The organism is Stenotrophomonas sp. LARHCG68, assembly GCF_052871705.1.
Window position 1 is genome coordinate 166,480 of the sequence record NZ_JBIXJV010000003.1, and the last position, 55,445, is coordinate 221,924.

57 protein-coding genes and 1 tRNA gene (1 of these 58 running past the window's edge) are annotated in these 55,445 nt (G+C 67.3%); 30 read left to right on the forward strand and 28 right to left on the reverse strand.

The annotated features are described in order from the left end of the window. A protein-coding gene (phaZ7, locus tag ACIPR8_RS11880; protein ID WP_446541167.1) for an extracellular native short-chain-length polyhydroxyalkanoate depolymerase PhaZ7 crosses the window boundary here: on the forward strand, nt 1-583 show its 3' portion. 554 nt of this gene lie to the left of the window's left edge; only the last 583 of its 1,137 coding nucleotides appear in the window; its start codon lies beyond the left edge, outside the window; the stop codon is at nt 581-583. Between the two features lie 7 nt (nt 584-590). Here the strand turns inward: phaZ7 and ACIPR8_RS11885 are convergent, their stop codons facing one another. The 13 genes from ACIPR8_RS11885 to murJ all read right to left on the reverse strand — a co-directional run bounded on the left by ACIPR8_RS11885 (nt 591) and on the right by murJ (nt 15,024). Then, a complete protein-coding gene (locus ACIPR8_RS11885; RefSeq protein WP_446541168.1) occupies nt 591-1,343 on the reverse strand; it encodes a transporter in 753 nt (250 codons plus the stop codon). A 110-nt stretch (nt 1,344-1,453) separates the two neighbouring features. Further along, a complete protein-coding gene (locus tag ACIPR8_RS11890; protein ID WP_446541169.1) occupies nt 1,454-2,377 on the reverse strand; it encodes a M14 family metallopeptidase in 924 nt (307 codons plus the stop codon). A 117-nt stretch (nt 2,378-2,494) separates the two neighbouring features. After that, the gene (locus ACIPR8_RS11895; RefSeq protein WP_446541170.1) at nt 2,495-3,379 is read right to left on the reverse strand and encodes an acyltransferase; all 885 of its coding nucleotides are present in this window, start codon (nt 3,377-3,379) and stop codon (nt 2,495-2,497) included. A gap of 198 nt (nt 3,380-3,577) precedes the next feature. Beyond that, nucleotides 3,578-3,919, reverse strand: a complete 342-nt coding sequence (cyoD, locus tag ACIPR8_RS11900) for a cytochrome o ubiquinol oxidase subunit IV (protein ID WP_132864505.1) — start codon at nt 3,917-3,919, stop codon at nt 3,578-3,580. Beyond that, nucleotides 3,919-4,548, reverse strand: coding sequence for a cytochrome o ubiquinol oxidase subunit III (gene cyoC / locus ACIPR8_RS11905; protein ID WP_192286311.1), 630 nt, complete (start codon nt 4,546-4,548; stop codon nt 3,919-3,921). The genes cyoD and cyoC overlap by 1 nt, the downstream gene beginning before the upstream one ends. After that, nucleotides 4,545-6,542: a cytochrome o ubiquinol oxidase subunit I gene (gene cyoB, locus ACIPR8_RS11910; protein ID WP_132864507.1), complete on the reverse strand. Its 1,998-nt coding sequence runs from the start codon at nt 6,540-6,542 to the stop codon at nt 4,545-4,547. The genes cyoC and cyoB overlap by 4 nt, the downstream gene beginning before the upstream one ends. Before the next feature lie 2 nt (nt 6,543-6,544). Next, nucleotides 6,545-7,606, reverse strand: coding sequence for a ubiquinol oxidase subunit II (gene cyoA / locus ACIPR8_RS11915; RefSeq protein ID WP_192286312.1), 1,062 nt, complete (start codon nt 7,604-7,606; stop codon nt 6,545-6,547). Nucleotides 7,607-7,879: 273 nt separating this feature from the next. Further along, nucleotides 7,880-7,955, reverse strand: a tRNA-Thr gene (locus ACIPR8_RS11920). A 35-nt stretch (nt 7,956-7,990) separates the two neighbouring features. Further along, entirely contained in the window at nt 7,991-8,941 is a 951-nt protein-coding gene (gene ispH, locus ACIPR8_RS11925) for a 4-hydroxy-3-methylbut-2-enyl diphosphate reductase (RefSeq protein ID WP_446541171.1), read from the reverse strand. Nucleotides 8,942-8,992: 51 nt separating this feature from the next. Further along, on the reverse strand, nt 8,993-9,499 hold the full coding sequence (gene lspA, locus ACIPR8_RS11930) for a signal peptidase II (protein ID WP_192286313.1): 507 nt from the start codon (nt 9,497-9,499) through the stop codon (nt 8,993-8,995). 87 nt (nt 9,500-9,586) lie between these two features. Then, nucleotides 9,587-12,421, reverse strand: a complete 2,835-nt coding sequence (ileS, locus tag ACIPR8_RS11935) for an isoleucine--tRNA ligase (RefSeq protein WP_446541172.1) — start codon at nt 12,419-12,421, stop codon at nt 9,587-9,589. Then, the gene (locus ACIPR8_RS11940; protein ID WP_132864512.1) at nt 12,418-13,365 is read right to left on the reverse strand and encodes a bifunctional riboflavin kinase/FAD synthetase; all 948 of its coding nucleotides are present in this window, start codon (nt 13,363-13,365) and stop codon (nt 12,418-12,420) included. Before ACIPR8_RS11940 ends, ileS begins: the two co-directional genes overlap by 4 nt. A 66-nt stretch (nt 13,366-13,431) precedes the next feature. Further along, nucleotides 13,432-15,024, reverse strand: a complete 1,593-nt coding sequence (gene murJ / locus ACIPR8_RS11945; RefSeq protein ID WP_192286316.1) for a murein biosynthesis integral membrane protein MurJ — start codon at nt 15,022-15,024, stop codon at nt 13,432-13,434. 116 nt (nt 15,025-15,140) lie between these two features. On the opposite strand from murJ, the gene rpsT reads away from it, so the two are divergent. Then, nucleotides 15,141-15,410, forward strand: coding sequence for a 30S ribosomal protein S20 (gene rpsT / locus ACIPR8_RS11950; RefSeq protein ID WP_057629708.1), 270 nt, complete (start codon nt 15,141-15,143; stop codon nt 15,408-15,410). 212 nt (nt 15,411-15,622) lie between these two features. Here rpsT and obgE read toward each other — a convergent pair whose 3' ends face one another. The 3 genes from obgE to rplU form a co-directional block, all read right to left on the reverse strand. Then, on the reverse strand, nt 15,623-16,681 hold the full coding sequence (gene obgE, locus ACIPR8_RS11955) for a GTPase ObgE (protein WP_132864514.1): 1,059 nt from the start codon (nt 16,679-16,681) through the stop codon (nt 15,623-15,625). 182 nt (nt 16,682-16,863) lie between these two features. Continuing rightward, nucleotides 16,864-17,124, reverse strand: a complete 261-nt coding sequence (rpmA, locus tag ACIPR8_RS11960; RefSeq protein ID WP_132864515.1) for a 50S ribosomal protein L27 — start codon at nt 17,122-17,124, stop codon at nt 16,864-16,866. Nucleotides 17,125-17,141: 17 nt separating this feature from the next. Continuing rightward, nucleotides 17,142-17,450 carry a 50S ribosomal protein L21 gene (gene rplU, locus ACIPR8_RS11965; RefSeq protein WP_057634525.1) on the reverse strand — a complete coding sequence of 103 codons (309 nt, stop codon included), beginning with the start codon at nt 17,448-17,450 and terminating at the stop codon, nt 17,142-17,144. A 280-nt stretch (nt 17,451-17,730) separates the two neighbouring features. Here rplU and uvrA point away from each other — a divergent pair, with 280 nt between their 5' ends. Continuing rightward, nucleotides 17,731-20,691, forward strand: coding sequence for an excinuclease ABC subunit UvrA (gene uvrA / locus ACIPR8_RS11970; protein WP_192286317.1), 2,961 nt, complete (start codon nt 17,731-17,733; stop codon nt 20,689-20,691). Beyond that, nucleotides 20,691-21,098: an acyl-CoA thioesterase gene (locus tag ACIPR8_RS11975; RefSeq protein WP_132864518.1), complete on the forward strand. Its 408-nt coding sequence runs from the start codon at nt 20,691-20,693 to the stop codon at nt 21,096-21,098. Before uvrA ends, ACIPR8_RS11975 begins: the two co-directional genes overlap by 1 nt. 84 nt (nt 21,099-21,182) lie before the next feature. Here ACIPR8_RS11975 and ACIPR8_RS11980 read toward each other — a convergent pair whose 3' ends face one another. Next, the gene (locus ACIPR8_RS11980; protein ID WP_446541173.1) at nt 21,183-21,716 is read right to left on the reverse strand and encodes a carboxymuconolactone decarboxylase family protein; all 534 of its coding nucleotides are present in this window, start codon (nt 21,714-21,716) and stop codon (nt 21,183-21,185) included. Between the two features lie 118 nt (nt 21,717-21,834). Between ACIPR8_RS11980 and ACIPR8_RS11985 the strand changes: the two genes are divergently transcribed. Then, nucleotides 21,835-22,767, forward strand: coding sequence for an AraC family transcriptional regulator (locus ACIPR8_RS11985; RefSeq protein WP_446541174.1), 933 nt, complete (start codon nt 21,835-21,837; stop codon nt 22,765-22,767). Here ACIPR8_RS11985 and ACIPR8_RS11990 read toward each other — a convergent pair. Continuing rightward, on the reverse strand, nt 22,746-23,204 hold the full coding sequence (locus ACIPR8_RS11990) for a copper chaperone PCu(A)C (RefSeq protein ID WP_446541175.1): 459 nt from the start codon (nt 23,202-23,204) through the stop codon (nt 22,746-22,748). The two genes, ACIPR8_RS11985 and ACIPR8_RS11990, sit on opposite strands and share 22 nt — an antisense overlap. A 37-nt stretch (nt 23,205-23,241) precedes the next feature. Between ACIPR8_RS11990 and ACIPR8_RS11995 the strand changes: the two genes are divergently transcribed. The 4 genes from ACIPR8_RS11995 to ACIPR8_RS12010 all read left to right on the forward strand — a co-directional run bounded on the left by ACIPR8_RS11995 (nt 23,242) and on the right by ACIPR8_RS12010 (nt 26,828). Next, a complete protein-coding gene (locus tag ACIPR8_RS11995; RefSeq protein ID WP_446541176.1) occupies nt 23,242-24,024 on the forward strand; it encodes an enoyl-CoA hydratase/isomerase family protein in 783 nt (260 codons plus the stop codon). A 67-nt stretch (nt 24,025-24,091) separates the two neighbouring features. Then, nucleotides 24,092-24,991, forward strand: a complete 900-nt coding sequence (gene tesB / locus ACIPR8_RS12000; RefSeq protein WP_323437818.1) for an acyl-CoA thioesterase II — start codon at nt 24,092-24,094, stop codon at nt 24,989-24,991. A 3-nt stretch (nt 24,992-24,994) separates the two neighbouring features. Beyond that, nucleotides 24,995-25,504, forward strand: coding sequence for a putative signal transducing protein (locus ACIPR8_RS12005; protein ID WP_446541177.1), 510 nt, complete (start codon nt 24,995-24,997; stop codon nt 25,502-25,504). Nucleotides 25,505-25,628: 124 nt separating this feature from the next. Beyond that, a complete protein-coding gene (locus ACIPR8_RS12010; protein ID WP_446541178.1) occupies nt 25,629-26,828 on the forward strand; it encodes an RNA polymerase sigma factor in 1,200 nt (399 codons plus the stop codon). 67 nt (nt 26,829-26,895) lie between these two features. On the opposite strand, the gene ACIPR8_RS12015 is transcribed toward ACIPR8_RS12010, so the two are convergent. Further along, nucleotides 26,896-27,471: an EF-hand domain-containing protein gene (locus ACIPR8_RS12015; protein ID WP_446541179.1), complete on the reverse strand. Its 576-nt coding sequence runs from the start codon at nt 27,469-27,471 to the stop codon at nt 26,896-26,898. A gap of 150 nt (nt 27,472-27,621) precedes the next feature. Between ACIPR8_RS12015 and ACIPR8_RS12020 the strand changes: the two genes are divergently transcribed. The 3 genes from ACIPR8_RS12020 to ACIPR8_RS12030 all read left to right on the forward strand — a co-directional run bounded on the left by ACIPR8_RS12020 (nt 27,622) and on the right by ACIPR8_RS12030 (nt 30,144). Next, on the forward strand, nt 27,622-28,383 hold the full coding sequence (locus ACIPR8_RS12020; RefSeq protein WP_132864527.1) for an arginyltransferase: 762 nt from the start codon (nt 27,622-27,624) through the stop codon (nt 28,381-28,383). Nucleotides 28,384-28,477: 94 nt separating this feature from the next. Next, nucleotides 28,478-28,855, forward strand: a complete 378-nt coding sequence (locus tag ACIPR8_RS12025; protein WP_165931079.1) for a hypothetical protein — start codon at nt 28,478-28,480, stop codon at nt 28,853-28,855. Between the two features lie 116 nt (nt 28,856-28,971). Continuing rightward, on the forward strand, nt 28,972-30,144 hold the full coding sequence (locus ACIPR8_RS12030; RefSeq protein WP_243694093.1) for an endonuclease/exonuclease/phosphatase family protein: 1,173 nt from the start codon (nt 28,972-28,974) through the stop codon (nt 30,142-30,144). Nucleotides 30,145-30,352: 208 nt separating this feature from the next. Here the strand turns inward: ACIPR8_RS12030 and purT are convergent, their stop codons facing one another. Beyond that, the gene (gene purT / locus ACIPR8_RS12035; protein ID WP_446541180.1) at nt 30,353-31,537 is read right to left on the reverse strand and encodes a formate-dependent phosphoribosylglycinamide formyltransferase; all 1,185 of its coding nucleotides are present in this window, start codon (nt 31,535-31,537) and stop codon (nt 30,353-30,355) included. 213 nt (nt 31,538-31,750) lie between these two features. Here purT and ACIPR8_RS12040 point away from each other — a divergent pair, with 213 nt between their 5' ends. Genes ACIPR8_RS12040 through ACIPR8_RS12075 form a run of 8 tightly spaced genes read left to right on the forward strand, consistent with a single transcriptional unit; the run spans nt 31,751 to nt 37,385 of the window. After that, nucleotides 31,751-32,632, forward strand: coding sequence for an SPFH domain-containing protein (locus ACIPR8_RS12040; protein ID WP_132864531.1), 882 nt, complete (start codon nt 31,751-31,753; stop codon nt 32,630-32,632). Nucleotides 32,633-32,642: 10 nt separating this feature from the next. After that, on the forward strand, nt 32,643-32,927 hold the full coding sequence (locus ACIPR8_RS12045) for a hypothetical protein (RefSeq protein ID WP_446541181.1): 285 nt from the start codon (nt 32,643-32,645) through the stop codon (nt 32,925-32,927). Continuing rightward, complete coding sequence (locus ACIPR8_RS12050) at nt 32,924-33,106, forward strand: Arc family DNA binding domain-containing protein (protein WP_132864533.1); 183 nt, start codon at nt 32,924-32,926, stop codon at nt 33,104-33,106. The genes ACIPR8_RS12045 and ACIPR8_RS12050 overlap by 4 nt, the downstream gene beginning before the upstream one ends. Next, complete coding sequence (locus tag ACIPR8_RS12055) at nt 33,103-33,285, forward strand: DUF4177 domain-containing protein (RefSeq protein WP_132864534.1); 183 nt, start codon at nt 33,103-33,105, stop codon at nt 33,283-33,285. The genes ACIPR8_RS12050 and ACIPR8_RS12055 overlap by 4 nt, the downstream gene beginning before the upstream one ends. Next, nucleotides 33,285-34,577 carry an alpha/beta hydrolase gene (locus tag ACIPR8_RS12060; protein WP_446541182.1) on the forward strand — a complete coding sequence of 431 codons (1,293 nt, stop codon included), beginning with the start codon at nt 33,285-33,287 and terminating at the stop codon, nt 34,575-34,577. The genes ACIPR8_RS12055 and ACIPR8_RS12060 overlap by 1 nt, the downstream gene beginning before the upstream one ends. Next, nucleotides 34,574-35,140 (forward strand): PH domain-containing protein, encoded by a 567-nt coding sequence (locus ACIPR8_RS12065; protein WP_192286327.1) that lies wholly within the window; start codon nt 34,574-34,576, stop codon nt 35,138-35,140. The genes ACIPR8_RS12060 and ACIPR8_RS12065 overlap by 4 nt, the downstream gene beginning before the upstream one ends. 9 nt (nt 35,141-35,149) lie before the next feature. Then, complete coding sequence (locus tag ACIPR8_RS12070) at nt 35,150-35,968, forward strand: M15 family metallopeptidase (protein ID WP_446541183.1); 819 nt, start codon at nt 35,150-35,152, stop codon at nt 35,966-35,968. Beyond that, nucleotides 35,949-37,385 carry an FAD-binding oxidoreductase gene (locus ACIPR8_RS12075; protein ID WP_446541184.1) on the forward strand — a complete coding sequence of 479 codons (1,437 nt, stop codon included), beginning with the start codon at nt 35,949-35,951 and terminating at the stop codon, nt 37,383-37,385. Before ACIPR8_RS12070 ends, ACIPR8_RS12075 begins: the two co-directional genes overlap by 20 nt. A gap of 151 nt (nt 37,386-37,536) precedes the next feature. Here the strand turns inward: ACIPR8_RS12075 and ACIPR8_RS12080 are convergent, their stop codons facing one another. From ACIPR8_RS12080 to ACIPR8_RS12100, 5 genes are all read right to left on the reverse strand, one after another. Continuing rightward, complete coding sequence (locus ACIPR8_RS12080) at nt 37,537-38,211, reverse strand: DNA-3-methyladenine glycosylase family protein (RefSeq protein WP_446541185.1); 675 nt, start codon at nt 38,209-38,211, stop codon at nt 37,537-37,539. Nucleotides 38,212-38,215: 4 nt separating this feature from the next. Further along, a complete protein-coding gene (locus ACIPR8_RS12085; protein ID WP_323437809.1) occupies nt 38,216-38,587 on the reverse strand; it encodes a DUF423 domain-containing protein in 372 nt (123 codons plus the stop codon). A gap of 101 nt (nt 38,588-38,688) precedes the next feature. After that, nucleotides 38,689-39,822, reverse strand: a complete 1,134-nt coding sequence (locus ACIPR8_RS12090; protein ID WP_446541186.1) for an SRPBCC family protein — start codon at nt 39,820-39,822, stop codon at nt 38,689-38,691. A gap of 279 nt (nt 39,823-40,101) precedes the next feature. After that, entirely contained in the window at nt 40,102-40,743 is a 642-nt protein-coding gene (locus ACIPR8_RS12095) for a response regulator (protein WP_132864540.1), read from the reverse strand. Next, nucleotides 40,743-41,942: a sensor histidine kinase gene (locus ACIPR8_RS12100; RefSeq protein ID WP_132864541.1), complete on the reverse strand. Its 1,200-nt coding sequence runs from the start codon at nt 41,940-41,942 to the stop codon at nt 40,743-40,745. The genes ACIPR8_RS12095 and ACIPR8_RS12100 overlap by 1 nt, the downstream gene beginning before the upstream one ends. Nucleotides 41,943-42,095: 153 nt before the next feature. Here ACIPR8_RS12100 and ACIPR8_RS12105 point away from each other — a divergent pair, with 153 nt between their 5' ends. The 5 genes from ACIPR8_RS12105 (at nt 42,096) to ACIPR8_RS12125 (ending at nt 45,097) form a co-directional block, all read left to right on the forward strand. Further along, a complete protein-coding gene (locus ACIPR8_RS12105) occupies nt 42,096-42,686 on the forward strand; it encodes a GNAT family N-acetyltransferase (RefSeq protein ID WP_132864542.1) in 591 nt (196 codons plus the stop codon). A 2-nt stretch (nt 42,687-42,688) separates the two neighbouring features. Further along, on the forward strand, nt 42,689-43,450 hold the full coding sequence (minC, locus tag ACIPR8_RS12110; protein WP_313255508.1) for a septum site-determining protein MinC: 762 nt from the start codon (nt 42,689-42,691) through the stop codon (nt 43,448-43,450). 33 nt (nt 43,451-43,483) lie between these two features. Further along, a complete protein-coding gene (minD, locus tag ACIPR8_RS12115; protein WP_132864544.1) occupies nt 43,484-44,296 on the forward strand; it encodes a septum site-determining protein MinD in 813 nt (270 codons plus the stop codon). Nucleotides 44,297-44,298: 2 nt separating this feature from the next. Further along, complete coding sequence (minE, locus tag ACIPR8_RS12120) at nt 44,299-44,550, forward strand: cell division topological specificity factor MinE (protein WP_132864545.1); 252 nt, start codon at nt 44,299-44,301, stop codon at nt 44,548-44,550. Nucleotides 44,551-44,629: 79 nt separating this feature from the next. Beyond that, complete coding sequence (locus ACIPR8_RS12125) at nt 44,630-45,097, forward strand: hypothetical protein (RefSeq protein ID WP_446541408.1); 468 nt, start codon at nt 44,630-44,632, stop codon at nt 45,095-45,097. Nucleotides 45,098-45,221: 124 nt separating this feature from the next. Here ACIPR8_RS12125 and ACIPR8_RS12130 read toward each other — a convergent pair whose 3' ends face one another. Then, nucleotides 45,222-46,511 (reverse strand): sensor histidine kinase, encoded by a 1,290-nt coding sequence (locus ACIPR8_RS12130; protein WP_446541187.1) that lies wholly within the window; start codon nt 46,509-46,511, stop codon nt 45,222-45,224. Next, entirely contained in the window at nt 46,508-47,200 is a 693-nt protein-coding gene (locus ACIPR8_RS12135) for a response regulator transcription factor (RefSeq protein ID WP_446541188.1), read from the reverse strand. Before ACIPR8_RS12135 ends, ACIPR8_RS12130 begins: the two co-directional genes overlap by 4 nt. A 250-nt stretch (nt 47,201-47,450) precedes the next feature. Here ACIPR8_RS12135 and ACIPR8_RS12140 point away from each other — a divergent pair, with 250 nt between their 5' ends. The 5 genes from ACIPR8_RS12140 to ACIPR8_RS12160 all read left to right on the forward strand — a co-directional run bounded on the left by ACIPR8_RS12140 (nt 47,451) and on the right by ACIPR8_RS12160 (nt 54,602). Further along, the gene (locus ACIPR8_RS12140) at nt 47,451-49,088 is read left to right on the forward strand and encodes an ArnT family glycosyltransferase (RefSeq protein WP_446541409.1); all 1,638 of its coding nucleotides are present in this window, start codon (nt 47,451-47,453) and stop codon (nt 49,086-49,088) included. Nucleotides 49,089-49,221: 133 nt separating this feature from the next. After that, on the forward strand, nt 49,222-49,992 hold the full coding sequence (locus ACIPR8_RS12145; protein WP_446541189.1) for a phosphatase PAP2 family protein: 771 nt from the start codon (nt 49,222-49,224) through the stop codon (nt 49,990-49,992). Beyond that, a complete protein-coding gene (locus ACIPR8_RS12150; RefSeq protein WP_446541190.1) occupies nt 49,989-51,650 on the forward strand; it encodes a phosphoethanolamine transferase in 1,662 nt (553 codons plus the stop codon). The genes ACIPR8_RS12145 and ACIPR8_RS12150 overlap by 4 nt, the downstream gene beginning before the upstream one ends. 181 nt (nt 51,651-51,831) lie before the next feature. After that, nucleotides 51,832-53,835: a M2 family metallopeptidase gene (locus ACIPR8_RS12155; RefSeq protein ID WP_446541191.1), complete on the forward strand. Its 2,004-nt coding sequence runs from the start codon at nt 51,832-51,834 to the stop codon at nt 53,833-53,835. Between the two features lie 188 nt (nt 53,836-54,023). Beyond that, nucleotides 54,024-54,602: a hypothetical protein gene (locus ACIPR8_RS12160; protein WP_446541192.1), complete on the forward strand. Its 579-nt coding sequence runs from the start codon at nt 54,024-54,026 to the stop codon at nt 54,600-54,602. Nucleotides 54,603-54,964: 362 nt separating this feature from the next. Here the strand turns inward: ACIPR8_RS12160 and ACIPR8_RS12165 are convergent, their stop codons facing one another. Then, nucleotides 54,965-55,381: a hypothetical protein gene (locus ACIPR8_RS12165; protein WP_192286340.1), complete on the reverse strand. Its 417-nt coding sequence runs from the start codon at nt 55,379-55,381 to the stop codon at nt 54,965-54,967. Nucleotides 55,382-55,445 lie beyond the last annotated feature (64 nt).

Sequence of the window (55,445 nt, forward strand, 5' to 3'; positions counted from 1 at the left end):
CTACCAGGGCAGCGTGCGTCGCTTCATCAACATCGGCGGTGGCCTGCGCGGCCTGCAGACCTGCCGCAGCACCGGCTACCAGTCGGCGCTGGCCCCGACCTGCAATGCCGAAGCCTACGTGTTCCCGTACAACTACTACACCTTCGGCCTGTACCCGAGCACCGGGGTGAGCTACTACGGCTACAACCGCTGGACCGGCAGTGGCAGCGGCAGCCTGCGCACCTTCCCGGCCACCTACACCGGCATCCGCTTCTACACGATCACCGCCGGCCTGCGTGACCAGGTGCACTGCTTCACCACCAGCTACAGCGGTGGCTGCAGCGACGGCGCGCTGTTCAACAGCGCCGCCAACGTCTACGCGCAGATCGACGTCGGCGCCGGCAGCAGCGCCTACAGCTTCGACTGGGATTGGAGCGACGGTGGCCCATACAACTTCGGCGGCGGTGACACCAGCAACGGCGTCGGCCATTTCCGTTCCAAGAACAACAGCGGCGTGATCGTCCGCAACATGCTCGCCACCGATTGCACCACCGACTGCGCCGCCGGCTACAAGGACGTCCACGGCCCGGCGGTCAATCGCTGAGGCGTCCTCAGTCGAAGGCCAGGGAAAGCCCCACGCCGCCCTGCCAGTCCGTCGTGCGCGCGTCCAGCCCGCGCAGGAAGGAGACATCCAGCTGCAGGCGCGGCGTGGCCATCCAGGTCACGCCGGCACCGGCGGCACGCATGTACTGCGCGTCGGTGCCGTACCCGGCTTCGACATAGACACCCAGGTCCTCGCGCAGGGCAACGCCGTAACTGGGCGAGAGCAGCCAACCCCTGCCGTCCTCCCCCCACTGCCGGTCCGCGTACAGCGCCAGGCTGGCGTCCCGCGGCATGGCCCAGGCCAGGGTCACGCCCAGGTCATAGTCATGGCCGGCCCCGCCCAACGGCGCCTGCCCCCAGGGCAGCGTGGCGCCGGCTTTGAGCGCCAACGACAGTCGCTCCCCGCTCAACGCCGGCGCCCACTTCAACGCCACGCTTCCGTCACCACCGCCGCTTTCCCGCACGCGCCCGCCGCTGCCGTGCCGGCGCGACTGGCCCCAGCTGTCCGCTCCCAGCTGCAGTTCCAGCGTATCGGACAGGCCGGCGCGCAGCAGCGTGGCCGCGGCCCACGTCGTCGTCGTGGTGCCCGCGCTGCGGTCACGGCTGGCGTCCGGCAGGCCCTGCTCCCAGGCGAACACGCCCTTGCCGAGCGTACGCGTGGAAAAGCCGATTCCCGGCCGGTCGAACGCGGGCACCTCGTCGGCGTGCGCACGTGGTGCGACCAGCAGGGACAGGACAAGCAGCGCAAGGAGGGTCTTCATGCCGGCATGGTCCCTGCCCGGCCGGCGTGAGGGCGTGAACGCCCGTGGGCCCGCGCCGCCACGTGGACGCCCGCCTTTGGGCATGCCGGGCGACAGGCGCCCGGTGCGGATCAGCGATGCGCCAGCGCGTAGTCCAGCGCGCCGACCACGGCTGCGACCTGCGCATCGTTGCACTGCTGCGGGGTCGCCTTCGGGCTGTCCGGGTAGACCTCGGTGGTGGTCGTGTAGCGCGCGCCACTGACGCTGGCGCACAGGCCCAGCGCCTTGAGCGGATATTCGATCACGCCATGCGCCACCACCGGCGAGCCGATGATCTGGCCGTGCGCGTCGGCCGGCGCGATATGGGTGACCTTCTCCACCTCGGCGATCACCGCCTGCTGGAATGCCGGCTGCCGGTTCTCGCTGTCGTCGACCAGATAGAAGCCATCGGGGATTTCGCCAGGTTCGAACGGCTTGCCGTCGCGCGCCGCCAGCGCCGGACGGAACTCGGACTCGTCGGTGTCGGTGGTCTCGTGCAGGTCGATGTGCATCAGCACGCGTCCCTTCAGCGGTGCCACCAGCGCCATCAACGCCGCCGACTCCGGCGCCGGGCTGTTCGGCACGAACGAACGGTTCGGGTCCAGCGCCAATGCGTTCCAGCGCTGGATGCGCTCGTAGCCCCACGGGCTGACGCAGGGCACGACCAGCAGGTTGCACGTGTCGGCATAGTCGGCGGCACGCTGGTCCAGGAACTGCAGCGCGCCCTGCACGCCGCTGGTTTCATAGCCATGGATGCCGCCGGTCACCAGCATCACCGGCAAGGCGTCGTCCCAATCCGGACTGCGCACGGCCAGCAGCGGATAGCGCGCGCCGGGGTAATCCAGCTCGCCGTACTGCGAGACATCGAAGCGATCACGCAAGGCATCCACCTTGGTCACCACTTCCTCGGCATGGCTGCGCTGCACCTTCTGCCGCGCCAGCCACTGCGCGCGCTCGGCCGCGCCCCACGGCTGCCCGGGCGTACCCACCGGATAGAAAGCGGTATCAGTGCTCATGCGTGACCTCATCAAATGTTGCGGACAGGCGCGCACTGTACACCCGCCGCCGACCGGCGCAGGAACGCACGCAGCAAAAAGGCCCCCGCAGGGGCCTTGATGCTGGGCGGTCCGGGCTCAGCCGCGGCTCTCGAGCAAGCGGCTGATGTCGGCGTCCTTCTGCTCCCACAGACCATTCATCCACTGCTGGAATTGGGCGCGGAAGGTACGGTCATCCTGGTAGTTGCCGTTGATCAACTCGGCGGGAATCGGCAGCTTGCGCACCAATACCTTCACCTCCGGCAGGCGGTTGGCCATCAGGTCGATCATCGACGGGATGCCCTTGGGATAGACGATGGTTACGTCCAGCAACGCATGCAGGCCCTTGCCCATCGCGTCGAGCACGAACGCCACGCCGCCGGACTTGGGCTTGAGCAGATGCCGGAACGGCGAACCCTGGCTGTCATGCTTGGCCGGGGTGAAACGCGTGCCCTCGACGAAGTTCATCACCGCCACCGGGATGGCGTTGAACTTCTCGCAGGCCTTGCGCGTAACCTCCATGTCGCGCCGGCCGAGCTCCGGGTTCCTGGCGATCTGCTTGCGCGTGTAGCGGCCCATGAACGGGAAATCCAATGCCCACCACGCCAGGCCCAGCACCGGCACCCAGAACAGCGAGCGTTTCAGGAAGAAGCGCAGCAGCGGGATGCGGCGGTTGAACACCTTCTGCAGCACCAGGATGTCGACCCAGCTCTGGTGGTTGGCCAGCACCAGGTAATGTCCATCGCGCTCCAGGTCGGCATCGCCGCTGACCTGGAAGCGGGTGCGGGTGAACAGGCCCATCATCGCGCTGTTGACCCCGATCCAGCTCTCGGCCAATCCGGTCAGCATCGGGTTGCAGGCCAGGCGCACCTTCTTGAACGGCAGGATCGCCTTGACCAGCGCGACCACGAACAACGGCAGGCAGTGCGCCAGCGTGTTGAGGGCCACCAGCAGCAGGATCGGAATAACGCGTAACCACACCATGGGAGTACCGGGGCGCCCCTGAGCCATAAAGGCGGACAGGGTAGCAAACCCGATCATGACTGGTTGGCGTCGAATGAACGGTTTCGTCAGCTTGCCGTTGCCCCGCCTTCGGACGGTGGCGGCACGTGCCGGCCGTGCCCAAAAGGAAAGGCCGCCCCGAAGGACGGCCTTTCCCGGATGCTCAGGCGGTCAACCCGCTCAATGCATCATGTGATGGTTCATGTTCCACATCACCCACAGCGTGCCGACCACGATGATGCCGATCACCACCAGGGTGAACAGACCGGCATTGACGTTCCAGCGGGCGGCCGAGGAACGGTCCAGGTGCAGGAAGAACACCAGGTGCACCAGCAACTGCAGGATGCCGGCGACCACGATCACCGCACCGGTGGCCAGGCCGGAGGACAGGCCGCCGCTCATCACCACCCAGAACGGGATGATGGTCAGCACCGCAGCCAGCACGAAACCGATCAGATAGGACTTCACGCTGCCGTGGCTTTCGCCGCCGGTACCGTGTGCATGATTGTCATGTGCGGACATTACATAGCTCCCGACAGGTAGACGACAGAGAACACGCCGATCCAGACCAGATCCAGGAAGTGCCAGAACAGACTCAGGCACGCCATGCGGGTCTTGTTGCGCGGGGTCAGGCCATCGCGCTTGAGCTGGATGAACATCACCAGCAGCCACAGCAGGCCGGCGGTCACGTGCAGGCCATGGGTGCCGACCAGGGCGAAGAACGCCGACAGGAAGGCACTGGAGTCCGGACCGTTGCCGTTATGGATCAGGTGGTTGAACTCCCAGATTTCCATGCCCATGAAGCCGGCGCCCAGCAGCCAGGTGATGGCCAGCCAGAAGAACATCAGGCCCTGCCTGGACTGGTGCATGGCGATCATGCCCAGGCCGAAGGTCAGCGAGGACACCAGCAGCAGCGCGGTTTCCCAGGCCACGAACGGCAGCTCGAACAGCTCCTTCGGGCCCGGACCACCATTGGTGCCGCCGGACAGCACCACGTAGGTCACGAACAGCGAGGCGAAGATGAGCAGATCGCTCATCAGGTACACCCAGAAACCGAAGACGGTGTTCTCGCCCGAATCGTGGTGCTCGTGGTCGTGGCCGGCTGCATCTGCAGCCGAACCGTGGTTCAACGTGTGGGCGTTCGTGCTCATGCCTTCACCTCGGTCTTCACCAGCCCCTGTGCTTCCAGGTGGCGGCGGTGTTCGTTCTCGATACGTTCCACTTCAGCGGCCGGCACCCAGTAGTCCACGTCCTTGTCGAAGGTACGGACGATGAAGGTACCGATCATGCCGACCAGGCCGATGATGGCCAGCCACCAGATGTGCCAGACCATCGCAAAGCCCAGCACCAGGCTGAACGCGCCGATCACCACGCCGGCACCGGTGTTGCGCGGCATGTGGATGTCGGTGTACTTGGCCGGCTTCGGCCAGGCTTCACCACGCTGCTTGCGCTGCCAGAAGTCGTCGTGCTCCTCGCCCTTGGGCAGCGTCGCGAAGTTGTAGAACTGCACCGGGGAAGCGGTTTCCCACTCCAGGGTACGGGCATCCCACGGGTCGCCGGTCAGGTCCATGTTCTTCTTGCGGTCGCGGATGGACACGTAGATCTGGATCACCTGGCACAGGATGCCCAGGGCGATGATCGCAGCGCCGACGGCGGCGACGACGAAGAACGGCTGGTACTCCATGTTCGGGTAGCTCTGCATGCGGCGGGTAGCGCCCATGAAGCCCAGGGCGTACAGCGGCATGAAGGCCACGTAGAAGCCGATGAACCAGCCCCAGAACGCACGCTTGCCCCAGGTCTCGTCCAGCTTGAAGCCGAACATCTTCGGCCACCAGTAGGTGATGCCGGCGAACATGCCGAACACCACGCCGCCGATGATGACGTTGTGGAAGTGAGCGATCAGGAACAGCGAGTTGTGCAGCACGAAGTCGATGGCCGGGATCGCCAGCATCACGCCGGTCATGCCGCCGATGGTGAAGGTGACCATGAAACCGATCGTCCACAGCACCGGCGAGGTGAAGTGCACGCGACCGCGGTACATCGTGAACAGCCAGTTGAAGATCTTCACGCCGGTCGGGATCGAGATGATCATCGTCGTGATGCCGAAGAAGGCATTGACGTTGGCACCCGAGCCCATGGTGAAGAAGTGGTGCAGCCACACGATGAAGGACAGCACGCCGATGCAGGCCGTCGCGTACACCATGCCCTTGTAGCCGAACAGGGTCTTGCGCGAGAAGGTCGCGATCACTTCGGAGAACACACCGAATGCCGGCAGCACCAGGATGTAGACCTCCGGGTGGCCCCAGATCCAGATCAGGTTGATGTACAGCATGGCGTTGCCGCCACCGTCGTTGGTGAAGAAGTGCGTCCCCAGGTAACGGTCCAGGGTCAGCAGCACCAGGGTGACGGTCAGCACCGGGAAGGCGGCGATGATCAGCACGTTGGTCACCAGCGCGGTCCAGCTGAAGACCGGCATGGTCATCAGCTTCATGCCCGGGGTGCGCATCTTGAGGATGGTGATGAAGAAGTTGATGCCGCTCAGCGTGGTACCCAGGCCGGACACCTGCAGCGCCCAGATGTAGTAATCCATGCCCACGCTTGGACTGTATTCCAGCCCCGACAGCGGCGGGAACGCCAGCCAACCGGTCGCGGCGAACTCACCGATCCACAGCGAGATCATCATCAGGCCGCAGCCTGCGACGAACAGCCAGAAGCTCAGCGAGTTCAGGAACGGATAGGCAACGTCGCGCGCACCGATCTGCAGCGGCACCACCAGGTTCATCAGGCCGGTGATCAGCGGCATGGCCACGAAGAAGATCATGATCACGCCGTGGGCGGTGAAGATCTGGTCGTAGTGGTGCGGTGGCAGGTAGCCCTCGGCGCCGCCGGCGGCGACGGCCTGCTGGGCACGCATCATGATCGCGTCGGAGAAGCCGCGCAGCAGCATCACGAACGCCACGATCAGGTACATCGCGCCGATCTTCTTGTGGTCCACCGAGGTGAACCACTCCTTCCACAGGTAGCCCCACAGCTTGAACTTGGTGATGGCACCCACGACTGCCAGGCCACCGATGATCGCGCCGATCAGGGTGGTCAGCACGATCGGATCGTGCGGCAGTGAATCAAATGAGAGTTTTCCGAGCATCGTCATTCTCCCGAGCCACCGTGGCCAGCGTGAGCGGCCCCGGCGTTCGCGTCTGCATTGTGACCGTCGTGGCCGTCAGCCTCGCCTGCGGCGGGGGCCGCTGCGGCGTCGTGACCTTCGTGGCCCATGGCTTCATGGTTCATCGCCTCGTGGCCTGCGCCCTCGTGCGACATCGCCTTGCCGTCATGCTTCATGCCGAAGTGGTGGTTGTCGCCCACGTGCTTGGCGATGATCCAGTCGAACAGGCCCTTCTCGGTGCTGCCGTAGTAGGTCACCGGGTGCCAGTCGTGGTTGCGCTCGGCGCTCAGCTCGGCGAAGGACGCCTGGTCCATCACCTTGGCATCGGCGCGCACCTTGGCCAACCAGGCCTGGTACTCGTCGTTGCTGACCGCGTGCGCGTCGAAATGCATCTTGCTGAAGCCCGCGCCGCTGTAGTGCGAGGAGCGGCCGTGGTAGGTACCGGCTTCGTCCGCGATCAGGTGCAGCTTGGTCTCCATGCCGGCCATCGAGTAGATCATGCTGCCCAGATGCGGAATGAAGAACGCGTTCATCACCGTGTCGGCGGTGATCTTCAGGTTCAGCGGGGTGTGCACCGGGAAGGTCAGTTCATTGACCACGGCGACGTTTTCTTCCGGATAGACGAACAGCCACTTCCAGTCCAGCGAGATGGCCTCGACCACAACCGGCTTGGCGTCCGATTCCAGCGGCTTGTACGGGTCCAGGGCGTGCGAGGAGCGCCAGGTCAGCACGGCCAGCACCAGCACGATCATGCAGGGGATCGACCAGACCACCACTTCGATGGCGGTGGAGTGATGCCAGGTCGGCTCGTAGCGGGCCTTGGTGTTGGAAGCGCGGTACTTCCACGCGAACACCAACGTCAGCACGATCACCGGGATGACGACCAGCAGCATCAGCACCGTGCAGGTGATCAGCAGCGTGAGTTCGTCCCGGGCGATCTGGCCCTTCGGGTCAAACAAGGCCCAGTCGCAGCCCGTCATCAAGACGGCCATCGCGACAATCAGGCCCGGACGCAACAAGCGTCCAAGAGATTTCAACGGAATCATCGGTCGATCCAATTGCGGTGGAGGTACTGGCCCCCACGCCCCATGCCACAAGCGCGAACAGCCGCCCGGGGATTGCCCGCCGGGACGACGCTGAACAGGGAACGTGAGTCAGTGCCGCAATTTTAGGCCTTCACGCAACACTTAGGATAGGCATTGACAATGATTTCACGCAGGAAACAGGCACCTGGACGTGCGACACGTTGTCGCACCAGCGGCGCACGCGCGCAGGCCGGAAAGCAAAAAAGCCGACTCGGCAAAGTCGGCTTTCTGCTTTGGTGCCGGAAACAGGAGTCGAACCTGCGACCTACGCATTACGAATGCGCCGCTCTACCAACTGAGCTATTCCGGCGTGGCCGCGAAGTTTAATGAATGCCGGCGGCGTGGTCAATCGACCAGGCGCAGTCGCAGTTCCTTCGGCAGCGCGAACACCATCGATTCCGGTTCACCATCCAGCTCGGCCACGCCGCTGGCGCCGAGCTCGCGCAGGCGGGCGATCACGCCATCCACCAGCACCTGCGGTGCCGAGGCACCGGCGGTCAGGCCGATGCGCTGCTTGCCGGCCACCCAGGCCGGATCGATCTCCTGTGCACCGTCGATCAGGTAGGACTCCACGCCTTCACGGCGGGCCAGCTCACTGAGGCGGTTGGAGTTGGAGCTGTTCGGCGAACCGACCACCAGCACCAGGTCGCACTGCTTGGCCAGGTCACGCACCGCGTCCTGGCGGTTCTGCGTGGCGTAGCAGATGTCGTCGTTCTTCGGGCCCTGGATGGCCGGGAAGTGGGAGCGCAGGGCTTCGATCACCGCGCGGGTGTCATCCACCGACAGCGTGGTCTGGGTGGTGTAGGCGAAGTTCTCCGGCTGGCTGACCTGCAGCGCCTCCACGTCCTCCACGCTCTCCACCAGGTAGATGTGGCCCTTGCCCTTCTCGCGGTTCCACTGGCCCATGGTGCCTTCCACTTCCGGATGGCCTTCGTGGCCGATCAGCACCACGTCGCGGCCGGCGCGGCAGTGCCGCGCCACTTCCAGGTGGACCTTGGTCACCAGCGGACAGGTGGCGTCGAACACCTTCAGGCCGCGGCGCTCGGCTTCGCCGCGCACCGCCTGCGACACGCCATGCGCGCTGAAGATCACCGTGTTGCCGTCCGGCACTTCGTCCAGCTCCTCGACGAAGATCGCCCCGCGCGCCTTCAGGTCATCGACCACGAAGCGGTTGTGCACCACCTCGTGGCGCACGTAGATCGGCGCCCCCAGCGTCTCGATCGCACGCTTGACGATCTCGATGGCGCGATCGACACCGGCGCAGAAACCACGGGGATTGGCGAGCAGAACGTCCATCTTTCAGATACTCCGGCCGGCAATGGCCGGTTTCGGTGAAACAGTTGGGGATTATCCGGCCTTTTTGCCGGACTTGCCTTCAAACAGGCCCGACACGGCGATGCCGATGGCGCCAGCCACGATCGCCGAATCGGCGATGTTGAACGAGGGCCAGTAATGGTTGCCCACGTACCACTGGATGAAGTCCACCACGTGACCGTGGATCTGCCGGTCGATCACGTTGCCGATCGCGCCGCCGATCACCAGCGCATACGGCAATGCGCTGCGCCAGTTGGCACGCGGCGTGCGCGACAGCCAGAACGCCATCAGGCCGCTGATCGCCACCGCCAGGAAGGTGAAGAACCACAACTGCCAGCCACCGGCGTCACTGAGGAAGCTGAACGCCGCGCCGGTGTTGTAGGTGCGGTACCAGTTCCAGAAGCCGTCGATCACCGGTACCGGGGTGAACTCGGGCAGGCTCGACAGCACCCACGCCTTGCTCCACTGGTCCAGCCCGATCACCGCCACCGATACCAGCAGCCAGATCAACGCATTGGGTTTAACCGCTTTCGACTGCATGTGTGCATCCGTAGAAATTCTTCAGGAAAGACGCGGGCGCCCGGCCATGGCCGTCGGCACCCTCGCCCCTTCAACCGCCGTGGCTGGTCAGAACCAGCGGCGATCCTCGCCCGCACCTTCGATGTTGCTGACGCAGCGGCCGCACAGCTCCGGGTGCGCGGCCACCGCGCCGACGTCGGCGCGGTAATGCCAGCAGCGCACGCACTTGGCCTTCTCGGTCGGCTGCGCGCTGACGAACACCTCATCGGTGGTCGCCGGGCGCACGCTCACGTCGCCGCTGATGAACAGGAAACGCATTTCATCGGCCAGCGGCTGCCAGCGTGCGGCCTGTTCCTCGTTGGCGGCGACGGTGATTTCCGCTTCCAGCGCCGCGCCGATGGCACCGTTGGCGCGCATCGGCTCCAGCACCTTGGCCACCTGCTCGCGCAGTGCCAGCAACTGGTCGAAGTCGGCCGCCGACAGCTGTGCATCGGCCGGCAACGGGGCCAGGCCGCCGTACCAGGTGGTGAACAGCACGTTGCCGGCGCGCTCGCCCGGCAGGTAGCCCCACAACTCTTCGGCGGTGAAGGTCAGGATCGGCGCCACCCAGCGCACGAACGCCTCGGCGATGCGGTACATCGCGCTCTGCGCCGAACGGCGGCCGCGCGAATCCTCCGGCATCGTGTACAGGCGGTCCTTGGTCACGTCCAGGTACAGCGAGCCCAGGTCCACGCTGCAGAAGTTCAGCAGCAGCTGGACGATCTCGGCCATGTTATAGCTGGCGTAGGCGAGCTTGATCTTCTCCTGCAGCTCGAACGCGCGGTGCACGATCCAGCGGTCCAGCGCGACCATGTCTTCCAGCGGGCGCAGGTCCCGGGCCGGGTCGAAGCCGTCCAGGTTGCCGAGCAGGAAGCGCGCGGTGTTGCGCAGGCGGCGATAGGCGTCGGCGTTGCGCTTGAGGATTTCCTGCGACAGCGACATCTCGTTGCTGTAGTCGGCCGAGGCGATCCACAGGCGCAGGATGTCCGCGCCCAGCTTGTTCATGATGTCCTGCGGCTCGATGCCGTTGCCCAGCGACTTGGACATCTTGCGGCCGTGCTCGTCCACGGTGAAACCGTGGGTCAGGCACTGCCTGTACGGCGCCGCCTTGTCGATGGCCACGCCGGTCAGCAGCGAGGACTGGAACCAGCCGCGGTGCTGGTCCGAGCCTTCCAGGTACAGGTCGGCCGGCTTGCCGAAGCCACGCGCCAGCAGCACGCCTTCGTGGGTGACGCCCGAGTCGAACCAGACATCGAGGATATCGGTGACCTTCTCGTACTGCGCGGCCTCATCGCCGAGCAGTTCGCTGGCATCGAGCGAGTACCACACGTCGATGCCCTCGACCTGCACGCGGTCGGCCACCTGCTGCATCAGTTCGACGGTGCGCGGGTGCGGCTCGCCGGTCTCGCGGTGCATGAACAGCGCGATCGGCACGCCCCAGGTGCGCTGGCGCGAGATCGTCCAGTCCGGGCGCCCGTCCACCATGCTGGCGATGCGCGCCTTGCCCCAGGTCGGGAACCAGCCCACGGTGTCGATGGCCTTCATTGCATCGGCGCGCAGGCCGGCCTTGTCCATCGAGATGAACCACTGCGGGGTGGCGCGGAACACCAGCGGCGTCTTCTTGTGGCGCCAGCAATGCGGGTAGCTGTGCTGGATTTCGACGAACGCCAGCAGCGCGCCGCTCTGGCGCAGCACCTCGATGATCAGCGGCTGGGCCTTCCAGATGTGCAGCCCGGCCAGTTCCTGCGTGCCGGCCGGCGGCGTCGACGGCAGGTACACGCCCGCACCGTCGATCGGGTTGATCTGCCCGGCGTTGTAGTGCTCCAGCAGGCCATAGGCCTGGCTGACCACGTAGTCCTCCTGGCCGTGGCCGGGCGCGGTATGCACCGCACCGGTACCGTCGGCATCGGACACGTGCTCGCCGTTGAGCAGCGGGATGTCGCGGTTGGCGTAGAACGGGTGCGCCAGCAGCTGGTTCTCCAGCGCCGCGCCCTTGGCATGGCCGTGCACCACCACCTCGGCCACGCCATAGCGGGCCAGCGAACGCTCGGCCAGCGCCGAGGCCAGCACCAGCCAGCGTGGCTGGCCGTTGTGGGCCGGGCCTTCGACCAGCGCGTATTCGATGTCCGCGCCCAGCGACACCGCCAGCGAGGCCGGCAGCGTCCACGGGGTGGTGGTCCAGATCGGCACCGCCACTTCCACGCCCGCCGGCAGCGTGACGCCGAAGCTGGCGGCCAGCGCCTTGGCATCCCGCGCGGCGTAGGCCACGTCCACGGCCGGCGAGGTCTTGTCCTGGTACTCGATCTCGGCCTCGGCCAGCGCCGAGCCGCAGTCGAAGCACCAGTGCACCGGCTTGGCGCCGCGCACCAGGTGGCCGTTGGCGACGATCTTGGCCAGCGCGCGGATTTCATTGGCCTCGAAATCGAAGCTCAGCGTCTTGTACGGGTTGTCCCAGTCACCGATCACGCCCAGGCGCTTGAAGTCGCGGCGCTGGATCTCGATCTGCTCCTCGGCGTACTCGCGGCACTTCTGGCGGAACTGGACCGCGTCGAGCTTGACGCCGACCTTGCCCCACTTCTTCTCGACCGCGATCTCGATCGGCAGGCCGTGGCAGTCCCAGCCCGGCACGTAGGGCGCGTCGAAGCCGTCCAGGTAGCGCGACTTGACGATGATGTCCTTCAGGATCTTGTTGACCGCGTGGCCCAGGTGGATCTGGCCATTGGCGTACGGCGGGCCATCGTGCAGCACGAACAGCGGCCGACCCTTGGCGTTCTCGCGCAGCTGCGCATAGATGCCCTGCTCTTCCCAACGCGCCAGGATGCCCGGCTCGCGCTTGGGCAGGTCGCCGCGCATCGGAAACTCCGTTGCCGGCAGATGGAGGGTGGCTTTGTAATCCTGGCTCACGCGGTGGCTCGCAATCTGTGTTCGGAAAGGATGCGACGCGCCTGTTCGGCGTCGCGGTGCATCTGCTCGGTCAGCGCCGGCAGATCGTTGAACTTCTCTTCATCGCGCAGCTTGGCGACGAATTCCACTTCGATGTGGCGACCGTACAGGTCGCCCTGGAAATCGAACAGGTGGGCCTCCAGCAGCGGCTCCACGCCCTCCACGGTCGGCCGCGTGCCGAAGCTCGAGACCGACGGCCACGGCTGCTCGAAGACACCGTGCACCCAGGTAGCGTAGATACCTGAAAGTGCGGGTGTTTTGGGGAAACGCAAGTTGGCCGTGGGGAAGCCCAGCGTACGGCCCAGCTGCTGCCCGCGCACCACCCGGCCGCCGATCGCGTACGGGCGGCCCAGCAGGTCGGCGGCGTGGCCGAAGTTGCCGGCCACCAGCAGCTCGCGGATGCGGGTGCTGGAGATGCGCTCGCCGTTCAGGTGCACCGGCTCGATCTCGCCGGCCACGAAGCCCAGCTCGGCGCCCATCGCCTGCAGCAGCGCGATATCGCCGCCACGGCGGTTGCCGAAGTGGAAGCGGGGGCCGATCCAGACCTCGCGCGCCCCCAGCCGGCGCACCAGCATGTCGCGCACGAAGTCCTCGGCGGTGATCGCCGCCATCCGGGCGTCGAAACGCAGCAGGCCGACCTGGTCGATGCCCAGCTCGCGCAGCGTGGCCACCTTGTCGCGGGCCAGCATCAGCCGCGGCGGCGGGTTGTCCTTGGCGAAGAACTCACGCGGCAGCGGCTCGAAGCCCAGCGCCACGGCGGGCACGCCCAGCGCGCGGGCACGGGCAACGGCGTGGCGCACCAACGCCCGATGGCCCAGGTGCAGGCCGTCGAAGGCACCGATGCAGACCACGCTTCCCTGCGGGGCAAGCACCCCGCCATCGACGTCTCTAAAAAGCCTGCTCATTCCATCCGGATCCGGCCCTTTCCGGGCCGGTTCTGTCTCATGTAGCCCGGAAGTATAGCGGGCGCCTCAATGCCCGCGCAGGTCGCGCGGGCGGAAGCCCATGGCCACCATCGCCAGCAGGTAGGTCAACCCGCCACCGCCGACCAGCAGCGCCAGGCTGCCGATCCGATGCCACTTGTCCATCGGGGTGAACGCCGGCAACCAGTACAGCAGGGCCAGCAGTACCGCCACCATCGCCGCACAGGACAGCAGCAGGCGCACCACGTACCCGCCCCAGCCGGGTCGCCGCTGGTAGACGCCGGTCTTGCCCAGCCAGTACCACAGCAATCCGAGGTTCAGGTAACTGGACAGCGCGCTGGCGATGCCCAGTGCCAGGTGCAGGCCCGGCTGCTTGGCCAGCGCGGCCATCACTCCCTGCGCCTTCAACGCCTCCGGCACCATGATCTGGTAGACCACCGCCAGCAGGATGAAGTTGAACACCATGTTGGCCACCAGCGCGACCAGGCCGGCGCGCACCGGGGTCTTGGTGTCTTGCCGCGAGTAGAACGCCGGCAGCACCACCTTCAACAGCGCGAACGCCGGCAGGCCGAAGCTCAGGCCATAGACCGACAACGCCGTCATCCGGGTATCGAACGGGGTGAACTGGCGGTACTGGAACAGGGTCGCGATCAGCGGCTCGGCCAGCAGCAACAGGCCAAGCATCGCCGGTACGGCGATCAACAGGGTCATGCGCAGGCCCCAATCCAGCGCGTTGGAGAAGCCTTCCCCATCGGTCTTGACGTGATGGCGGGCCAGCGCCGGCAGAATCACCGTGCCCAGCGCCACCCCGAACACGCCCAGCGGCAGCTCCAGGAAGCGGTCGGCCAGCGACAGCCAGGACTGCGAACCGTCGCTGAGCTTGGCCGCGATCACCGTGTCCAGCATCAGGTTGATCTGCGCCACCGAGGAGCCGAACAGGGTCGGCACCATCAGGGTCAGCACCCTGCGCACGTCCGGGTGGTTCCAGCCCCAGCGCGGCAACGTCAGCAGGTTGATGCCCCTCAGCGAGGGCAGCTGGAACAGCAACTGCAGCACGCCGGCCGCCAGTACCGACCAGCCCAGCGCCAGGATCGGCACCTCCAGCCGCGGCGCCAGCCACAGCGCGCCGGCGATCATGCACAGGTTGAGGATCACCGGCGTCAGCGCCGGCATGGCGAACTTCTGGAAGCTGTTCAGCGCCCCGCCGGCCAGCGCGGTCAGCGACACGAACAGCAGGAACGGGAAGGTCAGCCGCAGCAGGTCCACCAGCAGCCCGTACTTGACCGGGTCGGCGGCATCGGCGTCGGCGAACAGCCAGGCGATCTGTGGCGTGAAAATCAGCCCCAGCGCGGTCAGGACCAGTAGAATGCCCCCCAGGGTCCCGGACACCCGGGACATGAGCTCGCGCAGGTCAGCGTGCGGGCGGGTTTCCTTCACCTCGGTGAATACCGGTACGAACGCCGTGGCGAACGAGCCCTCGGCAAACAGCCGGCGCAGGAAATTGGGCACGCGGAAGGCCACCCAGAACGCATCGGTGGTCGCATTGGCACCGAAGGTGATGGATATTGCCTGATCGCGCACGAGCCCAAGGACCCGCGAAATCATCGTCATGCTGCTGAACGACAGCAGCCCCCGCAACATGCGCGGCGAACTCACTTAACAGCCCCCTTGACAACTCGACTTGACGTTCATTTGGTCTGCCATCATACTTGTGAGCTTGCTGTTCCCACCACATCGATTTTCAGGAAACCACCACTGTGGCCAATATCAAGTCCGCCAAGAAGCGCGCCAAGCAGACCGTTGTGCGCAACGCGCGTAACACGGCTCAGCGTTCGATGCTGCGCACCGCCGTCAAGAAGGTGATCAAGGCTCTGGACGCCAACGACGCCGCCGGCGCCGAGGCTGCCTTTGCCGTCGCCCAGCCGATCCTCGACCGTTTCAGCGCCCGTGGCCTGATTCACAAGAACAAGGCTGCGCGTCATAAGAGCCGTCTGACCGCCCGCATCAAGGCCATCAAGGCCGCCTGATCCGGCGATCACCTGGAGCCGCAAGGCTCCCGGCATGAAAAGCCCGGCCTGGCGCCGGGTTTTTTGTTGCCCGCAACCCCCGTAGAGCGGAGCCAAGCTCCGCCGGGCTTTCCCGGGAAGGCCCCTGCCGAGCACGGCTCAGCACTGCCGGCATAAAAAAACGCCGCCCTCCCCCTCGGGAGCGCGGCGCTTCTGCCTGCAGCACGGGAAACTCAGCCGCCCTGCGCTTCGCGCTCTTCGGCTTCCAGCAGCTTCTGGTGGTCGAAGAAGGCCATGATGTCTTTCATGATCGGCCAGGTGCCTTCACGACCCAGCGCCGAGACCAGGTACCACGGACCGGTCCAGCCCAGCTCCTTGACCACCTGCTCGGCCGCGGCCTGCGCCTCGTCCTCGAACATCAGGTCGGCCTTGTTCAGCACCAGCCAGCGCGGCTTCTCCAGCAGTTCCGGGTCGTGCTTGCCCAGCTCACGCTCGATCGCACGCACCTGCTCGACCGGCGAGATGCCTTCCACGCCCCCTTCCATCGGCGAGATGTCGACGAGGTGCAGCAGCAGGCGGGTGCGCTGCAGGTGGCGCAGGAACTGCGCACCCAGGCCGGCGCCGTCGGCAGCGCCTTCGATCAGGCCCGGGATGTCGGCGATCACGAAGCTGCGGTAGTTCTCCACCTTCACCACGCCCAGGTTCGGGTACAGCGTGGTGAACGGGTAGTCAGCCACCTTCGGCGTCGCCGCCGAGACCGCGCGGATCAAGGTGCTCTTGCCGGCGTTCGGGAAGCCCAGCAGGCCGACGTCGGCCAACAGCTTCAGCTCCAGCTTGAGCAGGCGGTCCTCGCCCTCCTCGCCCGGCAGCGCCTGGCGCGGGGCACGGTTGGTCGAGCTCTTGAAGTGCATGTTGCCCAGGCCGCCCTTGCCGCCCTTGGCCACCAGCAGGCGGTCACCATGCTGGACCATGTCACCGATCACTTCGTCGGTGGCCACGTTGATCACCACGGTGCCGACCGGCACGGTGATGACCAGGTCCTCGCCACCCTTGCCGTAGGCCTGGCGGCCCATGCCGTTCTCGCCGCGCTGCGCCTTGAAGATGCGGTCATGGCGGAAGTCGACCAGGGTGTTCAGGTTCTCGTCGGCACGGATCCACACGCTGCCGCCGTCGCCGCCGTCACCACCATCGGGACCACCGAGCGGAATGAACTTCTCACGGCGAAAGCCCACGCAGCCGTTACCGCCGTTGCCAGCGATGACCTGGATCTCCGCTTCGTCTACAAGTTTCATGATTCTGGTTGCCCACTGATGGCGGGAGGCAGGACTGCCTGGCCGCTGATTCTATGCAATGCCCCGGCCTGGCCGGAACGACGGACCGCTGGCCCGCCAATATATCTGCCAACGAAAAACCCCGCCGAAGCGGGGCTTTCGTCAGCTGCCCACGCTGGACGTGGGCGCCTGCGCGTGCGGAATCAGACTTCCGCGACGACGCTGACGGTGCGACGCTTCTTGGCGCCCTTCACCGAGAACTCGACCTTGCCGTCGACCAGCGCGAACAGCGTGTGGTCGCGGCCCAGGCCGACGCCGGCGCCCGGGTGGAACTGGGTGCCGCGCTGACGCACGATGATGTTGCCTGCCTCGATGGCCTGGCCACCGAAGATCTTGACGCCCAGGTACTTCGGGTTGGAGTCGCGGCCGTTGCGCGAGGAGCCTACGCCCTTTTTATGTGCCATGACGGATTCTCCTTTGCTTAGCCGGCGATGCCGGTGATTTGGATTTCGGTGTAGTACTGACGGTGACCCTGACGCTTCATGTGGTGCTTACGGCGACGGAACTTGATGATCCGGACCTTGTCGGCGCGGCCATGGGCCACGACGGTAGCGGTCACCGAAGCGCCCTTGAGCGCATCACCCAGCTTGATGCCGTCGGCATCGCCGAGCATCAGGATGTTGTCGAACTTGATCTCGCTGCCGGCTTCGACTTCGAGCTTTTCAACGCGCAGGGTTTCACCCTGAGCGACGCGGTACTGCTTACCGCCAGTTACCAGAACTGCATACATGACCAGACTTCCTCTGTAGTTATTGTGGTCGCCGTGCCCGCCATCGAGGGCGGACAGAAGCGGGATTCTACCGACACAACCCAGCCCGGGTCAACCCACCCCCTGCTCGGGAAAACCGTGTCTGAACAATCACCTGCCTACCGCCCAGTCTCAGCTTTTCGGACTGGCAAATGCGGTAATTGCCCCAAAATCACAAGGCCGCTAGGCTGATCGACTGCCGTCAGCTACGCCCCCCACTTCTGCCGCCGGCCTGCCGGCGGCGGTCCAATACGGATCTCCCATGGCGATGGATTTCATCCGCATCCGCGGTGCGCGGACGCACAACCTCAAGAACATCGACCTCGACCTGCCCCGCGACAAGTTGATCGTGATCACCGGCCTGTCCGGCTCGGGCAAGTCCTCGCTGGCGTTCGACACCATCTATGCCGAAGGCCAGCGCCGCTACGTCGAGTCGCTGTCGGCCTACGCACGCCAGTTCCTGAGCGTGATGGAGAAGCCGGACCTGGACCACATCGAGGGCCTGTCCCCGGCCATCTCGATCGAGCAGAAGTCGACCTCGCACAACCCGCGCTCGACCGTGGGCACCATCACCGAGATCTACGACTACCTGCGCCTGCTCTACGCCCGCGTCGGCAGCCCGCGCTGCCCGGACCACGGCTACCCGCTGGAAGCGCAGACGGTCAGCCAGATGGTCGACCAGGTGCTGGCGCTGGACCCCGAGCAGCGCTACATGCTGCTGGCCCCGGTCATCCGGGACCGCAAGGGCGAGCATGTGCAGGTGTTCGACCAGCTGCGCGCGCAGGGCTTCGTGCGCGTCCGGGTGGACGGCGAGCTGTACGAGATCGACGCGGTGCCGCCGCTGGCGCTGCGCCAGAAGCACACCATCGAGGCGGTGATCGACCGCTTCCGTCCGCGCGAGGACCTCAAGCAGCGCCTGGCCGAAAGCTTCGAGACCGCGCTCAAGCTGGGCGACGGCATGGCCTCGGTGCAGAGCCTGGACGACGCCAAGGCCACCCCGCAGCTGTTCTCCTCCAAGTACTCCTGCCCGGTCTGCGACTACGCGCTGCCGGAGCTGGAGCCGCGCCTGTTCTCGTTCAACGCGCCGATGGGCGCCTGTCCGGGTTGTGATGGCCTGGGCATGGCCGAGTACTTCGACCCGTCGCGGGTGGTGATCCACCCGGAGCTGTCGCTGGCCGCCGGCGCGGTGCGCGGCTGGGACCGCCGCAACGCCTACTACTTCCAGCTGATCGCCTCGCTGGCCAAGCACTACAAGTTCGACGTCGACGCGCCGTGGCAGTCGCTGCCGGAAAGCGTGAAGCAGGCCGTGCTGTACGGCAGCGGCGAGGACCAGATCACCTTCACCTACTTCACCGAGGCCGGTGGCCGCAGCCAGCGCAAGCACCGCTTCGAGGGCATCATCCCCAACCTGGAACGCCGCTACCGCGAGACCGAATCGCCGGCGGTGCGCGAGGAGCTGGCCAAGTACATCAGCGAGCGGCCGTGCCCGGAGTGCAAGGGCGCGCGCCTGAACAAGGCCGCCCGCAACGTGTTCGTCGCCGACCGCCCGCTGCCCGAACTGGTGGTGATGCCGATCGACGAGGCCCTGACCTTCTTCAACCAGCTGACCCTGCCGGGCTGGCGCGGCGAGATCGCCACCAAGATCGTCAAGGAGATCGCCGAACGGCTGGGCTTCCTGGTCGACGTAGGCCTGGATTACCTCACCCTGGAGCGCAAGGCCGACACCCTGTCCGGCGGCGAGGCGCAGCGCATCCGCCTGGCCAGCCAGATCGGCGCCGGCCTGGTCGGCGTGATGTACGTGCTCGACGAGCCGTCCATCGGCCTGCACCAGCGCGACAACGAACGCCTGCTCGGCACCCTGACCCGCCTGCGTGACCTCGGCAACACGGTGATCGTGGTCGAACATGACGAAGACGCCATCCGCCTGGCCGATTACGTGCTGGACATCGGCCCCGGCGCGGGCGTGCACGGCGGCGAGATCGTCGGCCAGGGCTCGCTGCAGGACATCCTCGATGCGCCGCGCTCGCTGACCGGCCAGTACCTGTCGGGCAAGCGTGCCATCGAGATCCCGGCGCGCCGGCACAAGGCCAACCCGAAGATGACGCTGCACCTGCGCGGTGCCAGCGGCAACAACCTCAAGGGCGTGGACCTGGACATCCCGGCCGGCCTGCTGACCTGCATCACCGGCGTATCCGGCTCGGGCAAGTCGACGCTGATCAACGACACCCTGTTCTCGCTGGCCGCCAACGAGATCAACGGCGCCTCGCACCCGATCGCGCCGTACAAGGAAATCGACGGCCTGGACCTGTTCGACAAGGTGGTGGACATCGACCAGTCGCCGATCGGGCGTACCCCGCGCTCGAACCCGGCCACCTACACCGGCCTGTTCACGCCACTGCGCGAACTGTTCGCACAGGTGCCCGAGGCGCGTGCGCGCGGTTACTCGCCGGGCCGCTTCAGCTTCAACGTGCGTGGCGGCCGCTGCGAGGCCTGCCAGGGCGATGGCCTGATCAAGGTGGAGATGCACTTCCTGCCGGACGTGTACGTGCCCTGCGACGTCTGCCATGGCAAGCGCTACAACCGCGAGACGCTGGAGATCCTCTACAAGGGCTACAACATCAACGACGTGCTGGAGATGACCGTCGAGGATGCGTTGCGCCTGTTCGAACCGGTGCCGACCATCGCCCGCAAGCTGGAAACGCTGGTCGACGTGGGCCTGAGCTACGTCAAGCTGGGCCAGAGCGCGACCACGCTGTCCGGTGGTGAAGCGCAGCGCGTGAAACTGTCCAAGGAACTCTCGCGCCGTGATACCGGGCGCACCCTGTACATCCTTGACGAGCCGACCACCGGCCTGCACTTCCACGACATCGAGGCCCTGCTCGGCGTGCTGCACAAGCTGCGCGACGAGGGCAACACGGTGGTGGTGATCGAGCACAACCTGGACGTGATCAAGACCGCCGACTGGATCGTCGACCTGGGGCCGGAAGGTGGCCATCGCGGCGGCACCATCCTGGTCACCGGCACCCCTGAAGACGTGGCCGCGCATCCGGACTCGTACACCGGCCAGTTCCTGGCGCGGATGCTGCCGTCCACGCAGGCGCGCCCGGAGCAGCCGGCCGCAGTGGCCAACAAGCCCGATGCGCGCCCGCCGCGCAAGGAAAAGCCCGCCAAGAAGACGGCCACCAAGAAAGCCGCCGCCCCCCGCAAGAAGAAGGCCTCGTGATGAGCAGCGAACACAAGCAACTGGCCCGCGTACCGATCAGCGTGCGCTGGCGCGACATGGACTCCATGGGCCACGTCAACAACGCCAAGTACGTCTCCTACCTGGAAGAGGCGCGCGTGCGCTGGATGCTGGGCGTGGAAGGCGTGTCGATGAGCGACCGCATCGCACCGGTGGTGGCCAACACCAACATCAACTACCGCCTGCCGATCGTGTGGCCCAACGACATCGTGGTGGAACTGTTCGTCGAGCGGCTGGGCAACAGCAGCGTGACCATCGGCCATCGCATCGTCGACCAGCAGGACAGCAGCAAGCTGTACTCCGACGGCAATGTGGTCGTCGTGTGGATGGATACGCAAACCGGCAAGAGCGCGCCGTTGCCGGAACCGGTGCGGAACGCTTCGAGCTGAGTTGCCGTATGCATTGCTGGAATGAAGAAAGCCGCCCTTGAGGGCGGCTTTTCTTCTTCCGGCTGAAGCGCAGCAGCGCCCCCGTTACTTCAACGCCACCTTCGGAAAATCCACCGGCACATCCAGCGCCACGTTGATGTAGTTGGTGAACAGGTTGAGCGCGACGTGGGCCAGGATCTCCACGATCTGCCCGTCATCGAATCCGGCCCCACGCAGGTGCGCGACATCCGTGTCGGTGAGCTGCGCACGCTGCTCCACCACCTTCAACGCAAACGCCAGCGCCGCCGCGGTACGGGCATCACTGGAGCGACCCAGCTGCGCCTCGGCCATGTCGGTGGCGGTCGCGCCGGCCTGCTGACCGAGCACGGTATGGGCGGCCAGGCAGTACTCGCATCGGTTGCGATTGGCGATGGCCACGGCGATCTGCTCACCCAGGCGTGCGCCGAGCGTGCCCTTGCCCAAGGCACCGAAAGCGGCCCACATGCTCTGCAGTGCGGCCGGGGAGTTGGCGACGGCCTTGAACATGTTCGGGGTGGCGCCGAAGGCCTGCTGGATCTGGGCGAGCAGCGGCTGGCTGGCGGCGGGAACGGATTGGGACTGAAGGCTGACACGGGACATGGTGATCTCCTGATCGGTGGGGTGGGACGCATCGGGCGGGCTGCCCGTGGAGCCAGTCTCCGCCATCCGAACGGATCATTTGATACGATTCGTACGCCAAACAAACCAATTGATACAAATGAGCGCCACTCCCCCGATGGATCGGCTGGCCGGCATCCTGGACAACTTCCGCTTCCGGGCGCAGCTGTACCACTCGGGCCCCCTGTGCGGACTCACCCATTTCGACGCCGGCCAAGGCCACGCCTTCCTGCACGTGCTGCGCCGCGGCCAGCTCGAGGTCAGCCACCCCGGCCGCCGCGACCTGCCGGAGCGGATGCATTTCGATGTCCCCAGCCTGCTGTTCTATCCCCGTCCGCTGACCCACCGGTTCCACAACCCGCCCCGTGACGGTGCCGACTTCACCTGTGCCCGGCTGGATTTCGATGGCGGCATGGCCCATCCGCTGGTCCGGGGGCTGCCGCCACTGGTCGCGCTGCCACTGGACCGGGTACCCGGACTGGCGCTGTCACTGGAGCTGCTGTTCGCCGAAACCGACCAGGCACGCTGTGGACAGCGCCTGCTGACCGACCGTCTGTTCGAGGTCGTGGTCATCCAGTTGCTGCGCTGGCTGCTTGATCACCCGGAGGAAGCGGGCATCCGTCCGGGCTTCATCACCGGCCTGTCCGAGCCGCGGCTGGCCCGTGCGCTGGTGGCGATGCATGACACGCCGGGCCATCCATGGACACTGGCACGCATGGCCGAACGCGCCGGCATGTCACGCACCGCCTTCGCCAACACCTTCCGCACGTGGGTCGGGCAGACCCCGGCCGACTACCTGACCGATTGGCGCATCGCGCTGGCGCAACGCGACCTGCTGCGTGGCCGGCCGATCACCGCGCTGGCCGAAGAGCTGGGGTATGCCAATGCCTCGGCGCTGTCCCGCGCCTTCACTGCGAAGGTGGGCGCATCACCGCGCGACTGGATGAAGCAGGTGCGGCACGGCCACCAGGCGGCTCCCGGCCCGGACGCGGATCCCGCTGCGTGGGACGGTCAGGGCTGCCCCGGCGCCTGACGCCGCACCTGCAAGGTGCCGTCCACCTTGGCCCCGTCCTCCAGACTCAGCCGCAGGGGCACCCGCGTGCCCTCGGCCAGCGCCAGCGCCAGCGCAGGCTGCATCAACATCAGGTGCAGGCCACCGGGCTTGAGCTCCACCGTCGCCCCGGCCGGGATCGGCAGCCGCGCCACCTCGCGCATCCGGCTGACCCCCTGCACCTGCGTGGTTTCATGCAACGACACCTCGCCGAACGCGCGGCTGCCCGCGGCCACCACCACCACCTCGGTACGGCAATCGTTGCGGAAGCGCGCGTAGCCGGCCGTCATCGGCATGGCGCCCGGTGGCAGGCGCGCCCAGCCTTCGGTGATCGTCACGCAGGCCGGCGCGCGCGTTTGAGCCGCGGCCCCGAACCCACATAGGCCCAACAGTACGCACACGAATGGTTTGGTTATCATCGAAACCACGACTCCCTGCCGTACGAGAAACCGCAGCATGACCACGCTCATCGAAGTGATCAACCATGGCCCCATCCGCGAACTGCGCCTGGCCCGGCCGCCGGTCAACGCGCTGGACACCGAGCTTTGCCGGTCGCTGATCGCCGCGCTGAACCAGGCCATGGCCGACGACGTGCAGGGCATCGTGCTGTCCGGCAGCGAACGTATCTTCACCGGCGGCATGGACGTGCCATACCTGCTGCGCCATGGCCAGGACAAGCACAAGCTGCTGGACAGCTGGCAGGCCTTCTTCGGCGCCGCCCGCACACTGGCCGAAAGTCGCATCCCGGTGGCGGCGGCATTGACCGGCCACTCGCCGGCCGGCGGCTGCGTGCTGGCGCTGTGCTGCGACTACCGGGTGATGGCACGCAGCGTCGACCCGGCCAAGCCCTATGTGATCGGCCTGAACGAAGTACAGGTCGGCCTGGTCGCGCCGGAAGGCATCCAGCGCCTGATGCGGCGCGTGGTCGGCACCCACCGTGCCGGCGTGCTGCTGGCCGGCGGCCAGCTGGTCACCGCCGAGCGGGCGCTGGAGATCGGCCTGGTCGATGAACTGGCCAATGGTGCCGACGCGGTCGTCGCGCAGGCGGTTGCCTGGCTGCAGGCACAGCTCAAGCTGCCGCGCCAGCCGATGCTGCAGACCCGCGCCATCGCCCGCGCCGACCTGCACGACGCCATGCAACCGGAGCACATCCAGCTTGAGCGGTTCGTCGAGGCCTGGTACTCGGCCGACGCCCAGGGCGCGCTGCAGGCGCTGGCCGCACGCCTGGGCAAGAACTGAGCCCCGCCGGCGGGCGGCGCGCTGCCGCCCGCTATAATCGCGGCCTGTCGAACCGAAGGCCGCCGTCTTGTCCGCCAATGCCGAACCCGTTGTCCCCGAACTGATTGACCTGCTGTCGCTGGAGCGGCTGGAGGACAACCTGTTCCGTGGCCAGAGCCGCGATATCGGCACCAAGTACGTGTTCGGCGGGCAGGTGCTGGGGCAGGCGCTGGCCGCCGCCCAGGCCACCATCGACAACGGCCGCCACGTGCATTCGCTGCATGCCTATTTCCTGCGTGCCGGCAACATCGACCACCCGATCATCTACGACGTGGACCGCACCCGCGACGGCGGCAGCTTCTCGGTGCGCCGCGTCACCGCGATCCAGCACGGCAAGGTGATCTTCTTCTGCGCGGCCTCCTTCCAGCAGGCCGAACGCGGCGCCGAGCACCAGCACAAGATGCCGGAGGTGCCGGCACCGGAAGACATCGAGCCCAACCGCCCGCTGCCGGCCGACGTGCTCGAGCGGCTGCCGGTGAAGGTGCAGCGCTGGCTTTCGCGCGGCGGCCCGTTCGAGTTCCGCCATGTCTATCCGCGCGACGAACTGCACCCGCCCAAGCGCCCGCCCTACCACCAGGTGTGGCTGCGACTGAACGAAAGGGTCGGCGATGCACCGGAGCTGCACCAGGCATTGCTGGCCTATGCCTCCGACTTCCACCTGCTCGGCACCGCCACGTTCCCGCACGGCATCAGCTACTACCAACCGCACGTGCAGATGGCCTCGCTGGACCATGCCATCTGGTTCCATCGCCCGTTCCGCGTCGACGACTGGCTGCTGTACTCGCTGGACAGCCCGAGCGCACAGGACGCGCGCGGCCTGGCGCGGGGCCAGTTCTTCACTCGTGACGGCGTGCTGGTGGCCAGCACCGCGCAGGAAGGCTTGATCCGCGTCACGCCTTCCACCGGCGCCGACGGCGGCAAGGAGTAAGCCATGCGCAAGATCTTCAGCAGCCAGCGCGTGGAGAACGCCGAGGCGGTGGCGCAGATGCTGCGCGATGCCGACATCGAGGTCCGCGTCACCAACGGCCACTCGTACCACAGCAAGCGCCGCGGCCAGTTCAGTTACCTGGACAAGAGCGACGGGACCAACCATCCCGCGGTGTGGGTGGTGCATGCCAATGACCAGCCGCGTGCGCGCGAGATCCTGCGCGGCGCCAACCTGCTGCAGACCACTCGTACCGACCATCCCGTCGCCGAGTACGCCTTCCGCGAAATGCCGCAGCAGGAAAGCGGCGGCCGCGGCTGGGCATGGCGCATCCGCATCATCCTGCTGGCGGTGATCGCCGGCGTGGTGCTGCTGATGATGCTGCGCCGGCAGGCCACGCCCACCCCGCCAGCACGCGCGCCCGCCCCGCAGGCCCAGCCCGCGGCGCCACAGGCGCCGGAGGAAGTACGCGTGCGGATCCAGCCGACCACCGCGCCGGACGCCGGCAAGAAGTAACCCGGATCCGAAACGGGGAAACGCCAGTGCCACCACCCTGCCCGGCCTTCTCCCCGTTTCCCCGTCCCCGGTCACATCCAGCGCTGGCCTGCGTCATGCATTGCGAACCCCGAGGGAAGCGCCCATGACCACCGCCACGCTGGACACCCTGCTGCAACAGGAACTGCCCGCCGCCCGCCGCGGCTGCACCCGCTCCTACGGGCGCATCGTGCTGGGTTGCCAGAACACGGTGACCGCCATCGCCCTGGCGATCACCCGCGACGTGCAGGCCAGCGAGGACATCGCCCAGGAGGCCTTCATCAAGGCCTGGCAGCAGCTCAACCAACTCAACAACGGCGCCAGCTTCCTGCCGTGGCTGCGCCAGATCACCCGCAACCTGGCCCGGGACTGGCTGCGAGCCAACCACAACCGCCCCCTCAGCGGCGAGGCGGCCGAGATCGCCATCGGCATGGCCGCCGACCCCGCACCGGATGCGGTCGAGGCAATGAGCCGCGTCGAAGAGGAACTGGTCGCCGAGGAAATCATCTCGGCCCTGCCCGAGGACAGCCGCGAGACCCTGCTGCTGTTCTACCGCGAAGGTCAGAGCTCGCAGCAGGTCGCACGGCTGCTGGGCCTGAGCGATGCCGCCGTGCGCAAGCGCTTGTCGCGTGCCCGCGCCACCGTGCGCGACGAACTGCTCAAGCGCTTCGGCGAGTTCGCCCGCAGCACCGCGCCGGGCACAGCCTTTGCCGCGGCGGTCTGCTCGACGGTGATGCTGGCCGCGCCCGGCACCGCCAGCGCCATCGTGGTCGGCACCGCCGCCGGCGCCGGCAAGCTGGGGGCCAGTGGCCTGGGCACGACCACCCTCGGAGGCGGTGCCGCCGCCGGCACGCTCGGGGCGACGGTGAACACCCTGATGCCCAACTCCCACGACATCCTGCTGGTCATCGGCAGCATCGCGTTCGGCATGCTGTCGGCCTACCTGTCCAGCCTCTACCTGCTGCGCTATGCCGAGACCGCGCAGGAGCGCACGCAGTTGCGCCGTTTCCTGCGCCTGCATGTCACCACTGCCTTCCTGTTCTGCACCAGCACGATGGCGACGGTGCTGCTGCGGATGGGCCCCTTGCCCGGGGTGCTGGTCATCGCCGTGGGCATGACCGTGCTGAACTACCAGTACCTGGTCAGCCTGCCGCGGGTGATGGCGCCGATGCTGGCGCGCGACGCCGCGCGCCACGGCCGCCGTGGCCCGACCTGGGTCTATCGCAGCCTGTTCGGCCGCAGTGCGGTGGTTGGCGCGTCGCTGCTCGTGGTGGCTGCGGTGGCGTACGCCTTGATGGGCAACTGAGGCCGGACATGAAACACCCCCGCTGTTGCCAGCGGGGGTGCTGTCGATCGGCGCCTCTCCGGAAGGGTTACTTCGCAGCCGGAGCCTGCGGCGGCATCGGACCGCGCGGGCCGCGCGACCGCTCCTTGCCGCGTGCTGCGTCCAGTTCGGCCTGGCTCAACTTGCCGTCCTTGTCGGTGTCGGCCTGGTTGAACCATTCGGTGCGGCGCTGCTCGGCGCGGGCCTGGCGGTCGGCCTGGTCAATGAAGCCGTCCTTGTTGACGTCGAGACGGTCGAAGTGGGCCCGGTATTCGGCAGCGCTGATCCGGCCGTCATTGTCGGTGTCCATGCCGCGCAGCATGAAGCCATCACGTCCGCCATGGCCCGCATGGCCATGGCCCGCATGGCCATGCCGGCCGGCGAAACGCGGGGCCGGCAGCTCCTCACGCGACAGCTTGCCATCCTTGTTCTTGTCCAGCTCGTCGAAACGCTGGGCCAGGCGTGGGTGCGAGGCGGCTTCCTGGCGATCGATCACGCCATCACCGTTGGCATCCATGCGCGGCGGCGTGGGCCGCTGGCCGGCGGGACTGGCAGCCAGTGCAACACCGGTGGCCGACGTGGCCAGCAGCAGGGCCAGCAGGAGGAAGGGCTTGCGTTGGGTCATGGTGCGACTCCGTTGGTGGAAGAACGGACGCGACAGTGCGTCCTCGCTACCGTCAACGCGCGGGGGAAGCACCGGTTGACGCCTCCACCGGCGATATTCATCGGGCAGACAGACGCAGGTTCTGCGACGACGCGGGGCTATGCTTGCCCCATGGCAGTACATGACGAAACCAATCAGGAACTACGCCTGTTCCAGACCGGGGAACACCCCTGCGGCTACTGGCCGGAGCGGCAGGCGCGCGATCTCGTGCTCGATCCCCAGGACGAGCGCCTGGGCACGCTGTACCCGATGGCCTTGAGCTGGGGCTTCCGCCGCTCCGGCGACCTGGTCTACCGCCCGCACTGCCAGAACTGCCGTGCCTGCGTGCCGGTGCGCATCCCGGTGGCGCGCTTCGCGCCGGACCGCAGCCAACGCCGCTGTCTGGCCCGCAACGCCGACCTGGAATGCCGGGTGCTGCCGGCCGAACGCACCGACGAGCAGTTCGCGCTCTACCAGCGCTACCTGCAGCACCGCCATGCCCGTGGCGGCATGGACGACCATGGCCCACACGAGTTCGACCAGTTCCTGATCGGCAGCTGGTCGCATGGGCGCTTCATGGAGATCCGCAGCCCGACCGTGGACCACCAGCGCGGCCGGCTGCTGGGCGTGGCGGTGACCGACGTCACCGAACTCGGCCTGTCGGCGGTGTACACCTTCTTCGACCCGGAGCAGGACAAGCGCAGCCTGGGCACCTTCGCGATCCTGCAGCAGATTGCCTGGGCCCAGCGCGGTGGCCTGCCCCACCTGTACCTGGGCTACTGGATCCACGGCCATCGCAAGATGGACTACAAGCGCCGCTACCATCCGCTGGAGTATTTCGACGGGCGGCACTGGCGGCAGGCCGATCCAGGGAACGAAGCGTTGCAGTCTTGATTTGAATTTAACCAAAGTTCACGCAAAGTTACGCCCGTCGCCGCGGACCTCGCGGCGGCCAAAAGGAAGAACCCCTGTCCAACTGGAGCTATGCGTGAAGATCAAGATCCTGGCTGTTGCCGCTTTCGCCGTCCTGTCCCTGGCCGCCTGCAAGAAGGCCGAGACGCCTGCCGACCCGGCAGCCCCCGCAGCTCCGGCCGCCTCCGCCCCGGCCGCCGTGACCCCGGCGCCGACCACCGACACCGTTGATGCCGGCACTGGCGTCCCGGAATGCGACCAGTACCTGGAGAAGGTCTACGCCTGCATCAGCGACAAGGTTCCCGAAGCCCAGCGCGACATGATGAAGCAGGGCATCGAGCAGTCGAAGAACGCCTGGAAGGGCATCTCCGACAAGACCGCCCTGGCCGCCCAGTGCAAGACCGCCATGGACCAGGCCAAGACCAGCTTCGGCGCCATGGGCTGCACGTTCTGATCCCACGCTGAGCCGGACCTCGGACGCCCCGCCCCCGCGGGGCGTTCGTATTTCTCGTACCGGTCATGAGGTCGTGAGAAAATGCCCGGATGCGCATTCCCACTTTCCTGCTCCCCATGACCCTGCTGCTGGCAGCCTGTTCCACCTCCGCGAACACCGCCAGCGTGCCCTCCTCCGCCGACCACCTGCGGCTGGCCACGTACAACACCTCGCTGTACTCCGACGAGGAAGGTGGCCTGATCCGCGAACTGCAGGGCGACAGCGCCCATGCACGCAAGATCGCCGCGGTGCTGCAACAGGCGCGCCCGGACCTGGTGCTGCTCAACGAGTTCGACTTCGACCCGGCCCACCGGGCCGCCGAGCTGTTCCAGCAGCGCTACCTCGAAGTGGCCCAGCCCGGTGGCGGCGAACCGCTGCACTACCCCTACCGCTACCTGGCACCGGTCAACACCGGCGTGCCCAGCGGCCTGGACCTGGACAACAACGGCAGCGTCGGCGGCACCGGCCGCGAGCGTGGCAACGATGCGTGGGGCTACGGCCTGCACCCGGGCCAGTACGGCATGCTGGTGCTGTCCCGCTACCCCATCGACGAGAAGCACGTACGCAGCTTCCAGCTGCTGAAGTGGAGCGCCATGCCCGGCGCGCTGCGCCCGATCGAGCCAGGCACCGGCAAATCGTTCTGGCCCGATGCGGTGTGGTCACAGCTGCGCCTGTCGTCCAAATCGCACTGGGACGTTCCGGTGGAAACCCCGCTGGGCACCGTGCACGTGCTGGCCTCCCACCCCACCCCGCCGGTGTTCGATGGCAAGGAGAAGCGCAACGCCGCGCGCAACCATGACGAGCTGCGGCTGTGGAAGGACTATCTCGATGGCGGCAACGACGCCTGGCTGTGCGACGACCAGGGCCGCTGCGGCGGGCTGGCCGCCGATGCGCGGTTCGTGATCGTCGGCGACATGAACAACGACCCGGTCGATGGCGACGGCCGCCACGACGCCATCCTCGAACTGCTCGAGCATCCGCGCGTGCTGCGCTACCCCACGCCGAGCAGCGAGGGCGCGCGCGAGACCAGCCTGGCCTATGCCGAAAAGGGCCTGGTCCGACGCGGCGCACCGCAGCACGCCACCGGTGATTTCGGCCCGCGCTCGGGCACGATGCGCCTGGACTACGTGCTGCCATCCACGGGTTTCAGCTACATCGGCAGCGGCGTGTTCTGGCCGGCCAACGCTAGCCCCGAGGCGAAGATCGCCGACGGCAGCGACCACCATCTGGTCTGGGTGGACGTGCGCTGAGGGCTTACGGAAAACGCCGGCGGAAGCCGGCGTTTTTTTGTTGCGGCAAGACCAACGGCTTACCCCTCCCCCGTCCTACCCTTGGCTGCGCCATAGGGAGGCGGCGGTTCTGCGCAGCGCTTCAGGCTGCAACGAGCCCTGCTTTTGCTCCTCCCTTTGGCACCGCCAAGGGGAGGGTTCGGGAGGGAGCTCCAAAAACGCGCTCAGCTCAGCGCAGCTCAATCCCGATCGCAGCCGCCGCATCGCGCGCGATCGCACGCGCCTGGTCCACGTCGGCCGCGCGTGCCAGGGTGACGCCGACGCGGCGCTGGCCCTGCACCATCGGCTTGCCGAACAGGCGCAGCGCCGAATCCGGGTGCAGCAGCGCTTCGGCCACGTTGCTGAAGAACGGCACGCCGTTGCCCTGCGCCAGCATCGCGCACGAGGCCGATGCGCCGTGGTGACGGATCACCGGGATCGGCAGGCCCAGGATCGCGCGGGCATGCAGCGCAAACTCACTCAGCTCCTGCGATACCAGCGTGACCAGGCCGGTGTCGTGCGGACGCGGCGAGACCTCGCTGAACCAGACATCGTCGCCCTTCACGAACAGCTCCACGCCGAACAGGCCCCAGCCACCGAGGTCGTCGGTGATGGCGCGGGCAATCTGCTGCGCGCGCTCCAGCGCCTTGGGCGACATCGCCTGCGGCTGCCAGCTTTCGCGGTAGTCACCGTCGCGCTGCAAGTGCCCGACCGGACCGCAGAACGACGTGCCGCCGGCATGCCGCACGGTCAGCAGGGTGATCTCGTACTCGAAGTCGATGAAGCCCTCGACGATGCAGCGACCGGCACCGGCGCGGCCGCCGGTCTGCGCGTAGTCCCACGCCGGGCCGATGTCGGCCTCGCTGCGCAACGTGCTCTGGCCCTTGCCCGAGGACGACATCACCGGCTTGACCACGCACGGCAGGCCGATCGCGGCCACCGCATCGCGGTATTCGGCCTCGGTATCGACGAAACGGTACGGCGAGGTCGGCAGGCCCAGCGCCTCGGCTGCCAGCCGGCGGATGCCCTCGCGGTCCATGGTCAGGCGCGCGGCGCGGGCGGTCGGGATCACCCGCAGGCCCTGTTCGGCTTCCAGCTGCACCAGGGTTTCGGTGTGGATGGCCTCGATCTCCGGCACGACCAGATGCGGCTGCTCCTGGGCAATCACGGCCTTCAGCGCCGCCGGGTCGAGCATGTCCAGCACGTGGCTGCGGTGCGCCACCTGCATGGCCGGCGCGTCGGCATAACGGTCGGCGGCAATCACTTCCACCCCGAAGCGCTGCAGCTCGATGGCGACTTCCTTGCCCAGCTCACCGGAGCCGAGCAGCAGGACACGGGTGGCGGAGGGCGACAGCGGGGTACCGAGCGTGGTCATCAGGCGATTCCGGGGGCAGGACCAAAAGGGATGCACATTCTAGGCAAGCCGGCCCTTGGGCGGGGGCCGCGCGCGCCGCACCGCCAGGCGGCCGGCGGCACGGGGTTCCGTCCACCACCCCGCTTCCGGGTGCCAATCCCGGCCGTCCGCGGGGCACTTGCTAATTGATATCAATTTGATATCTTCACACTCAACCACCACGGAAGACGTGCCATGAAAGAGAAGCCTCTCAGTTCGCTGTCCGGTATCCCCACCCTGCTTGGCACCCTCGCCCTGATGCTGGCGGGCACGGTCGCCATCATCTTCGCCGTGGTCCTGACCAAATCCGGCCTGGGCGGCGGCGGGTTGATGGTGCTTGCCGGCATCGTGCTGGTGACCGTCGGCATCTTCCTCAGCTGCGGCCTGTATATGGTCCAGCCCAACCAGGCCGCGGTGCTCAGCCTGTTCGGCAAGTACGTCGGCACGGTCAAGGACAACGGCCTGCGCTGGAACAACCCCTTCCTGACCAAGCGCAAGGTCAGCCAGCGCGTGCGCAACTTCGAGAGCGGCAAGCTCAAGGTCAACGAGCTGGACGGCTCGCCCATCGAGATCGCCGCGGTCATCGTCTGGCAGGTGGTCGATGCCTCCGAAGCGGTCTACAACGTCGATGACTACGAGAGCTTCGTGCACATCCAGTCCGAGTCGGCGCTGCGCGCGATGGCCACCAGCTACCCCTACGACCAGCACACCGACGGGCAGCTGGCCCTGCGCAGCCATGCCAGCGAGATCTCCCAGCACCTGAAGGACGAGTTGGCCGAACGCCTGGCCGATGCCGGCGTGCAGGTGCTCGATGCCCGCATCAGCCACCTGGCCTACGCGCCGGAAATCGCCCAGGCCATGCTGCAGCGCCAGCAGGCCAGCGCGGTGATCGCCGCACGCACGCAGATCGTGGCCGGGGCCGTCGGCATGGTCGAGATGGCCCTGGTCGAACTGCAGAAGAACGCCGTGGTCGAGCTGGACGAGGAGCGCAAGGCGCACATGGTCAGCAACCTGCTCACCGTGTTGTGCTCGGACCGCGGCACCCAGCCGATCGTCAATGCCGGCTCGCTGTACTGAGGATCTCCCGTTGAATGCCCTTGCCCCCCTGATCATCGCCGCCACCGGCATCCCCGCCCTGTGCTTCGCCGCCTGGAGCGGCCGCCCCGGCACCGCGCATGCGCGCGGACTGGGGCTGCGCTGGGCATTGATCGCGCTGTGCCTGTTCGTCGGCGCGATTGGCGTGTACTTGGCCGGCGACAACCGCAACATCGCCTACGGCGTGGTGATCGCGCTGGTGATCGCGGTCAACGCGCTGGGCATCTCGCTGGTGGTGCACCTGCGCCGCGAGCGCAACGGAGTCCCCCGCAAGTGAGTGAGAAGAAGGCCTACCCGCTGCGCATCAACGCCGACGTACTGGCGGCGGCCCAGCGCTGGGCCGACGACGAGCTGCGCAGCCTCAACGCGCAGATCGAGTACGTGATCCGCGACGCCCTGCGCAAGGCCGGGCGTCTTCCCAGACCCGACGCTGACACGAAACAGGAAGACCCATGAGCAAGCAATGGAAGTACCTCGTCGTTGAAGTGAAGACCGGCCTGATGGGCGGCTTCAGGCATGAAGCACTGCAGGAAGAACTGGACAAGCAGGGCCGGCTCGGCTGGGAACTGGTCAACGTCGTGCACGCCACGCCGACGATTTCCTCGCCCACGCTTGTGTTCAAGAAGGAGCAATGATGAACACCGTGACGGCCTGGATTGCCGCGGCGATGCTCACCCTGTCCGGCAGTGCGTTCGCGGCGGAGCCGGAAGCATTGGCCACGCGCCTGCTCGACCAGCTCGACGCCGGCCAGTACGCCCAGGCCGAGGCCATGTTCTCGGCACAGATGAAGGCTGCGGTCCCGGCTGACAAGCTCCGTGCGGTCTGGGAGTCGCTGCCGGCGCAGATGGGGGCCGCCACCGGCCGGGGCGATGCACGCACCAGCGAAGCCGACGGCGCGCGCATCGTGGTCATCCCGTTGCAGTACGCCAACGGCGCATTGCAGGCACGGGTCGCCCTGGACAGCGATGACCGGATCAGCGGTTTCCTGGTCCAGCCGGCCGGCCCGCCAGCGGCCGCCGCGCCGGCCGCCGATGCGGCCTTCATCGAGCAGGACTTCCAGGTGCCTGCCAGTGCAGCGGGCAAGGCCGCCCTGCCCGGCACGCTGGCCCTGCCCAAGGGCAAGGGCCCGTTCCCGGCGCTGGTGCTGGTGCATGGTTCCGGCCCGCAGGACCGCGACGAAACCATCGGTTCCAATCGCCCGTTCCTGGACATCGCGCGCGGCCTGGCCGCACAGGGCATCGCAGTGCTGCGTTACGAGAAGCGCACCCATGCACGCCCACAGGAGTTCCAGGGCGCCTTCACCGTCGATGACGAAACCACCAACGATGCCGCTGCCGCGGTGCAGGCCCTGGCGGCCACGCCCGGCATCGATCCGCAACAGGTCTATCTGCTCGGCCACAGCCAGGGCGGCCTGCTCGCCGGCCGGATCGCCCGGGCCACCGACGGCAAGCTGGCCGGGCTGATCCTGCTGGCCGCACCGGTGCGGCCGATCCTGGACATCCTGGCCGAGCAGAACCGCTACCTGGCCAACCTCGACGGCAGTGTCAGCACCGATGAGCAGGCGCAGCTGGACGCACTGGACGCCGCCATCGCCCAGGTACGGCGTGATCCCGACGCCACGCTGATGAACCTGCCCGGGCGCTTCTGGCAGCAGCTGGAACAGGTCGACCCGGTCGCCGATGTCCGCGCTAGCGGCCTGCCGGTGCTGCTGTTGCAGGGTGGGCAGGACTTCCAGGTGGTCGATGCCGAGTGGCAGTTGTGGCGCAAGGGCCTGCAGGGCGAACGCTATCGGTTCCATCACTACCCCGCGCTCAATCACCTGGCCATCCGTGCCAGCGGCAAGCCGGCCCTGCAGGACTACCAGCAGCCCGGTCACGTCGATGCCGGCCTGATCAACGACATCGCCCGGTGGATCCACACCCGATGATCCCCCCGGCCCATGCCGCCGCCCACCCGATCCCGCTGGCCGCAGCGGGCCGCGGCGCGCTGTGGTGGCTGTGGGGGCCGATCCTGCTGGCCATCAGCCTCGAGCCGCTGCTCCGCCTGTTTGCCGGCAAATCCCCGGTCACCACCGCTTTCACCTCGTGGGGACCACTGGTGGTGCTGCCACTGCTGGCGCTTGCACTGAGCCTGCTCTACCGGCGTCGCTCGATCACGCTCGACGGCGGGCAACTGGACATCGTCAGCACGCTGTACCGCAAGCGCGTGGCGCTGAGCGAGTTGCGCCTGGACCGTGCACGCGCGGTCCGCTTCGACGAGTATCCCGACTTCAAGCCTGCATCCAAGGCCAATGGCTTCCAGTTCCCCGGCTTCCGCTCGGGCCACTTCCGCATGCCCGATGGCGGCAAGGCGTTTTGCCTGATCACCGACAACCAACGCGTGCTGGTGTTGCCACTGCGCGATGGTTCGGTCGTGCTGGTCAGTCCCGAGCAGCCCCGGCAGCTGCTCGATGAACTCCGCCGGCTGGCCGAGCGGCGTGTGCGCCCCTAAGCTGGGCGGATGCGCAACGCCCCCCATCTCCTGATCAACACCCCGGATATCGAAATCTGGCCCGGCGGGTTGCTGCACGCACGCAGCAACCACGATGCACGCCTGCTGGCGCGGGCCAGCCATGTCCTGCGCCGCAAGCAGGACGGGCGCTACCTCGCCGCGCAGCTTGCTGGCGGGCTGATGCCCCTGCTCCCCCGCCTGGCCGATGCCGCCGGCATCAACGAAGCCCTGGCCGCGCTGGAAACCCGCCTCACGCAACCGGCGCGCATCCCACCACCGCCGGGCACGCTTCCGCTGGACCGCCTGCAGCAGCGCCTGGACCAGCTCGGCCTGGATGAGGCCCGCTATGCCGAACGCACCGGCCTGGCACTGGTGGCCGAACCTGCACACCTGGCATTGGCCGGCTTCGACCGCTACCGCCGCCCCCTGTGGCTCACCCGTGCCGCGGCGCGCGCGTGGCAGCGCATGCAGCAGGCCGCCGCGGCCGACGGCATCGCCCTGGAGGCGATTTCCGGGTACCGCAGCCACGCCTACCAGCTGGGCATCTTCGAGCGGAAGCAGGCGCGCGGGCTGCCGGTGGAACAGATCCTCACCGTCAATGCCGCACCGGGCTACAGCGAACACCACGGCGGCAACGCGCTGGACATCAGCAGCCCCGGCGAGCCGGCCGCCGAGGAATCCTTCGAGCACACGGCCGCGTTCGCATGGTTGCAGCAACACGCCGCCACGTTCGGCTTCCACATGAGCTATCCCCGCGACAATCCGCACGGCATCGTCTACGAGCCGTGGCATTGGTGCCTTGCCAGCCGTGACGACGCACCGAACTGATCCGCGCCGCCGCGCGGTGCTGCAGGGCACGCTGTCGGCAGGCCTGCTTGGCGGCCTGACGGCGTGCCGTCGCGACGCCGGGCAGCCGCAGGCGAGCGATGTGGCGCAACTGGACCAGACCCGGATCGCCGGCACGCTGCACCCCACCGGCAGTGCCGGCATTGCCGCCGCACTGCGCCGTTGGCCCGGCGCGGTCTGCATCGCAGGCGGCCGCTACAGCATGGGCGGGCAGACCCGCGAACCCGACGCGCTGCAGCTGGACATGACCACGATGAACCGCCTGGTCTGGCTGGACACCGCCCACCGGCGGGTGCGCGTGCAGGCCGGCATGCGCTGGCGAGAACTGCAGGCGTTGATCGACCCGCACGACCTGTCGGTCAAGGTCATGCAGAGCTACAGCAACTTCTCCATCGGCGGATCGGTCTCGGTCAACTGCCATGGCCGCTACATCGGCAATGGTGCGTTGGCTGGTACGGTGCGCGCCCTGCAACTGGTCACCGCGGCCGGTGAAACGCTGGAACTCTCGCGCATGCGGCAGCCGGAGCTGTTCGCCGCGGTGATCGGCGGGTACGGCGGGCTCGGCGTGATCACCGAGGTCGAACTCGACCTGGCCGACAATGAAGTGATCGCGCGCAAGGTCGAGCAGGTTGCACTGGCCGACTATCCGGACTGGTTCCAGGCGCAGGTGCTCGGCCGGGACGACGTGGTGCTGCACAACGCCGACCTGATCCCGCCGGACTTCGACAGGCCCCTGGCGATCAGCTGGCGCCGCAGCCATGCGCCGCTGACCGACCCGCTGCGGCTGATGCCCGGCCAATCCAGCTACCCCAAGCAGCAGAACATGATCTGGGCCGCCTCCGAGTTGCCGGGAGGCGACCAGTTGCGCGACGTCTACCAGACCCGGCAGTTGCTGACCCAGCCACGCGTGATCCGGCGCAACCTGGAGGCCAGCCTGGACGCGACCGCGCTGGAACCCCGCACGCGGCGCATGTCGTCCTATCTGCTGCAGGAGTACTTCGTCCCGATGTCGGCCTTCGTATCGTTCGCACGGGCGATGGCGCGCATCCTGCGCGAGGGCGAGGCCAATGCGCTGAACATCTCGGTCCGGCACGCACCGGCGGACACCACCTCGCTGATGCGCTGGGCGCGCGAGGACGTGTTCTGCTTCGTGCTGTACCACAAGCAGCGCAACTGGAATGCGGCCGAGCAGAACACCCGTCGCTGGACCCGGCAGCTGATCGCCGCCACGCTGGCACATGGCGGTTGTTACTACCTGCCCTATCGCCTGCATGCCACGCTGGCGCAGTTCCGCAGCGCTTACCCGCAGGCGCCCCGCTTCGCCGCGATCAAGCGCCAGGTGGATCCGGACAACCGCTTCCGCAACCTGCTATGGGACCGCTATCTGCCGCACGGCTGATCCCCGCGGGAGCGGCCGCCACGAACGACGGAACTGCGCCGGGCGAGGCAACTGCCCGGCGGCAGTGAAGCGGCGCGAGTCACGCCGTGAATCCTGACCGGGACCGGGAGCCTGCCCACTTCGCGGCCGAAGCCGCGCCTACCGGCAGCGCTCAATCCTGAGAGCGGTTGGTGGCCGGCTTCGGATCAGCGCTGAAGTCCGCGATCCGCCACAGGTACAGGCTGGCGTAGGTGCGGTACGGCCCCCAGCGCTCACCCCGTTCGGCCAGCGCCTTGGGCGTCGGCATCGCCCCAGCCTTGTCCACGCGCTGTGCGCCCTTGCGGATGCCCAGGTCATCGATCGGCAGGATGTCCGGCCGGCCCAACCGGAACATCAGCATCATCTCCACCGTCCAGCGCCCGATGCCGCGCACCGGCACCAGGGCGCGGATGATGTCCTCATGGTCCATCGTCGACATCTGCCGCAACGTCGGCAGTTCGCCGGCGGCCTCGCGCCGGGCCAGGTCACGCAGCGCCAGCGACTTGTTGCCGGACACGCCGCACACGCGCAGCCCGGCATCATCGATCAACGACAAGGTATCGGCATGCAGGCGCCGGCTGCCGATGGCCGCCTCCACCCGGCCCACGATCGTCGAGGCCGCCTTGCCGCTGAGCTGCTGGAACAGGATCGCGCGCGCCAGCGCATCGACCGGGTCGAACGATCGCTTCCAGCCATCCGGCGCCGGCAACGGCCCCAGCCGGCGGATCCAGCCGGCCAGCTTCCGATCACTGCGCTGCAGGTGCGCCAGCGCCTGATCGACATCGAAACCACGCGCATGACGCGGCATGGGGTCAGCGCTTCAGCGCACTGAGCGCCAGCAGCACCCAGCCCGCCATCAGGGTCGTGCCGCCGGCCGGTGCGAGCGTGGTCGGCCACTGCGCCAGCACGTTGCCGGCCAGGCTGCCGGAGAACAGCAGCGTCCCCAGCAGCAGCACATACAGCGCGACCCGCGCGAGACCGTTCAACGACGACCCGCCCAGCACCGCCAGCACCGCGCCATGGCCCAACGCATACAGCGCGGCGGTGTTCAGGTGTGACTGCGCCAACGGCTCGCTCACGCCGTGCGAGGCATAGGCCGACAGCCCGATCGCCACGGCCGCCAGCAAGCCGCCACAGAACGCCAGGAAAGAAGGTTTACGCGAACGTCGTTCCTGTCCAAGCATGTGCCTGCTCCCGTCTGCGGGCCGGCCGGGCCGGCCAAAAAAAACGCGCCGCAGGGAGCGGCGCGTTTTCGTGTATCACTTCACCAGCAACATCCGGCCGCTTACTTGACGGCCCAGTAGATGTCGTAGGTGCCGTCGGTGGTGAACGCCTTGTCCACGCCACCCTTCCACGACTCGTACGGACGATCCACCACTTCGTTGCCCATGGTGGTTGCCCAGGCACGCAGCGCGTTGCGGGCGACATCCAGGCCAGCCATGTGGCCGGTGTAGGCAGCGGTGGCAGCACGGTGCGGCGTGGTGTGCACGTAGGTGACCGGGTTGCCGGACGGGATCTTGACGGTCAGTGCATCACCGGAAGCGGCAACCGGAGCGGCAGCTTCGCCGTCCTTCTTGTCCTTGTCGCCGGCGGCAGCCGGAGCAGCACTGCCCTTGCGGACCGGCAGGACCACGTCGAAGGCGTACTTCTCGGCACCGAAGTCGGTGGTCACGATGCGCACCGGACCGGCGGCGACCAGGCCGTTGGCATCCATCGCACGCTTGATCCACTCCATGTTGTCGTTGATCGACTGCTTGATGGAGTCGTTGTTGCGGTCGATGTTGCCGGCGTTGACGACCAGCAGGTTCTCGGCCGGCAGCTCGACGACCTTCAGATCGGTCAGCGGCGCTTCGGCAGCGGCGTAGTCAACGTTCGGCACCGAGGCCAGCATGTTGGCCATGCGCGACAGGCCCAGCTTCAGGTCGTCGCCGACGTGGCGGCTGACGTACAGGCCGGCGTAACGGCCGAACAGGTCGAAGCCGTACTTGACCGAGTAGTCCTGGGTGATCTTGACGTTGCGATCGTTCTTGCCGGTCGGCTCCAGGGTGAACGTGGTCACCTTGTCCGTGCCGCGGGTCACGTCGTCGATGGCGATCACGACGCGCTTGTTCTTCTCGCTTTCCTTGATCTCCCAGCTGCCCTGGCCCAGGGCGTCATTCTTGGAGGAGTACTCCATGCGGGCACCGACGCCAGCATCCGGGCCGCTGTACTTCAGCTCGACCGCCTTGTCGCGCAGCACCAGCGGGTTCCAGTCCTTGAAGCGGCGCAGGCTGTTGACCGTGTCATACACGATCGTCATCTTGCGGTTGGTTTCGATGCTTTCGGAAATGTGGCGCTCACCCGGCAGACACACGCCGATGATGACAAACAAGCCAGCCACGATCCCCAAGGCAATCAGGAACTCGATAATACGGGTCATTCAGGAGTCTCCGGGGCCGATCCCACGGCCGGGTTGATTGAAGCGAAGCCCCCATCCTATCAGGCTTTTCGCACGATGTTGATTACAAATGGCGTACCGGTTTCCATCCCCGGATGGCGGCGTCAGATCGACAGACCGCAGGGTAGCGCATCAACCGCCAAGCAGATGTGCCTTCATGCATTCGTCAAGGCCATGTGATGACCCTGAGCCGCCCATTCTCACTCCAGTGGCACCGCCGGCACCAGTACCCCACGCGTATTCATCCAACTCTCCCACCGCTCAGACCAGCTGCAGCTCGAAGGCCTTGAGCACGGCACGGGTGCGGTCGCGCACGCCGAGCTTGGACAGGATGTTGGAAACGTGGTTCTTGATGGTGCCCTCGGCCACGCCCAATGAGTTGGCGATCTCCTTGTTGGAGAAGCCGCTGGCCATCAGCCGCAGGATCTCGGTCTCGCGGTCGGTCAGCGGGTCCGGGCGGTCCAGGCTGACGAACTCGTTGCGCATGTGCTCCAGCCCGGACAGCAGCCGCTGGGTCACCGCCGGCTGCACCAGCGAGCCGCCCTCGGACACGGTGCGGATCGCACCGACCAGCTGCTCCAGGGTGACGTCCTTGAGCAGGTAGCCCTTGGCCCCGGCCTTGAGCCCGGCCAGCACCAGTTGGTCGTCGTCGAAGGTGGTCAGGATGATCGACGGCGGCAGCTGGCCCAACCGGCTCAGGGTCTGCAACGCCTCCAGCCCGGACATCACCGGCATGCGCATGTCCATCAGCACCACGTCCGGCTTCACGGTCGGGATCATCTCCACCGCCTGCCGGCCGTCGGTGGCCTCGGCCACCACTTCGATGCCGTCGTCCAGCGCCAACAACGAACGGATGCCCTGCCGTACCAGGGTTTGGTCGTCCACCAGGCAGACACGGATCATCAGTTCACTCCTTGTGGCCCCGAGGCCAACATCATATGGGTAGTCACCGGCAGGCTGGCGCGAAGGCGGAAGCCCTCCCCCTTGCGTGCCGACACATCGAGGCTGCCCTGGTACTGGGCCAGCCGCTCACGCATGCCGCGCAGGCCATTTCCCGGCAGGATCTCGTCAACTTCACCGCCAATGCCGTCATCATGGGCATCAATGACGATCTCACCCCCTTCCCGCTCGACCTGGATCCAGAGGTTGCGGGCGCCGGCATGACGCACCGCATTGGTGATGATTTCCTGGGTGCAGCGCAGCAGCACATGGGCGCGCTCGGGGTCCTCGACGTTCAGCGGGTCGTCCATCTGCAGATGGATGTCCAGCGACGGCACCCGCTCGGTCAGCGGCCGCAGCGCCGCGGCCAGGTCGATGGCCCCGCTTTCGCGCAGCTGGCTGACTGCCTCGCGCACGTCGGTGAGCAGCAGCTTGGCCAGCGTGTGCGCCTGCCGGACATGCTCCTGGGCCTGGCCCTCGGTGATGTGGCCGGCCACTTCCAGGTTCAGGCTCAACGCCGTCAGGTGGTGCCCGAGCAGGTCATGCAGCTCGCGGGAAATGCGGGTGCGCTCGTTGACCCGGGCGCTTTCGGCCAGCAGCAGGCGCGTGGCGCGCAGTTCGGCGTTGAGCCGGCGCTGCTCCTCGCGGGCCAGCGTCTGCTGGCGGGCGACCAGGCTGGTGACGAACACGAACATCGAGAAACCGCCGTACAGCAGCGACTGCAACAGCGCCTCGAACAGCGGCAGGCCGATGATCAGGCTGTAGACCGGCAGCACCGCCAGCTGGCTGACCACCAGCCACAGCACGCCCACCCATTTGCTCAGCAGCCACGGGATCACCCCCGCCGCCACCATCATCAGGATGCTGCCCAGCCCGGTGCCGGAGATGTAGCTGACCACCAGCGCCGAGATGGTCAGCAGCAGCAGGGCCAGCCGGTCGTACCAGCCGGTATGCCCGGCGGCATTGAGCCCCCGGGTCAGCCAGAAGTAGCAGCCACCGAAGGACAGGTAGGCGATGAACAGCCAGGCGGCCTCGTTGGCGCCCGGCTGCATCATCCCTTCTTCGGGCGCGTACTGCGTATAGATCAGCGGCAGGCTGACCAGGGCCCAGGTGAACAGGCCGGCCAGGCGGAGGACGCGGGTATGGCTGAGGTATCCCAACATGCGTGCATGGTAAGGATTGCAGGGCCTGTGCGCTCTCCCACGGAAGTCATGCCCGCCAACGGCATGGGGCTGCTCGCCGCCCCTGCGCCAGCCATGCGATAATCGCGGCAAAGCCCGCAGGGCCGACGACCGTTTCACCCCCACGGAGTCACAATGTCGATTGTCATCCGCGACGTGCGCGAGCACGAGCTTGATTCCGTTCTGGCACTGAACAATAACGCTGGCTTGGCGATCCTCCCGCTGGATGCGGCCAAGGTCCGTCGCTTCTACGAGACGGCCGAGTATTTCCGCATCGCCGAGCGCGACGGCAACATGGCCGGCTTCCTGGTCGGCTATGGCAGCCACGCCGAGCACGACAGCTGCAACTTCGCCTGGTTCCAGAAGCGTTACCCCAGCTTCTTCTACATTGACCGCATCGTGGTGGCCAGCCGCCGCCGCGGTGGCGGCGTGGGCCGGGCGTTCTACGCCGACGCCCAGAGCTACGCCGAGCTGCGCTATCCGCAGATGGCCTGCGAGGTGTTCCTCGACCATGGCGCCGATGCCGCGCTGCTGTTCCATGGCAGCTTCGGCTTCCGCGAGGTCGGCCAGAACACCATGCCGGACGTGGACGTGCGGGCCAGCATGCTGCTCAAGGACCTGTGCAGCTACGAATGGGTGAAGGAAACCTATGGCGACAACCTGCCCGACGTTCCTTGGGTGGGCAACACACGCCGGCCGCTGCAGCAGCGTCCGACGGGAACCTGAACATGGCAGTGAATTTGGATTACGAACAGGCAGGTGAACTGAAAATCGGGCAGGTCGGCATCGCCAACCTGCGTATCCGCACCCTCGATGTGGCGCGACTGACCCAGGAAATGCACGAGCGCGTGGCGCGTGCGCCGAAGCTGTTCGGCCGTGCCGCGGTGATCCTGGACTTCGGCGGGCTGATCCAGCTCCCCGACCTGGCCACGGCCCAGGCACTGCTCGCCGGCCTGCGCGAGGCCGGCGTACTGCCGGTCGCCCTCGCCTACGGCACCCAGGAAACCGAGCGCCTGGCCGAGCAGCTGGGCCTGCCGCTGCTGGCCAAGTTCCGCGCCCAGTACGAACGGGCCGATGCCGAACCGGCAGCGCGCCCGCGCGCACCGGAACCGGCACCCGCCCCGGCACCGGCGCCCCCCGCGCCTCCGGCCGCTTCGCCGCAGCCGGGCCGCATGCAATTGACCAACGTCCGCTCCGGCCAACAGCTGTACGCGGAGAACTGCGACCTGACCGTACTCTCAACGGTGGGTGCCGGCGCCGAGGTCATTGCCGATGGCAGCATCCATATCTACGGTACCCTGCGTGGCCGTGCCCTGGCTGGCGCGCAAGGCAATGAAGCGGCTCGCATCTTCTGCCGCGACTTCCATGCTGAACTCGTTGCCATTGCAGGACGCTACAAGGTGCTGGACGATATTCCGGACAATCTGCGTGGCAAGTCCGTGCAGGTTTGGCTGGAACAGGACCAGATCATGATCGCTGCGCTGGATTGACGCAGCCCACCCCGAATATTCAGGAGAAATCCTTTGGCTGAAATCATCGTTGTCACTTCCGGCAAAGGCGGCGTGGGCAAGACCACTTCCAGCGCCAGCATCGCGTCTGGCCTTGCACGCCGCGGCAAGAAGGTTGCCGTCATCGACTTCGACGTCGGCCTGCGCAACCTGGACCTGATCATGGGCTGCGAGCGCCGGGTGGTGTACGACTTCGTCAACGTCGTCCATGGCGAGGCCACGCTCAAGCAGGCCCTGATCAAGGACAAGCGTTTCGAGAACCTGTACGTGCTGGCTGCCTCGCAGACCCGCGACAAGGACGCGCTGAACAAGGAAGGCGTGGAGAAGGTCCTCAAGGACCTGGCCGCCGACGGCTTCGACTACATCATCTGCGACTCCCCGGCAGGCATCGAGAAGGGCGCGTTCCTGGCGATGTACTTCGCCGACCGCGCCGTGGTGGTGGTGAACCCGGAAGTGTCCTCGGTGCGCGACTCGGACCGCATCATCGGCCTGCTCGACTCCAAGACCGCCAAGGCCGAGACCGGCAACGGCGGCGTGCCGGCCTTCCTGCTGCTGACCCGCTACAGCCCGGTCCGCGTGGAAAGCGGCGAGATGCTCAGCATCACCGACGTGGAGGAAGTGCTGGGGCTGAAGGCCATCGGTGTGATCCCCGAATCCGGTGACGTGCTCAACGCCTCCAACAAGGGCGAACCGGTCATCCTGGACGCCGAATCGCCGGCCGGCCAGGCCTATGAAGACGCGGTGGGCCGCATCCTCGGCGAGGAGCGCCCGATGCGCTTCACGACGGTCGAGAAGAAGGGCTTCTTCAGCAAGCTGTTCGGAGGATAAGCATGGGACTGCTCGATTTCCTGAGGCAGAAAAAGAACACCGCCGAAACCGCGAAGAACCGCCTGCAGATCATCATCGCGCAGGAGCGCAGCACCCGCGGCGGCCCGGATTACCTGCCGCTGCTGCAGCGCGAGCTGCTGGAAGTGATCAAGAAGTACGTCAACATCGATGCCGACGCGGTCAAGGTGGACCTGGTCAAGGACGGCGCCAACGACGTGCTCGACATCTCCGTCGCACTGCCCGACGACAAGTGATACCCACCCGGCGGCCACGGCCGCCGGGCACCCCGTACCCGTGAACGAAACCCTTTCCCCCGAACCGACCGCCACGGTGATGTGCGTCGGCGACATCCAGTGGGACGACGCCGTCGCCCTGCTCGCCCGCCACGGGCTGCGCCTGAACCACGTCGCTGCCGGCGAGACCATCCCCGGCAGCTATTGGGGCGAGCCGGAGGCCGGCATCATCGCCAACGACGTGTACGTGCGCGATGACACGCCGATCCATTCGATGCTGCACGAGTCCTGCCACCTGATCGTGCTGCCGCCCGAGCGCCGCGCGCAGGTGCATACCGACGCCACCGATTCGGTGCCCGAGGAAGACGCCACCTGCTACCTGCAGATCGTGCTGGCCGGGCAGTTGCCCGGCGTGGGCAGCGCGCGGCTGATGGCCGACATGGACGCCTGGGGCTACACCTACCGGCTGGGATCGACGCAGGCCTGGTTCGAGCAGGATGCCGACGACGCCCGGCGCTGGCTGGTCGAACGCGCGCTGCTGCCGTCGTTGGAGGCGGCCGCGTCGTAGCAGCGCCCTCAGGCGCGAAGCCGGCCGTCTGCCCGCCCCTTCCCCGCGATCGCCGCCGGCCGCATTGACGCGGGCACGCCCCGCACCCTGCCGTGCCTTCCCGGCTTCGCGGCAGAGGCCGCGCCTATGCCGAGTCCAGCGGCAACGAACTGCCCATGTCCAGGGTGACGCGGGTGCCGCGCTCGGGTTGCGACTGGATGGTCAGCTCCCAGCCCAAGTGGTCGCACAGGCGTGCGATCAGGTCCATGCCGATGCCCGAGCCCGGGTTGCGCTCGCCCTTGGCCAGCCGCGCGTAGAGCTGGGCGACCTCCTCCGGGCTCATGCCGTGACCGGGGTCCTCGATGGTCACCACCGCCTGCGCCGAAGCGCTTATCCGGATCACGCCGCGGTCGCTGTTCTCGATCGCATTGCGCAGCAGGTTGCCGATCGCCGCCTGCACCACGCCCATCGGCGCGATGATCCGGCAGGGCTCCGCGTGCAGCTGCATGTCCAGCTCCTTGCCGTGGGCCAGATGCCGGTGGTCCTCGATGATTTCCGGCAACAGCTGCTCCACCGCCAGCAACTCGCTCATCGCCGACAACCGCGCCGGGTCCCGCGCCAGCACCAGCAGCAACTGGATCAGCTGCTCCACGCCCTGCGCGGTACCACGCACCCGCTCCAGCTGCTGGCGCGCGCGCGGCGGCAGCTCCGGCTGTTCCAGCGCCAGTTCGGCCGCGCCGCTGATCACGGCCACCGGCGTGCGCAGCTCATGGCTGGCCGCGCTGATGAAGGCGCGCTCGCGCTCGACGAAGTGCTCGTTGCGCTGCAGGTAGTCGTTCAACGCACCGGCGATGACCTCCATCTCGGCCGAACCGCGCCGGTCCACCGCCACCCGCTGCCCGCGCTGTTCGGGCCGCAGCGCGGCGATGTTGCTTGCGAGCGCGGACAGGGGGCGCACCAGCCGTGCCACGCCCAGCCATGCCATCAACAGGGTCACGATGACCAACGCCACGCCAGCCAGCAGCGACCAGCGGGTGATGAAGTGCTCCAGCTCACCGAAGTCGGTGATGTCCAGCGCCAGGATCACCCGTCCGTAATCGGAGGTATCGCGCACCATCACCGCGGTCTGCTTGCCCAGGAACAGCGCACCGTCATGCAGGCCGGGATGCAGCGTGGCCATGCTTTCCGGGATGGGCGCGCCACCACGCTCGATGAACAGGTGCAGGGTGTCCGAATCCTGCCAGTGGTAGTTCTGGTCCACGCGCATGTGCGCCAGCACGCTGTCCAGTTCGGTGTTCAGCAGGGAACGCCAGACCGCATGCTCGGCGTGCTCGTGCACGTAGTTGGCGGCGCTGAACACCACCAGCGTGATCAACGCCAGGTAGATCCCCAACCAACCCAGCAGCTTGCGCCGCAGCGTGGCGCGCCGGCTCATGCAGCGGTTCCGGGCGACGGCGCCGACAACCGGTAGCCGACCCGCGGCAGGGTATGCAGCAGCTTCTGGGCGAACGGGCCATCCACCGCACGCCGCAGCTCATAGATATGGGAGCGCAGCATGTCGCCATCCGGCGGTTCCTCGCCCCACAGGGCGTACTCCAGCTGGTCGCGGGTGACCGCTGCCGGGCTGGCGCGCATCAGCACCTCCAGCAGCTTGCGGCAGGCCGGGTACAGGTGCAGCACCTGCCCGTCGCGCCGGGCCTCCAGCGACCCCAGGTCCAGCTGCAGGTCGTGGACCTCCAGCACCTTGCGCGGGTTGCGCCCCTTGATCCGCGCCAGCACCGCATCCAGCCGCACTTCCAGTTCGGGCAGGGCGAACGGCTTGGTCAGGTAGTCGTCCGCCCCGGCACGGAAGCCGGCGATCTTGTCCGGCAGCTCGTCGCGGGCGGTGAGCATGATCACCGGCACTTCGGAGCGGTGTTCCTCGCGCAGGCGGCGCAGCACTTCCGGCCCCTCCATGCGCGGCAGCATCCAGTCCAGCAGGATCGCGTCGTAGTCCTGGGTCGCGGCCAGGTGCAGGCCGGTCACCCCGTCCGGCGCCACGTCGAGCACGTGCCCGCGGGCCTCGAAGTAGTCGAACAGGTTGGCGATCAGGTTGCGATTGTCTTCCACGACCAGCAGCCGCATTGCGTTGGACCTCTCCGGTCCCGGCCAGGCCCGGGATCAATTCGGCGATCATCCTAGCGCCCCGGCCGTCGGAATGCCGTCGAAACGCGCGACAATTTCGACGCGCTTCCTACGTCGGGAGCGCCATCATCCATGCCGACCCCTCTGTGAGCCGCACGTGCGCCCGTCCAACCACCGCTCATCCTCCACCCGACTCTGGTTCGCCATCCTCATCGCGCTGGTGGTCGCCAGCCTGCTGGCCGGCCTGGGCATGCGCTCGCCGACCCCGCCGGACGAACCCCGCTTCGTGCTGGCGGCCCGGCACATGGTCGAGACCGGGCAATGGCTGCTGCCCCATCGCGGCAGCGAGCTGTATGCCGAGAAGCCGCCGACCTTCATGTGGATCCAGGCCGGCACCTACAAGCTGCTGGGCAGCTGGAACCTGTCCTTCCTGCTGCCGTCCCTGCTGGCGGCGCTGCTGACGCTCTGGCTCACCTGGGACATGGCACGCCGCCTGTGGAATCCCCGGGTAGCGCGCTACGCGGTGCTGGCGCTATTCGTCACCCTGCAGTTCGGCCTGATGGCCAAGCGCGCGCAGATCGACATGGTGCTGGTCGGCATGACCACGCTGGCGCTGTGGGGGCTGGTCCGGCACCTGCTGCTGGGGCCGAGCTGGGGCGCGCTGGCACTGGCGGCATTTGCCGCCGGGGTCGGCACCGTGACCAAGGGCGTGGGCTTCCTGCCGCTGTTGATGCTGGTCCCGTGGGTGATCTGGCGCTGGCGGCACCCGCAGGCGGCCGGCCCCGGCCGCAGCTGGAAGTGGTGGCTGCTGCTGCCGGCCTTCCTGGCCGGTACCGCCGTGTGGCTGGCGCCGCTGGGCATCGCGCTGCTGCAGAACCCCGACCCGGCCCTGCAGTCCTACGCGAAGGAACTGCTGTTCAAGCAGACCGGCACCCGCTATGCCAACGCCTGGCACCACCACCAGCCGTTCTGGTACTACCTGCAGGTGATGTTCACCCTGTGGGTGCCGGGCAGCGCGTTGTTCCCGTGGCTGGTGCCGGCGTGGTGGCGCCGCTGCCGCCGCGCCGACCCGCGCTACCTCCTGTTGCTGGGCTGGGCGCTGCTGGTGCTGGTGTTCTTCAGCGCCAGCCCTGGCAAGCGCGAGGTCTACATCCTGCCGATGCTGCCGGCGCTGGCGGTGGCCGCGGCCCCGCTGCTGCCCGGCCTGCTGCGTCGCACCGGCGTGCGCTGGGTGCTGATGCTGTACGCGCTGCTGCTGTCCCTGGCCACGCTGGTGGTCGGTTACGGTGCCGTGCATGGCGATGGCTGGGCGCAGCGCAATGCGGTCAAGCGGGCGATCGACCCGTGGGTGCTGCCGCAGGTGGGGTGGTGGCTGATCGGCTTTGCCGTGGCCACCCTGCTGGTCATCGCGGTACTGCGCCTGCGCCGGGCCGGGCTGGCCGTGGTCCTGACCACGGTGCTGCTGTGGTGCATGTATGGCCTGGGCGCGATGCCGGCGCTGGACCCGTACAGTTCCGCGTCGCGGGTGATGGACCAGGTACGTGAGCGGATCGGCCCCGATGCCGAACTGGGCATGGTGGCCTGGCGCGAGCAGAACCTGCTGCAGACCTGGCCGCAGGCCACCGACTTCGGCTTCAAGCGTCCGGTCGCCGGCCAATGGGAAGATGCAGCCCGCTGGGTGGCACAGGCACCGGAGCGCCGCTGGCTGTTCGTGCTGGACAAGGTGATGAGCCCCTGTGCCGACCGCAGCCAGGTGATCGACATCGGCAGCGCCAACCGCAACAACTGGCAATTGCTGCCCGGCACCGCGCTGCAGGCCGACTGCGTGGCGCGCACGCACGGCGTGGTCGACGATGCCGACGCGGCACTCCAGGACGACGGCGACTGAGCCGTCGTGGGCAACGCGCCGGGCCCGTGGACCGGCGCTGAACCTCCCACATATTTACGACATTGCTCCGACCCGTCTCCGACAGAAGGGGGCACAGCATGCGCCCATCAACCCCTGATGGTGCGCCTGTTCCATGCCCCCCTTCGCTTCTGCCCGCCCGTGGCGCCCGGCGCTGCCGGGAGCCCGCCTGGAGTTCGCCACCCGGGCCCTGTTGATCCCCGCCGCGGTGCTGCTGCTTGCCAGCGTCGTGTTGATGGCCGGCAGCGGCGACCAATGGCTGGCTGACCAGCTGTATCGCTGGCAGGGCAGCCACTGGGCACTGAAGGACGCCTGGTGGAGCAGCCACCTGGTCCACAAGGGCGGCCGCAACCTGAGCTTCCTCGCCGCCGCACTGGTCATGCTGGCCCTGCTGCGCACCTGGTTCAACGCGTCATGGCGGCCACTGCGTCGCCCGCTGTCCTACCTGCTGATGGCGGTGGCCCTGTCCAGTGGACTGGTGTCCCTGCTCAAGAGCTGGACCCACATGGACTGCCCATGGGACCTGGAACGCTACGGCGGACTGCGCCCCTTCATCGGCCTGTTCGAGTCGCGCCCGGTCTCACTGGGCCATGCGGCCTGCTTCCCGGCCGGTCACGCCAGCGCCGGCTACGCCTGGCTGGCGATCTACTTCTTCATGCTGCAGGTCCGCCCGCAATGGCGCTGGCCGGCAACCCTCTCCGTGCTGGCGGTCGGCCTGGTGTTCGGCATCACCCAGCAGCTGCGCGGCGCGCACTTCCTGTCCCATGACCTGTGGTCGCTGGCGATCAGCTGGACCGTGGCCGTTGGCCTGTACCTGGTCATGTTCGAGCCCTCCCCGTCCACCGCAACCGCAACCCTGCCAAAGGCACCGGGAGAGCACGCATGAGCACCACCCTGCCCCGCCCCGGTGCTTCCCGCCTGTCCTGGAGCGCGCTGCGCGACTGGCGCCCGGAGATCAGCAGCGAAGCCTTGATCCTGCTGTCCAGCATCTTCTTCGCCGTGCTGTGCAATGGCCTGTTCTGGCGCAACGCCATGGCCACCAACCCGGGCAACGGCCTGTTCGCGTTGTCCCTGTTCACCCTGCTGGTCGGCGTGCACGCATTGCTGTTCGGGCTGCTGGTGTGGCGCTGGAACGCCAAGGTGCTGCTGAGCGTGCTGTTCATCACCACCGCGTTTGCGGTGCACTACATGAGCAGCTTCAACGTGTACCTGGACGCGGACATGCTGCGCAACGTGCTTGCCACCGACCACAAGGAATCCGGCGAGCTGATGACCGCGGCCTTGATCCTGCCCTTGCTCGGCTACGGCGTGCTGCCCACCGCTCTGCTGTGGCGGCTGCGCATCCGCAGGCGCAGCGTCGGCCGCACCTTCCTGTGGCGTGGCGTGTTCCTGCTGGGCGTGGTGCTGGTCACCGCCGCCGGTGCGATGGCGTCCTTCCAGAACATCTCCTCGCTGATGCGCAACCACCGCGAAGTGCGCTACCTGGCCACGCCGGTGAACTATCTGATCGCGCTGAAGCAGAACCTGTCCAGTGCCAGCCCGATCAAGCACCAACCGAAGCAACCGATCGGCACCGATGCCCAGGCCACGCCGCGCGCGGCGGGCAGCAAGCCCCGCCTGCTGGTACTGGTGGTCGGTGAAACCGTGCGTGCCCAGAACTGGGGCCTGAACGGCTACGCCCGCCAGACCACGCCGGAACTGGCGCAGACCGGCGCGATCAACTTCCCCGACATGCATGCCTGCGGCAGCAGCACCGAAGTCTCGCTGCCCTGCATGTTCTCGCCCTACGGCCGCCACGACTACGACGAGAAGGCCATCCGCAACCACCAGTCGTTGCTGCACGTACTCGAGCATGCCGGCATCAGCACCCTGTGGCGCGACAACCAGTCCGGCTGCAAGGGCGTATGCGATGGCCTGCAGATCGAACGGCTGGACGATGCCACCCTGCCCGGCCTGTGCGCCAACGGCCGCTGCATGGACGAGATCCTGATCAACGACCTGGCCGCGCAGGTCCGCGCCAAGCCGGGCGACCGCGTGGTGGTGCTGCACCAGCTGGGCAACCACGGCCCCAGCTACTTCGATCGCTATCCGGCGCAGTTCCGCCAGTTCGCCCCGACCTGCGACACGGCCGACCTGGGCAAGTGCAGCCGCGAACAGATCGTCAACAGCTATGACAACGCGATCCGCTACACCGACCATTTCCTGAGCCGCACCATCGCCAGCCTGCGCGAGATGGGCGACTACGACACCGCCATGATCTACCTCTCCGACCATGGCGAATCCCTCGGCGAGAAAGGCCTGTACCTGCACGGCATGCCCTATGCCATCGCGCCGGAGGAGCAGACCCGGGTGCCATTGCTGATGTGGTTCTCGCCCGGCTTCGCCGCCGACCGCGGGCTGGACCTGCAGTGCCTGCGCCAACGCACCCAGCAGCGCGCCGACCAGGACAACCTGTTCCCCTCGGTGCTGGGGCTGATGCAGGTGCGGACCTCGGTGTACGACCGCAGCCGCGACCTGTTTGCCGATTGCACGACCCCGTCGTAGGAGCGTCTTCCGGCGCGGGGCCGATGACCCCGCGCCCTGCCAAAGCCAGGAGGCTGCCGGAATCCCGGCTTCGCGGCCGAGACCACTCCTGCCGCGCCCCCTCCCTGACCTGGTCCACTTGCAGGGCCCGCCCCGCCCCACTAGCCTTCGCCGGTATTCGCAACCATTACCGGGGATTTCCGTGAAACATCGTCATCTGTTGCTGGCCGCCGCCGTGGGCGTGGCCGTGCTCTCGCTGGCTGCCTGCAAGAAGGAAGGCACGCCGGAGGCCGCCAAGCCGGCCACCAGCGCCGCCGCACCGGCCGAAAGCGCCGACCAGTTCATCGCCCGCGTCAACGCCGAGTACAAGGCGATGTACCCGGAGATGACCTCGGCGCAGTGGCTGTCGTCCACCTACATCAACGACGACTCCGCGCGCGTGGCCGCCAAGGCCAACGAACGCTGGCTGACCACCCTCAACGGCTGGATCGAGCAGGCCGGCAAGTACGAGGGCCAGCCGATGAGCGCCGACACCGCCCGCGCGATCAGCCTGCTCAAGCTGATGACCTCGATGCCCGCCCCGCGCGACCCGCAGAAGCTGGCCGAGCTGGCGGCCATCGCCACCAAGCTGGAAGGCGACTACGGCGCCGGCACCTACTGTGTGGGCGAAGGCGACAGCCGCAACTGCCGCCAGCTGGGTGACCTGGAGAAGGTACTGGCCACCTCGCGCGACTACGACAAGCAGCTCGATGCCTGGCAGGGCTGGCAGTCCACCGCCGTGCCGTCGCGCGCCAACTACCAGCGCTTCGTCGAACTGGTCAACGAAGGCGCCCGCGAACTGGGCTATACCGATGCTGGCCAGATGTGGCGCAGCGGCTACGACATGCCGGCCGACCAGGTTGGCCCGGAAACCGATCGCCTGTGGGAGCAGGTCAAGCCGCTGTACGAGCAGGTGCATTGCTATACCCGCGCCAAGCTGGACAAGGAATACGGCAAGGACAAGGCGGAAGTTGGCGGCGGCATGATCGCCGCGCACCTGACCGGCAATATGTGGCAGCAGGATTGGAGCAACCTGTGGGACATGACCGCGCCGTACCCGAACGCGGGCAGCCTGGACATCACCGCCGCGCTGGAAAAGCAGTACCAGACCAACCTCAGCGCCGCCCTGGCCAAGGCCGGTGGCAGCGACCCGGCGAGCCGCTTCAAGGCACAGCGTGACGCGGAGCTGGCCACCGCCCGGCAGATGACCGAGCGCGCGCAGGACTTCTACGTGTCGCTGGGCATGCCCAAGCTGCCGGAGAGCTACTGGCAGAACACCCAGTTCATCAAGCCGATGGACCGCAACGTGGTCTGCCACGCCAGCGCCTGGGACATGAACATGGGCGGTGACGGCAAGGACGTCGGCCCGGACGTGCGCACCAAGATGTGCATCACCCCGACCGAGGAGAACTTCACCACCATCTACCACGAGCTGGGCCACATCTATTACGACCTGGCCTACAACCCGCTGCCGCCGCTGTTCCAGGGCGGTGCCAACGACGGCTTCCACGAGGCCATCGGTGACACCATCGTGCTGGCGATGACGCCGAAGTACCTGAACTCGATCGGCCTGGTCGGCGCGCAGCAGGAAAGCCGCGAGGCCACCATCAACGCGCAGATGCGCATGGCCATGTCCGGCGTGTCGTTCCTGCCGTTCGGCCTGATGATCGATCGCTGGCGCTGGGGCGTGTTCGACGGTTCGATCAAGCCGGACCAGTACAACCAGAAGTGGTGGGAGCTGAAGGCCCAGTACCAGGGCGTGGCCCCGGCCAGCGCGCGCGGCGAGGAGTTCTTCGACGCCGGCGCCAAGTACCACGTGCCGGGCAACACCCCGTACCTGCGCTACTTCCTGGCGCGCATCCTGCAGTACCAGTTCTACAAGGGCCTGTGCGATGCGTCCGGTTACACCGGCCCGCTCAACGAGTGCAGCTTCTATGGCAACAAGGAAGCCGGCCAGAAGTTCTGGGCGATGCTGAGCAAGGGCTCCAGCCAGCCGTGGCAGGCCACGCTCAAGGAGCTGACCGGCAACGACAAGCTCGACGCCGGCCCGATGCTGGAATACTTCGCCCCGCTGCAGGAATGGCTGAAGCAGCAGAACGAAGGCCAGATGTGCGGCTGGACGGCAGCACCGCCGGCGGCCGTCGCCGCACCGACGAGCACGCCGTAAACACGACGGACCGGGTTGACCACGAAGGGCGCCGTTACGGCGCCCTTCGTTCATCCACGGTCAGGCGCATGACGGAGATCATGCGGATGCGGGCCAGGCTCCACCGGCCCGACATTGACAGCCCTCATTGGCATGAACATCTTGCCCGCCTACTCCTGGAGACCCGAATGCCCCCTGCAGCGCGCACCGTGTTTTTCCTCCTGCTCGCCACGCAGACTGCGGCCGGATGGGCTGCACAACACACCGAGCCCCTCCGCGTCGGCTACACCGAACGCGATCGCGCCTTCGGCTTCACGTTCACACCGCCGGCGGGCAAGGACTGGAAACAGGACAAGTGGGGCAGCGGAAACCTCAGCGTCGACTGGAACGCGGGCTCGACCACCGACAGCAGGAAGATCGAGGCCTACATGACCCGGCCCGATGTCCCGACCAGCCCCCTTTCCGGCTACATCGAGAACATCCGGCGCAAGCTGGAGCAGGACTTCTCCAACAGTCCCGTCGCCACCATCAACCACCTGCAGGTAAGCGAATACCGGGCGGACAAGCGCTGCGCCAGCATCCACCTGCGGCTTGAGCTGCGGCAACCCGCCGCCGATGGACAACGGCAATGGGCCGAGCAATACACCTTGTCCTGCGGTTCGCCGCGCTACGCCGATGTTGGCTACGAACTGCGCTACTTCCACCGCTACACCGACGCGCACCGCGACCCGAACCTGCAGGCCAAGGCCGAGCAGGTGCTGGGCAGCATGCGGATCGAAGAGGACTGATTACCGGGCCAGGCGGCTGGATGGAAGGCCGCTCCTGCGGATCCCTGGCAACCGGATCGGCGTGCCATCGGGGCCCATGGCGTCATCGTTGCCGCTTTTCCCAGCACCGTTGCCACTTCCTGCGGCATCGCTGGAACATCCCACCCGATGCGTGCCATCCGAAGCGGCATGACTGACGCTTTTTTCGACATCCGTGCCGCTTCAACGGGCAATGCCGGCGTTCCATGCGACATCACCGGCACAGGGGCGACATCGCTGCACCTTGAAGGGATGGGCCTGCCGCTCCAGGTGACACGCCCGCCGCAGAAACAACAAAGGCGCCCTCGGCGCCTTCGCTGATCCGGCAACTTCCCCGCAGACGCTCAATGCGTGCCAGCGGCGCTCTTCGCGCCCACGCCCAGCTCACCGGCCAGGTTGCGCTTGTAGGTGTCGAAATCGATGCCCTGCTCGGCTACCTCGGCGTGCGCGGCGTCCTTCAGTGCGTCGGAATACATCAGGCGCACCGGGGTGTTGTTGTTCTCGTGCCATTCGGCGGCCTGCATGATCAGCGCCAGCACGCGTGCGGCGCTGGTGGTCTCGCCGGCGATCTTGCCGTCCATGCCCAGCACCCACTCGCCGTCGCGGCGGACGATGCCCGCCAGCAGGCTGCGCTGCTGGTCACGCAGTTCGGCGTGCGGCTCGACCTTGGCCTTCGGTGCCGGGTTGGCCTCGGCCTGGTTGCGGGCGCGCTCGGCCAGTTTCTTCTTCGCCTCGCGGCGGCCCTTGGATTGAATCGACATCGTGATGTGCTCTTTGCCGTCGCCGCTGATGGCGGCAGGGATAGTGTCCCCGATCGGGGGTGAA

Excerpts from the sequence above, each read along its gene's own strand:
- ACIPR8_RS11885 (WP_446541168.1), bottom strand. The coding sequence starts at position 1,343 with ATGAAGACCCTCCTTGCGCTGCTTGTCCTGTCCCTGCTGGTCGCACCA.
- ACIPR8_RS11890 (WP_446541169.1), bottom strand. The coding sequence starts at position 2,377 with ATGAGCACTGATACCGCTTTCTATCCGGTGGGTACGCCCGGGCAGCCG.
- ACIPR8_RS11895 (WP_446541170.1), bottom strand. The coding sequence starts at position 3,379 with ATGGTGTGGTTACGCGTTATTCCGATCCTGCTGCTGGTGGCCCTCAAC.
- cyoD (WP_132864505.1), bottom strand. The coding sequence starts at position 3,919 with ATGTCCGCACATGACAATCATGCACACGGTACCGGCGGCGAAAGCCAC.
- cyoC (WP_192286311.1), bottom strand. The coding sequence starts at position 4,548 with ATGAGCACGAACGCCCACACGTTGAACCACGGTTCGGCTGCAGATGCA.
- cyoB (WP_132864507.1), bottom strand. The coding sequence starts at position 6,542 with ATGCTCGGAAAACTCTCATTTGATTCACTGCCGCACGATCCGATCGTG.
- cyoA (WP_192286312.1), bottom strand. The coding sequence starts at position 7,606 with ATGATTCCGTTGAAATCTCTTGGACGCTTGTTGCGTCCGGGCCTGATT.
- ispH (WP_446541171.1), bottom strand. The coding sequence starts at position 8,941 with ATGGACGTTCTGCTCGCCAATCCCCGTGGTTTCTGCGCCGGTGTCGAT.
- lspA (WP_192286313.1), bottom strand. The coding sequence starts at position 9,499 with ATGCAGTCGAAAGCGGTTAAACCCAATGCGTTGATCTGGCTGCTGGTA.
- ACIPR8_RS11940 (WP_132864512.1), bottom strand. The coding sequence starts at position 13,365 with ATGAGCAGGCTTTTTAGAGACGTCGATGGCGGGGTGCTTGCCCCGCAG.
- murJ (WP_192286316.1), bottom strand. The coding sequence starts at position 15,024 with ATGTTGCGGGGGCTGCTGTCGTTCAGCAGCATGACGATGATTTCGCGG.
- obgE (WP_132864514.1), bottom strand. The coding sequence starts at position 16,681 with ATGAAACTTGTAGACGAAGCGGAGATCCAGGTCATCGCTGGCAACGGC.
- rpmA (WP_132864515.1), bottom strand. The coding sequence starts at position 17,124 with ATGGCACATAAAAAGGGCGTAGGCTCCTCGCGCAACGGCCGCGACTCC.
- rplU (WP_057634525.1), bottom strand. The coding sequence starts at position 17,450 with ATGTATGCAGTTCTGGTAACTGGCGGTAAGCAGTACCGCGTCGCTCAG.
- uvrA (WP_192286317.1), top strand. The coding sequence starts at position 17,731 with ATGGCGATGGATTTCATCCGCATCCGCGGTGCGCGGACGCACAACCTC.
- ACIPR8_RS11975 (WP_132864518.1), top strand. The coding sequence starts at position 20,691 with ATGAGCAGCGAACACAAGCAACTGGCCCGCGTACCGATCAGCGTGCGC.
- ACIPR8_RS11980 (WP_446541173.1), bottom strand. The coding sequence starts at position 21,716 with ATGTCCCGTGTCAGCCTTCAGTCCCAATCCGTTCCCGCCGCCAGCCAG.
- ACIPR8_RS11985 (WP_446541174.1), top strand. The coding sequence starts at position 21,835 with ATGAGCGCCACTCCCCCGATGGATCGGCTGGCCGGCATCCTGGACAAC.
- ACIPR8_RS11990 (WP_446541175.1), bottom strand. The coding sequence starts at position 23,204 with ATGATAACCAAACCATTCGTGTGCGTACTGTTGGGCCTATGTGGGTTC.
- ACIPR8_RS11995 (WP_446541176.1), top strand. The coding sequence starts at position 23,242 with ATGACCACGCTCATCGAAGTGATCAACCATGGCCCCATCCGCGAACTG.
- ACIPR8_RS12005 (WP_446541177.1), top strand. The coding sequence starts at position 24,995 with ATGCGCAAGATCTTCAGCAGCCAGCGCGTGGAGAACGCCGAGGCGGTG.
- ACIPR8_RS12010 (WP_446541178.1), top strand. The coding sequence starts at position 25,629 with ATGACCACCGCCACGCTGGACACCCTGCTGCAACAGGAACTGCCCGCC.
- ACIPR8_RS12015 (WP_446541179.1), bottom strand. The coding sequence starts at position 27,471 with ATGACCCAACGCAAGCCCTTCCTCCTGCTGGCCCTGCTGCTGGCCACG.
- ACIPR8_RS12020 (WP_132864527.1), top strand. The coding sequence starts at position 27,622 with ATGGCAGTACATGACGAAACCAATCAGGAACTACGCCTGTTCCAGACC.
- ACIPR8_RS12030 (WP_243694093.1), top strand. The coding sequence starts at position 28,972 with ATGACCCTGCTGCTGGCAGCCTGTTCCACCTCCGCGAACACCGCCAGC.
- purT (WP_446541180.1), bottom strand. The coding sequence starts at position 31,537 with ATGACCACGCTCGGTACCCCGCTGTCGCCCTCCGCCACCCGTGTCCTG.
- ACIPR8_RS12040 (WP_132864531.1), top strand. The coding sequence starts at position 31,751 with ATGAAAGAGAAGCCTCTCAGTTCGCTGTCCGGTATCCCCACCCTGCTT.
- ACIPR8_RS12055 (WP_132864534.1), top strand. The coding sequence starts at position 33,103 with ATGAGCAAGCAATGGAAGTACCTCGTCGTTGAAGTGAAGACCGGCCTG.
- ACIPR8_RS12060 (WP_446541182.1), top strand. The coding sequence starts at position 33,285 with ATGAACACCGTGACGGCCTGGATTGCCGCGGCGATGCTCACCCTGTCC.
- ACIPR8_RS12065 (WP_192286327.1), top strand. The coding sequence starts at position 34,574 with ATGATCCCCCCGGCCCATGCCGCCGCCCACCCGATCCCGCTGGCCGCA.
- ACIPR8_RS12070 (WP_446541183.1), top strand. The coding sequence starts at position 35,150 with ATGCGCAACGCCCCCCATCTCCTGATCAACACCCCGGATATCGAAATC.
- ACIPR8_RS12080 (WP_446541185.1), bottom strand. The coding sequence starts at position 38,211 with ATGCCGCGTCATGCGCGTGGTTTCGATGTCGATCAGGCGCTGGCGCAC.
- ACIPR8_RS12085 (WP_323437809.1), bottom strand. The coding sequence starts at position 38,587 with ATGCTTGGACAGGAACGACGTTCGCGTAAACCTTCTTTCCTGGCGTTC.
- ACIPR8_RS12090 (WP_446541186.1), bottom strand. The coding sequence starts at position 39,822 with ATGACCCGTATTATCGAGTTCCTGATTGCCTTGGGGATCGTGGCTGGC.
- ACIPR8_RS12095 (WP_132864540.1), bottom strand. The coding sequence starts at position 40,743 with ATGATCCGTGTCTGCCTGGTGGACGACCAAACCCTGGTACGGCAGGGC.
- ACIPR8_RS12100 (WP_132864541.1), bottom strand. The coding sequence starts at position 41,942 with ATGTTGGGATACCTCAGCCATACCCGCGTCCTCCGCCTGGCCGGCCTG.
- ACIPR8_RS12105 (WP_132864542.1), top strand. The coding sequence starts at position 42,096 with ATGTCGATTGTCATCCGCGACGTGCGCGAGCACGAGCTTGATTCCGTT.
- minC (WP_313255508.1), top strand. The coding sequence starts at position 42,689 with ATGGCAGTGAATTTGGATTACGAACAGGCAGGTGAACTGAAAATCGGG.
- minE (WP_132864545.1), top strand. The coding sequence starts at position 44,299 with ATGGGACTGCTCGATTTCCTGAGGCAGAAAAAGAACACCGCCGAAACC.
- ACIPR8_RS12125 (WP_446541408.1), top strand. The coding sequence starts at position 44,630 with ATGTGCGTCGGCGACATCCAGTGGGACGACGCCGTCGCCCTGCTCGCC.
- ACIPR8_RS12130 (WP_446541187.1), bottom strand. The coding sequence starts at position 46,511 with ATGAGCCGGCGCGCCACGCTGCGGCGCAAGCTGCTGGGTTGGTTGGGG.
- ACIPR8_RS12135 (WP_446541188.1), bottom strand. The coding sequence starts at position 47,200 with ATGCGGCTGCTGGTCGTGGAAGACAATCGCAACCTGATCGCCAACCTG.
- ACIPR8_RS12140 (WP_446541409.1), top strand. The coding sequence starts at position 47,451 with ATGCGCTCGCCGACCCCGCCGGACGAACCCCGCTTCGTGCTGGCGGCC.
- ACIPR8_RS12145 (WP_446541189.1), top strand. The coding sequence starts at position 49,222 with ATGCCCCCCTTCGCTTCTGCCCGCCCGTGGCGCCCGGCGCTGCCGGGA.
- ACIPR8_RS12150 (WP_446541190.1), top strand. The coding sequence starts at position 49,989 with ATGAGCACCACCCTGCCCCGCCCCGGTGCTTCCCGCCTGTCCTGGAGC.
- ACIPR8_RS12165 (WP_192286340.1), bottom strand. The coding sequence starts at position 55,381 with ATGTCGATTCAATCCAAGGGCCGCCGCGAGGCGAAGAAGAAACTGGCC.